54 protein-coding genes (1 of these 54 only partly in view) are annotated in these 57,671 nt (G+C 51.5%); 17 read left to right on the forward strand and 37 right to left on the reverse strand.

The window, feature by feature from the left end:
* The first annotated feature begins 6 nt into the window (after nucleotides 1-6).
* The 3 genes from rpoN to J4E70_RS11580 all read left to right on the forward strand — a co-directional run bounded on the left by rpoN (nucleotide 7) and on the right by J4E70_RS11580 (nucleotide 2,481).
* Entirely contained in the window at nucleotides 7-1,344 is a 1,338-nt protein-coding gene (rpoN, locus tag J4E70_RS11570; protein ID WP_213889550.1) for an RNA polymerase factor sigma-54, read from the forward strand.
* Between the two features lie 63 nt (nucleotides 1,345-1,407).
* The gene (hpf, locus tag J4E70_RS11575) at nucleotides 1,408-1,983 is read left to right on the forward strand and encodes a ribosome hibernation-promoting factor, HPF/YfiA family (RefSeq protein WP_213889800.1); all 576 of its coding nucleotides are present in this window, start codon (nucleotides 1,408-1,410) and stop codon (nucleotides 1,981-1,983) included.
* Nucleotides 1,984-2,016: 33 nt separating this feature from the next.
* The gene (locus tag J4E70_RS11580) at nucleotides 2,017-2,481 is read left to right on the forward strand and encodes a PTS sugar transporter subunit IIA (RefSeq protein WP_213889551.1); all 465 of its coding nucleotides are present in this window, start codon (nucleotides 2,017-2,019) and stop codon (nucleotides 2,479-2,481) included.
* 3 nt (nucleotides 2,482-2,484) lie between these two features.
* On the opposite strand, the gene J4E70_RS11585 is transcribed toward J4E70_RS11580, so the two are convergent.
* The 7 genes from J4E70_RS11585 to cysQ all read right to left on the reverse strand — a co-directional run bounded on the left by J4E70_RS11585 (nucleotide 2,485) and on the right by cysQ (nucleotide 11,094).
* Nucleotides 2,485-3,909 (reverse strand): sulfotransferase family 2 domain-containing protein, encoded by a 1,425-nt coding sequence (locus J4E70_RS11585; protein ID WP_213889552.1) that lies wholly within the window; start codon nucleotides 3,907-3,909, stop codon nucleotides 2,485-2,487.
* 6 nt (nucleotides 3,910-3,915) lie between these two features.
* On the reverse strand, nucleotides 3,916-5,613 hold the full coding sequence (locus tag J4E70_RS11590) for a DUF5927 domain-containing protein (RefSeq protein WP_213889553.1): 1,698 nt from the start codon (nucleotides 5,611-5,613) through the stop codon (nucleotides 3,916-3,918).
* A gap of 10 nt (nucleotides 5,614-5,623) precedes the next feature.
* Nucleotides 5,624-6,610, reverse strand: coding sequence for a glycosyltransferase family 2 protein (locus J4E70_RS11595; RefSeq protein ID WP_213889802.1), 987 nt, complete (start codon nucleotides 6,608-6,610; stop codon nucleotides 5,624-5,626).
* A 258-nt stretch (nucleotides 6,611-6,868) separates the two neighbouring features.
* Entirely contained in the window at nucleotides 6,869-7,753 is an 885-nt protein-coding gene (locus J4E70_RS11600) for a glycosyltransferase family 2 protein (protein WP_343229460.1), read from the reverse strand.
* A gap of 182 nt (nucleotides 7,754-7,935) precedes the next feature.
* A complete protein-coding gene (gene galE, locus J4E70_RS11605) occupies nucleotides 7,936-8,919 on the reverse strand; it encodes a UDP-glucose 4-epimerase GalE (protein ID WP_213889557.1) in 984 nt (327 codons plus the stop codon).
* A 20-nt stretch (nucleotides 8,920-8,939) separates the two neighbouring features.
* A complete protein-coding gene (gene galU / locus J4E70_RS11610) occupies nucleotides 8,940-9,833 on the reverse strand; it encodes a UTP--glucose-1-phosphate uridylyltransferase GalU (protein ID WP_213889559.1) in 894 nt (297 codons plus the stop codon).
* 463 nt (nucleotides 9,834-10,296) lie between these two features.
* The gene (cysQ, locus tag J4E70_RS11615) at nucleotides 10,297-11,094 is read right to left on the reverse strand and encodes a 3'(2'),5'-bisphosphate nucleotidase CysQ (RefSeq protein WP_213889564.1); all 798 of its coding nucleotides are present in this window, start codon (nucleotides 11,092-11,094) and stop codon (nucleotides 10,297-10,299) included.
* 138 nt (nucleotides 11,095-11,232) lie between these two features.
* On the opposite strand from cysQ, the gene J4E70_RS11620 reads away from it, so the two are divergent.
* Nucleotides 11,233-12,054: an ABC transporter permease gene (locus tag J4E70_RS11620; RefSeq protein ID WP_213889565.1), complete on the forward strand. Its 822-nt coding sequence runs from the start codon at nucleotides 11,233-11,235 to the stop codon at nucleotides 12,052-12,054.
* Between the two features lie 8 nt (nucleotides 12,055-12,062).
* Entirely contained in the window at nucleotides 12,063-12,716 is a 654-nt protein-coding gene (locus tag J4E70_RS11625; RefSeq protein WP_213889566.1) for an SH3 domain-containing protein, read from the forward strand.
* Here the strand turns inward: J4E70_RS11625 and J4E70_RS11630 are convergent.
* Nucleotides 12,713-13,324 (reverse strand): alpha-ketoglutarate-dependent dioxygenase AlkB family protein, encoded by a 612-nt coding sequence (locus J4E70_RS11630; RefSeq protein ID WP_213889567.1) that lies wholly within the window; start codon nucleotides 13,322-13,324, stop codon nucleotides 12,713-12,715. The two genes, J4E70_RS11625 and J4E70_RS11630, sit on opposite strands and share 4 nt — an antisense overlap.
* A gap of 208 nt (nucleotides 13,325-13,532) precedes the next feature.
* Here J4E70_RS11630 and dnaK point away from each other — a divergent pair, with 208 nt between their 5' ends.
* The 3 genes from dnaK to radC all read left to right on the forward strand — a co-directional run bounded on the left by dnaK (nucleotide 13,533) and on the right by radC (nucleotide 17,468).
* Nucleotides 13,533-15,443, forward strand: coding sequence for a molecular chaperone DnaK (dnaK, locus tag J4E70_RS11635; RefSeq protein ID WP_213889568.1), 1,911 nt, complete (start codon nucleotides 13,533-13,535; stop codon nucleotides 15,441-15,443).
* A 75-nt stretch (nucleotides 15,444-15,518) separates the two neighbouring features.
* Complete coding sequence (gene dnaJ, locus J4E70_RS11640) at nucleotides 15,519-16,652, forward strand: molecular chaperone DnaJ (protein ID WP_213889570.1); 1,134 nt, start codon at nucleotides 15,519-15,521, stop codon at nucleotides 16,650-16,652.
* Nucleotides 16,653-16,706: 54 nt separating this feature from the next.
* Complete coding sequence (gene radC, locus J4E70_RS11645; RefSeq protein WP_213889572.1) at nucleotides 16,707-17,468, forward strand: RadC family protein; 762 nt, start codon at nucleotides 16,707-16,709, stop codon at nucleotides 17,466-17,468.
* Here radC and J4E70_RS11650 read toward each other — a convergent pair.
* From J4E70_RS11650 to secA, 3 genes are all read right to left on the reverse strand, one after another.
* Nucleotides 17,459-19,027, reverse strand: coding sequence for a phosphate ABC transporter substrate-binding/OmpA family protein (locus J4E70_RS11650; RefSeq protein ID WP_213889574.1), 1,569 nt, complete (start codon nucleotides 19,025-19,027; stop codon nucleotides 17,459-17,461). The genes radC and J4E70_RS11650 overlap by 10 nt on opposite strands.
* Nucleotides 19,028-19,047: 20 nt before the next feature.
* Nucleotides 19,048-20,064, reverse strand: coding sequence for a hypothetical protein (locus J4E70_RS11655; protein WP_213889576.1), 1,017 nt, complete (start codon nucleotides 20,062-20,064; stop codon nucleotides 19,048-19,050).
* Between the two features lie 259 nt (nucleotides 20,065-20,323).
* The gene (gene secA, locus J4E70_RS11660) at nucleotides 20,324-23,017 is read right to left on the reverse strand and encodes a preprotein translocase subunit SecA (RefSeq protein ID WP_213889577.1); all 2,694 of its coding nucleotides are present in this window, start codon (nucleotides 23,015-23,017) and stop codon (nucleotides 20,324-20,326) included.
* 183 nt (nucleotides 23,018-23,200) lie between these two features.
* Between secA and J4E70_RS11665 the strand changes: the two genes are divergently transcribed.
* From J4E70_RS11665 to mutT, 3 genes are read left to right on the forward strand one after another with little or no spacing between them, the layout of a single operon-like run.
* Nucleotides 23,201-24,049: a peptidylprolyl isomerase gene (locus J4E70_RS11665; protein WP_213889578.1), complete on the forward strand. Its 849-nt coding sequence runs from the start codon at nucleotides 23,201-23,203 to the stop codon at nucleotides 24,047-24,049.
* Between the two features lie 10 nt (nucleotides 24,050-24,059).
* Nucleotides 24,060-25,370: a bifunctional glutamate N-acetyltransferase/amino-acid acetyltransferase ArgJ gene (gene argJ, locus J4E70_RS11670; protein WP_213889579.1), complete on the forward strand. Its 1,311-nt coding sequence runs from the start codon at nucleotides 24,060-24,062 to the stop codon at nucleotides 25,368-25,370.
* Nucleotides 25,367-25,765, forward strand: a complete 399-nt coding sequence (gene mutT / locus J4E70_RS11675; RefSeq protein ID WP_213889580.1) for an 8-oxo-dGTP diphosphatase MutT — start codon at nucleotides 25,367-25,369, stop codon at nucleotides 25,763-25,765. The genes argJ and mutT overlap by 4 nt, the downstream gene beginning before the upstream one ends.
* A 319-nt stretch (nucleotides 25,766-26,084) precedes the next feature.
* On the opposite strand, the gene infB is transcribed toward mutT, so the two are convergent.
* From infB to pip, 10 genes are all read right to left on the reverse strand, one after another.
* Complete coding sequence (infB, locus tag J4E70_RS11680; RefSeq protein WP_213889581.1) at nucleotides 26,085-28,625, reverse strand: translation initiation factor IF-2; 2,541 nt, start codon at nucleotides 28,623-28,625, stop codon at nucleotides 26,085-26,087.
* On the reverse strand, nucleotides 28,622-29,251 hold the full coding sequence (locus tag J4E70_RS11685; protein WP_213889582.1) for an RNA-binding protein: 630 nt from the start codon (nucleotides 29,249-29,251) through the stop codon (nucleotides 28,622-28,624). The genes infB and J4E70_RS11685 overlap by 4 nt, the downstream gene beginning before the upstream one ends.
* Nucleotides 29,252-29,272: 21 nt before the next feature.
* Entirely contained in the window at nucleotides 29,273-30,889 is a 1,617-nt protein-coding gene (gene nusA, locus J4E70_RS11690) for a transcription termination factor NusA (protein ID WP_213889585.1), read from the reverse strand.
* Between the two features lie 2 nt (nucleotides 30,890-30,891).
* Nucleotides 30,892-31,464 (reverse strand): ribosome maturation factor RimP, encoded by a 573-nt coding sequence (gene rimP, locus J4E70_RS11695; RefSeq protein WP_213889588.1) that lies wholly within the window; start codon nucleotides 31,462-31,464, stop codon nucleotides 30,892-30,894.
* A 218-nt stretch (nucleotides 31,465-31,682) separates the two neighbouring features.
* On the reverse strand, nucleotides 31,683-32,306 hold the full coding sequence (locus J4E70_RS11700) for a CDGSH iron-sulfur domain-containing protein (protein ID WP_213889592.1): 624 nt from the start codon (nucleotides 32,304-32,306) through the stop codon (nucleotides 31,683-31,685).
* Nucleotides 32,307-32,425: 119 nt separating this feature from the next.
* Nucleotides 32,426-33,970 (reverse strand): ABC transporter substrate-binding protein, encoded by a 1,545-nt coding sequence (locus J4E70_RS11705; protein ID WP_213889593.1) that lies wholly within the window; start codon nucleotides 33,968-33,970, stop codon nucleotides 32,426-32,428.
* Between the two features lie 73 nt (nucleotides 33,971-34,043).
* A complete protein-coding gene (locus J4E70_RS11710; protein WP_213889594.1) occupies nucleotides 34,044-35,690 on the reverse strand; it encodes an ABC transporter ATP-binding protein in 1,647 nt (548 codons plus the stop codon).
* Nucleotides 35,687-36,859, reverse strand: coding sequence for an ABC transporter permease (locus tag J4E70_RS11715; protein WP_213889596.1), 1,173 nt, complete (start codon nucleotides 36,857-36,859; stop codon nucleotides 35,687-35,689). The genes J4E70_RS11710 and J4E70_RS11715 overlap by 4 nt, the downstream gene beginning before the upstream one ends.
* Complete coding sequence (locus J4E70_RS11720) at nucleotides 36,856-37,851, reverse strand: ABC transporter permease (RefSeq protein WP_213889597.1); 996 nt, start codon at nucleotides 37,849-37,851, stop codon at nucleotides 36,856-36,858. Before J4E70_RS11720 ends, J4E70_RS11715 begins: the two co-directional genes overlap by 4 nt.
* Nucleotides 37,852-37,988: 137 nt before the next feature.
* Nucleotides 37,989-38,960, reverse strand: a complete 972-nt coding sequence (pip, locus tag J4E70_RS11725) for a prolyl aminopeptidase (RefSeq protein WP_213889598.1) — start codon at nucleotides 38,958-38,960, stop codon at nucleotides 37,989-37,991.
* A 68-nt stretch (nucleotides 38,961-39,028) separates the two neighbouring features.
* Between pip and ubiG the strand changes: the two genes are divergently transcribed.
* Nucleotides 39,029-39,793 (forward strand): bifunctional 2-polyprenyl-6-hydroxyphenol methylase/3-demethylubiquinol 3-O-methyltransferase UbiG, encoded by a 765-nt coding sequence (gene ubiG, locus J4E70_RS11730; protein WP_213889599.1) that lies wholly within the window; start codon nucleotides 39,029-39,031, stop codon nucleotides 39,791-39,793.
* On the opposite strand, the gene J4E70_RS11735 is transcribed toward ubiG, so the two are convergent.
* The 4 genes from J4E70_RS11735 to J4E70_RS11750 are packed head-to-tail and all read right to left on the reverse strand — an operon-like array spanning nucleotide 39,781 to nucleotide 42,080.
* A complete protein-coding gene (locus J4E70_RS11735; RefSeq protein WP_213889600.1) occupies nucleotides 39,781-40,224 on the reverse strand; it encodes a MarR family winged helix-turn-helix transcriptional regulator in 444 nt (147 codons plus the stop codon). The genes ubiG and J4E70_RS11735 overlap by 13 nt on opposite strands.
* Nucleotides 40,224-41,054 carry a carbon-nitrogen hydrolase family protein gene (locus tag J4E70_RS11740; RefSeq protein WP_213889602.1) on the reverse strand — a complete coding sequence of 277 codons (831 nt, stop codon included), beginning with the start codon at nucleotides 41,052-41,054 and terminating at the stop codon, nucleotides 40,224-40,226. Before J4E70_RS11740 ends, J4E70_RS11735 begins: the two co-directional genes overlap by 1 nt.
* 2 nt (nucleotides 41,055-41,056) lie before the next feature.
* Nucleotides 41,057-41,314 (reverse strand): glutaredoxin 3, encoded by a 258-nt coding sequence (grxC, locus tag J4E70_RS11745; protein ID WP_213889604.1) that lies wholly within the window; start codon nucleotides 41,312-41,314, stop codon nucleotides 41,057-41,059.
* A gap of 34 nt (nucleotides 41,315-41,348) precedes the next feature.
* Nucleotides 41,349-42,080, reverse strand: a complete 732-nt coding sequence (locus J4E70_RS11750; RefSeq protein WP_246531719.1) for a ComF family protein — start codon at nucleotides 42,078-42,080, stop codon at nucleotides 41,349-41,351.
* A gap of 30 nt (nucleotides 42,081-42,110) precedes the next feature.
* Between J4E70_RS11750 and J4E70_RS11755 the strand changes: the two genes are divergently transcribed.
* Nucleotides 42,111-42,932 (forward strand): methyltransferase domain-containing protein, encoded by an 822-nt coding sequence (locus J4E70_RS11755; RefSeq protein WP_213889606.1) that lies wholly within the window; start codon nucleotides 42,111-42,113, stop codon nucleotides 42,930-42,932.
* Between the two features lie 73 nt (nucleotides 42,933-43,005).
* Nucleotides 43,006-44,043: a ferrochelatase gene (gene hemH / locus J4E70_RS11760; protein WP_213889608.1), complete on the forward strand. Its 1,038-nt coding sequence runs from the start codon at nucleotides 43,006-43,008 to the stop codon at nucleotides 44,041-44,043.
* Between the two features lie 68 nt (nucleotides 44,044-44,111).
* On the opposite strand, the gene J4E70_RS11765 is transcribed toward hemH, so the two are convergent.
* Both J4E70_RS11765 and J4E70_RS11770 read right to left on the reverse strand, forming a co-directional pair.
* Nucleotides 44,112-44,294, reverse strand: a complete 183-nt coding sequence (locus tag J4E70_RS11765) for a hypothetical protein (protein WP_213889609.1) — start codon at nucleotides 44,292-44,294, stop codon at nucleotides 44,112-44,114.
* A gap of 145 nt (nucleotides 44,295-44,439) precedes the next feature.
* Complete coding sequence (locus tag J4E70_RS11770; protein WP_377610007.1) at nucleotides 44,440-45,021, reverse strand: L,D-transpeptidase; 582 nt, start codon at nucleotides 45,019-45,021, stop codon at nucleotides 44,440-44,442.
* Nucleotides 45,022-45,216: 195 nt separating this feature from the next.
* Between J4E70_RS11770 and dalA the strand changes: the two genes are divergently transcribed.
* Nucleotides 45,217-45,720, forward strand: a complete 504-nt coding sequence (gene dalA, locus J4E70_RS11775) for a divisome-associated lipoprotein DalA (protein ID WP_213889613.1) — start codon at nucleotides 45,217-45,219, stop codon at nucleotides 45,718-45,720.
* Between the two features lie 16 nt (nucleotides 45,721-45,736).
* Here the strand turns inward: dalA and J4E70_RS11780 are convergent, their stop codons facing one another.
* The 8 genes from J4E70_RS11780 to hslO form a co-directional block, all read right to left on the reverse strand.
* Entirely contained in the window at nucleotides 45,737-46,234 is a 498-nt protein-coding gene (locus J4E70_RS11780; RefSeq protein WP_213889616.1) for a L,D-transpeptidase family protein, read from the reverse strand.
* Nucleotides 46,235-46,349: 115 nt separating this feature from the next.
* A complete protein-coding gene (locus J4E70_RS11785) occupies nucleotides 46,350-47,564 on the reverse strand; it encodes a class I SAM-dependent RNA methyltransferase (RefSeq protein ID WP_213889806.1) in 1,215 nt (404 codons plus the stop codon).
* Entirely contained in the window at nucleotides 47,564-49,393 is a 1,830-nt protein-coding gene (locus J4E70_RS11790) for an ABC transporter ATP-binding protein (RefSeq protein ID WP_213889617.1), read from the reverse strand. Before J4E70_RS11790 ends, J4E70_RS11785 begins: the two co-directional genes overlap by 1 nt.
* On the reverse strand, nucleotides 49,390-51,234 hold the full coding sequence (locus J4E70_RS11795; protein WP_213889624.1) for an ABC transporter ATP-binding protein: 1,845 nt from the start codon (nucleotides 51,232-51,234) through the stop codon (nucleotides 49,390-49,392). Before J4E70_RS11795 ends, J4E70_RS11790 begins: the two co-directional genes overlap by 4 nt.
* Nucleotides 51,235-51,364: 130 nt before the next feature.
* A complete protein-coding gene (locus tag J4E70_RS11800) occupies nucleotides 51,365-51,961 on the reverse strand; it encodes a LysE family translocator (protein ID WP_213889630.1) in 597 nt (198 codons plus the stop codon).
* A gap of 58 nt (nucleotides 51,962-52,019) precedes the next feature.
* Nucleotides 52,020-53,171, reverse strand: a complete 1,152-nt coding sequence (locus J4E70_RS11805) for a CCA tRNA nucleotidyltransferase (RefSeq protein ID WP_213889632.1) — start codon at nucleotides 53,169-53,171, stop codon at nucleotides 52,020-52,022.
* Nucleotides 53,171-53,767 carry a CoA pyrophosphatase gene (locus tag J4E70_RS11810; RefSeq protein ID WP_213889633.1) on the reverse strand — a complete coding sequence of 199 codons (597 nt, stop codon included), beginning with the start codon at nucleotides 53,765-53,767 and terminating at the stop codon, nucleotides 53,171-53,173. The genes J4E70_RS11805 and J4E70_RS11810 overlap by 1 nt, the downstream gene beginning before the upstream one ends.
* Entirely contained in the window at nucleotides 53,757-54,758 is a 1,002-nt protein-coding gene (hslO, locus tag J4E70_RS11815; RefSeq protein WP_213889634.1) for an Hsp33 family molecular chaperone HslO, read from the reverse strand. The genes J4E70_RS11810 and hslO overlap by 11 nt, the downstream gene beginning before the upstream one ends.
* Before the next feature lie 77 nt (nucleotides 54,759-54,835).
* Between hslO and J4E70_RS11820 the strand changes: the two genes are divergently transcribed.
* Nucleotides 54,836-55,273: an NUDIX hydrolase gene (locus J4E70_RS11820; protein WP_213889636.1), complete on the forward strand. Its 438-nt coding sequence runs from the start codon at nucleotides 54,836-54,838 to the stop codon at nucleotides 55,271-55,273.
* Nucleotides 55,274-55,275: 2 nt separating this feature from the next.
* Here J4E70_RS11820 and J4E70_RS11825 read toward each other — a convergent pair whose 3' ends face one another.
* Nucleotides 55,276-56,553 (reverse strand): PP2C family protein-serine/threonine phosphatase, encoded by a 1,278-nt coding sequence (locus tag J4E70_RS11825; protein ID WP_213889637.1) that lies wholly within the window; start codon nucleotides 56,551-56,553, stop codon nucleotides 55,276-55,278.
* Nucleotides 56,554-56,727: 174 nt separating this feature from the next.
* Between J4E70_RS11825 and J4E70_RS11830 the strand changes: the two genes are divergently transcribed.
* Entirely contained in the window at nucleotides 56,728-57,060 is a 333-nt protein-coding gene (locus J4E70_RS11830; protein ID WP_213889638.1) for an Hpt domain-containing protein, read from the forward strand.
* Here J4E70_RS11830 and ilvA read toward each other — a convergent pair.
* Nucleotides 57,057-57,671: the final stretch of a threonine ammonia-lyase IlvA gene (gene ilvA / locus J4E70_RS11835; RefSeq protein ID WP_213889639.1), read on the reverse strand. The gene runs 633 nt beyond the window's last position; only the last 615 of its 1,248 coding nucleotides appear in the window; its start codon lies off the right edge, out of view; it ends in the stop codon at nucleotides 57,057-57,059. The two genes, J4E70_RS11830 and ilvA, sit on opposite strands and share 4 nt — an antisense overlap.

The raw sequence follows: 57,671 nt of genomic DNA on the forward strand, positions 1-57,671 counted from the left end.
AAGGTGATGGCACTAAAGCCAAAAATCTCTCTTCGACAGACTCAGCGCTTGTCGCTGACTCCAACATTACGTCAATCTCTCAATATTCTGGCATTGCCAATGACAGAACTCATCACCGCAATTCACGATGAGGCTGCTGAGAATCCGATGCTCAAATTGGAAACACAGCACGAAGGTACCTTTTCGGGTGGTAGATCAGCTTATGATGTCGCGACTGAGACCGTCGCAACGACAGTATCGTTGGGAGAGTCTTTACACCAACAAATCACATTGATGCGGCTTGACGATGTGGTGCGCAGCATCGCGTTTTACTTGATCGGTGATCTAGATGAAAATGGTTACCTGACGTCGGATACCGACGACACCGTTAAGGCTCTGGGATTGGAGCGCTCAATTGTCGAGCGAGCAATTTCAGCAATCCAGTCTTGCGACCCACCCGGCGTCGGAGCGAAAAACCTGACCGAATGCATTTTTCTTCAGATGATTGAAGCTGGCATCGACGATGAAAGGGCGCGATTGATAGCCAAACATCTGGATCTTATTGCTGCCGAAGACTGGCCTATCTTGCTCCGAAAAACCCAGCTTTCGGAAGTGGAAGTCCACGAACTTGTCACGCTGGTTCGAGGGTTAACACCATTCCCGGCAGCAAGGTTTTGGCAGGAAGAACGACCCGGTTCACCGGAGATTCGCATTGAACGCGACGCGTCAGGCCAGCACAGGGTTGCGCTGACATCAGGTATGGTGCCCGAAATAACAATTGATGTCGATTTACTGACCCGGTCAAAGAAAGAGCCAGGTGCGCGCGAATTTGCAGCCCGATGCCAAGCGCGTGCGGATTCTCTGATCTCAGCTGTGCGTTTTCGCAATAAAACGCTGCTGCGAATTTCAAATCTGATTGTCAGACATCAACATCCGTTTTTTTCCGGTCGGGCAGATCATCTGATCCCTTTGACCCGGGCGGAAATCGCACACCAGCTTTCGCTACACGCGTCTACAGTGGGACGGGCTATGGCCGGCAAGTATCTAGAGTGGTCAGGTTTGGTTTACCCCCTGTCGTTTTTTACCTCATCGACCCTCGGAGCAGAGAGCGGGCTACGAACGTCTGCTTACTCTGCGCAACAAATGATTCGGCGCCTGGTAGAGCGTGAAACAGCCGATACAATATTGTCAGATGAAAAAATTGTTAAAAAACTGAACGCTGACGGAGTTGACATTACCCGTCGAACTGTCGCCAAATACAGGGGATGCATGAACATTCCCTCATCGTTCGAGCGACGCCGACAAATGACCGCGCGACGAACGCGCCCGGGCAGCCCGGGCAGCGTCAATTTCGTAAAACAATAACCAATGTGAAAGCATGTCTCAGGCATGCTGCACCATATTGAGTTCAGAAACTTAGGAGGTCTAATGCGGTACCAGATTAGCGGAAAACAGATTGATATCGGCGATGCCCTGCAGACACATGTAAAAACAGAGCTAAATGTCGTGGTCGGGAAGTATGCCGAACGGCCGACTGACGCAAATATCATTTTTTCACGCGACGCACATGAGTTTGTTTGTGAGGCAACTGTACATTTATCGACAGGACTGACCGCTCAGGCGAAAGCACACGCCACTGAAATCTATTCCGCTTTCGATAAATGCAGCGAAAAAATGGAGAAGCAGTTGCGGCGTTACAAGCGCCGTTTGAAGGACCATCACAAGGATCGTTCACAACCCGTTGAACTCTTTGGCGCTTCCTCGTATATCCTCGCCTCAACGGACAATGCAGAGGATTTAGAACCCGACTCACTCCAGCCTATGATCATTGCTGAAATGGAATCTAAAATTCCGTCGCTCTCAGTGGGCGAAGCGGTCATGCAAATGGAGCTTGCGGGTGCACCACTGCTGGTTTTTCGCAAAGAGGGACAAAGCGGCGTGAATGTTGTATATCGCCGTGACGACGGAAATATCGGCTGGATCGATCCGCAGATTGAGGCATAAACCTGCGACAGCCGGTTAATATAGAAAAGACGCATGGAACTAACGAGCATTCTAAAGCCTGAGGCGGTGAAAATCATCGGTAAGGCGACCAGCAAGAAACGTCTCTTCCAAAGTCTGGGGGAAGTTGTATCTGCTTGTTACGACCTTCGTTCAGATGATTCTGTAGAAGCGCTGCAAGAACGTGAAAACCTTGGCCCGACGGGTGTAGGTCATGGTGTGGCGCTTCCACACGCTCGGATCAAAGGTCTTGATTCTGTGTGTGGTGTTTTCCTGAAAATCGAATCCCCAATTGATTTCGATTCTGTCGACCGTCAGCCAGTCGATTTGGTTTTTGCGCTTTTTGCCCCGCTGGATTCAGGCGTTGACCACCTAAAAGCGCTGGCGCTGGTATCGCGCACAATGCGTGACTCAAACGTTTGTGCAAAGCTGCGCGCGAATACCGACTCTGCAACTTTGCATGCAATTCTGACCGAAGCCCCTTCCATACAGGCCGCCTAGGCGTTAGCTCCAGGCTTTGTAACCAAACATCATATAGTCGCGCTGATAGGCTGTACGTACCGCTGCTTCTATTTCTTCATCATAGATGTCTGACAAAACGTAAGGGCTGTCTGGAATAGTCTCTGGTACAGGCGGAGAAGAAATACCTATCTGTTCGGTCAATTGCCTGAGACCAAGTTCAAGCTGCTCCTCACGCAAAACCATATCAGGTGCAGAAAACTGACTTATACCGTTTAGGATTTGCGCCTGCGAGGCCCAAACCGGATTTACACCCATGCTGGTCTGCGATGCCAGGTTGCGTTTCAGAAAAGCGAGAAATGCCAAGAACGCATCTCGGTGGTGGCGGCGATCATAAGATTTTCCAGGCGCAGATGCAGGAATGGGTACCTTGAACCCTTTTCTCAGCGTTTCACGAATGTCACCAAATCGACCATCTACAACGTTCAGAATGTAAGAACAGAATACAGAGTGAATGCGCTGAACGGGATGCATTACTACAGTGAAACTTCTGTGTTTTTCGTGCTTTCGTTTCCACTGGCGCAAAGTTTTTTGTGTAAACCCATTTAACAAACTTTGCCCGTCAGTTCCGTCCAGCGAAGTTAACCAGTCAGTGAGACGGTTTTCCATATTTCCGTTTATCGGTGCAAAAAGAACCGGGCCTTGCGCGGCTGCGACATAAGTTGGCACAGCAGGCCCCCGTCGGGGCTCGAAATTTGGAACGCGGTTGAGGGAAAAATGATCAATGCGTGTGAGCGCGCGCTCCATCTCCTCGAAATTTAGGACCTTGTCCTCTAGTGCAGCCGGATTTTGTTTCTTCAATGCTCGTGAAACAGTCTCTAGCTGATCTTTCTGCCCAAGGTATTGCGCCAAACCATTCAAGACATCGACGTCCATCAAATCTTCGTATGCGATGTAAAACGCAGTTTGCCCAGTTCTTTGCAGCCCCTCTAGAATTTCCAACTGAAACTTTCTTTGCTGCTCTAGGTAGTCGTCAAATTCATCCGCATCGAAACGGATTTTAGCGGATTTCAGGTTTTTAACATTCGAAAGCTTCCATTGCCCTGTCTTGCGGACAATCTTCAAGGAAACGTAGCTGTCTATCGGGTTCCGGGTGAGAATGATTTTTGCGCAACGCTTGTCAGCCAGACAGTGCTTAAAGGCCCGTGAGTCGTGATCATGAAAAAACCGGAATCCGCCCAAACCTTTGGTTCTCTGACGAATGGTCGAAATAAGTTGCAATGGGTCCGCTTCGCGTTGTTCCCGAGTTAATCCAAGAATTTCTGTCTTTTTGGGGTAGCCCATAAAACTGGGATTAAACGCCTCGCCGTAACAATGCAGGCCCGGAAACGCGCTCAGGTTTGTTTCCAAAAGATTAGAACCCGTACGCATTTCTGCGAAGACAACAAAATAGTCAAACGGACCAGACATGTGCCTCTACTTTACCAAATAGGGTTTGCTTAAAACCTGTGGCGTTTGATGCTTTTGGCTTTCAGCTGGGAAATCACCCATGAGGTGCGGATGCATACCCTGATTCTTAAGATTCTGAAGGAATTGTCCAAACCCTGAAAGATCTACCATTTTCGGTGCTTCGGTCAGGCGCCTTGGCCCTCGTTGTCCGATTTCATCAATGATCGATTGAAGTGGCTCCATCGGGGATTCAACAAATTCAGCCATTGTCCAGATTCTCACCCGCGCCTTCGTTGCGGGTGCCCGAAGCACATCCAGAAATTCGCTTTCAATTTTCTGTAATTGTGCGGCGGACTTGCGAATATCGGAAAAGTTTGAATTCGAATGAAACAGCCGAACCGACCAAGCACCAGTCACAACCGAGATCTGCGCGTTCGGGTCCCGCGCGATATGAGATGTGATTTTTTGATTGTCGGCTGGCCCAAACTGAAGGCACTGTCGCTCTCCCCGGGTGTTCCAGATCAAATTGTTCAAGAAAGAATAGGGATTGTAATCTCTCAAAGCTGCGGAATTGGACAGACAGCCCAAATAAATTTCTTGTTTGCCTGAAAATTCGACCTCTTGAGGCGCAAAAAGATGCCCGTGAACTTTTGACCCCGTCGTTTTGGCAAGCCACGTTTCAAAGCCATCGAACAGATCTGAAAACCCTGCAAATACTGAGTAAGGGGCCGACGTTACCCCATTTTCCCTTCCGTAATTTGGGAAACGGCTTTGCATATACAAACCCGGTCTGCCGCGGGTTCGCCGATCCACAGCCTTCGCAAATATCCTGTCAATCTTGCCGGGGTTTGGCTCTGCCCGTCTTTGAACCGCAAGAGAATCTGTCAGAAATGTAGCGTACAAACGATTTGCCCGTGGCCAGATTTTCCGAGCCACAAAGCAGTCAGAACGGCGTAAAAGCTGCAAATGATCGTCATAAAAGATATGAGGTTTGCCCTGAAAATCAAACTTAGACAGCGTTAGCGAACGGCTTTCAATGCTCACCGAATAAAGCCGCGCCAAAGTTTGAAAATAGCTTTCATCCGGTATCCAGACTCGTCTGAAGTAACGTTCGTAAATTTTACGGTCGGGGCTTTCCAAAATGGCAGACAGAGTTTGCCGCGTCAGGCACCACCACTGTGATCCCATATGCGGAACGAGACCCAAAGGAACCCGGCGCTTGTACCCCAGTCGCCGTTGCATTCGGACATATCGATCAAAAAGGTAGCGATTTCGTTTCCATGAAAAGGGGAACCTAAGGGTAAATCGCTCAGAATCCAGCCCACCTACGGTCCAGGGAACATCCTGTGTTGTCGCGCTTTCGATGAAATCGACACGCGGTCTTGCGGCCAAATAGTCAACCAGTTCTGAAACGGGGCGTAGTGGCATACATGACCCTGACGCAAGATAGACATGCCGAACATCTTCAAAACTCGACAGCATCAACTCGCACGCCGTTTGTGCAGCGCCCACAATTGACCACGTTCCCCATTCACATCTGTGACGCTTGGAAAACTTTAGGTTGGGCAGGTCAGACAGTTCTTCAACAAATGCAGTATAGTCAGGTCTGCTAACGCGTTTGTCGGCATGTATCACAACCGGGCAACCATTGGACGCCCAGTGACGTGCAACTTCGGCAGCCCTGTCCAACGCGGTGTGGACCAGCATGACGATACCAACTGTCATCTGCGACCCTTCATGCCCAGTTACCCTTCGACATTAACCCAAGAATTTCGAGTTGCCGCCAATTAATATGTTTCTCTGACCACTTACACCAAAAGTCAGGGCTCTTGTTCTGACTGGAATAATACGCCTTGTATTCATGACTGTTGGCATAATGTTGCTTCCGTGAAAGCTCTTCTGCTGCCTTTGACGTGAAGGTGTCCAGAAATTTGGCGTGCATCAGACAGCCAGATGCCTTCTCCCCACCCCATTCGTCGTAAACAAGGTTAAGACCGCGTGGCAGCAACGAATGAGTAGAGCTGGCATAAGTGTAGCTGCGATCCCATTTGACCAGTGGCACCTTGTTCAACGCTGGCGCGCGCTCTGGCTTGTCCGCAAAGAACATACGAGCCCTGGGCCCACCCTGAATCCAGAGGTTTCCATAATCATGGTTCTTCTGAATCGTGTAATTTCCACTGTCAAACCACGATGCTATTTCGAACGGGTCCTGACCAGCGGCGTAGGGAACTGCGTTGATCGGACCTTTTGGATACATATCCAATAGCATTGCGCCGAACGATTTGACTGAAGATGTATCCAGCCAATCGGTCAGGGCGTGCAAGGAACGTGTGTCGCAAAACGGGTAAACCAAAAACTCATCTACATCGACAACCAGCGTCCAACGACCATGGCCATATCTTCTTTGCAGCCAGTTTAGCCAATCCACTCCAAATCTGGATTTTTTGTAACTGTCGCGCGTTGTCCAAAGTGATACATCACGTTGACCTGCGAGAAATTCCCGACCGCCATCGTCACTGTCGTTATCAACAAAAAGGAAATGATCTACACCAAGATCGCGATAGTATTTCATGAAAAAGGGAAGTCGAACACCTTCGTTCCGAAAGGTCGAAAAGCAAAGGATATCGTTCGCCTTTATAGACTTTGTCCTGTCCACAACTGAACGAAGTTCCCGGCGTTTAAACAGCGCACGCGCGCGCATTCGTCTTCGCCTGACACCCATCCTGTATGAGTCTAACAAGCCCAAGCGTTATCCTTTCGCTTTTCCGTGGCCACCACTCACTGCCTACACTGCTTTGCTTAACTTACCCTTTTCACATTTGGCGTCAGCATCTTGCTTTTCGACAAACTCCAATTGGCGCAGAGTTAACTACTCAATCCCATATTTTTTGACGATAAACTCAAGCTATCTAAAGGTAAACAGCGCAAAGAAATTTGGCGAAAGTCAGCTTTGATTTTATGCAACAAAAGCAGGGCCTTCTCAGCGCCAATCCCCTTGTGACATGAGTTGGAGTTCTACAAGCTGGCGCCAATCCCGGTATGCATAGGAGTCTTCGTCCCAAAAGTTCGGGTTTTCAGACAGACTTTGATAGTAAGCATCGTACAAATCGCTATTCGCAAAATGTTCCCTCCGTCTTCTTTCTTCCCGGGATTTTTCGGCGACGATATGCAAAAATTTCGTGTGCAACAGAGCTCCTGTAACCTTTTCAACACCATCCTCGTCATAAACATGGTTCAGCCTGCGCGGTAAAATTGAATGTGTGGAGTTAACATACGCATATCGGCGGCTCCATTTCACCAGCGGTATCTTGTTTAATGTCGGGGCTCGGTCTGGGCTATCCTTAAAGAAATGTCTGAACCTGACACCGCCCTGAAGCCACAAGCACTGCAAATCAGACTTGCGCTGCACAAAGTAATTAAAGGCGTCAAACCAAGCCAGTATGGCAAAAGGGTCATCACCGGCCTTATAGGTATTGGTGTTCAATTTCCCCTTTGGATACATATCGATCATTATTGCCCCAAATGACCGCCGGTTCGTTTCGTCCAGCCACTTTGTCATTTGACTTAGAGGCCGTGTATCACAATGCGGGTAAACCAGAATTTCATCGGCATCGACCGTCAAACACCAATGATCTTGGCCGTATTTTATCTGAAGCCAGGTTAGCCAATCAACACCGAACCTTGCCAGTTTGTAGCTATGGTCCGTTGACCAGAGTGAAACATCCGGTTGCGCCTTTAGGTATTCAGTTGTGCCGTCGCTGCTGTTGTTGTCAACAAACAAGAAATGCTGCACCCCGAGCTTTCGGTAATACTCAAGAAAGTAAGGAAGACGGACAATCTCGTCACGGACTGTCGAAAACGCCAAAATGTTCTTTGGGCGAATCTGGCCCGTTCGGTCAACTAAGACCTTAAGTTGACGCCTTTTCCGATATGCACGAAACAAAAACTTGCGCCGTCTCCAGCGAAGTTTTCCTGCGGTCAAAAGTACGCGCATTCGGTTCATGATATGTTTATGCACAAATAGGCACTCGGCGTCTTGCGCTTAGTTCAGCGGTCATAGTGCCCATTTTGGTGCCAGCGCCAGGCGTCTGCAATCATCATCTCAAGGGTTGAACGTGAAGGCTTCCACCCAAGTTCGCGGTCAGCACGGACACTTCCGGAAACCAGCTTCGTGCAATCCCCGGGGCGGCGCGGCCCTTCGGTAAAAGGAACGACCCGGTTGGTGACTGCGCGACTGTGTTCAATGACCTCGCGTACTGAGAAGCCCGTTCCTGAACCAAGGTTGAAAATTCGATTACCTTTTCCATTTTCGAGCCATTTTAGACCCAAAATATGCGCATCCACCAAATCCATCACATGCACATAGTCCCGGATACAGGTGCCGTCTGGTGTGTCATAGTCGGTGCCGAAAATTGTCAGCGCATCGCGCTTTCCGTCAATCGCATCAAGCATAAGCGGAACAAGATGCGTCTCGGGCTGATGGAACTCACCAATTTCTGCCTCTGGATCTGCCCCGGCGACATTGAAATAGCGAAAAATCACGTGGTTCAGACCGTGGCTCGCGCTGAAATTTTCAAGAATGTCCTCAATCGCGCGCTTTGATGCACCATATGCGTTGATTGGCATCTGTGGGCAATCTTCGTCCAGCAAAACGTTGTCGTGTTCGCCGTAGGTCGCGCAGGTTGAGGAAAATACAAAATTCTGACACTCCGCTTCAACCGCTGCTTCAATCAGAACAAGTGAACCCACGACATTGTTGTGCCAATATCGCCCAGGGTCCTGCATGCTCTCGCCGACCTGTGACAGCGCTGCGAAATGCATGACAGCGATGGGGCTGTATCTTTCGAAAACTTCATCAAGACATGCACGGTCTTGCAGGTCGCCTTGTTCAAGCGGGCCAAATTTCACTGCGTCCTCCCAGCCGGTTACAAGGTTGTCATAGGTTACCGGCGTATAGCCAGCCGACCTAAGCGCCTTACAAGCATGCGAGCCGATGTACCCCGCACCGCCAGTCACCAACACATGTGTCACGAAACACCTACCTGTCGTGTTTACTGAGCCGCTTTTTGATGCGCTACCATTTGATTCAGGAACAGCGAAAGTTCGCTACCAAGGTCGGGCCTTGCCAGCCCAAAAGCCACGGTCGCCTGCAAAAAGCCCGCTTTAGAGCCGCAATCGAACCGCTGACCAGAAAACCGGTATCCAAAAACATCACGGTCATTGCTGATCTCTGCAGCAATCGCGTCGGTCAGCTGAATCTCTCCGCCAGCACCGCTTTTCATTTTATTGATATTTTGCAGCACATTAGGTGTCAAAATGTAGCGGCCGATTACCGCCAGGTTTGAAGGGGCTTCTTCGGCTTCTGGTTTTTCGACCATGCCTTGAACCGACACCATCGAACCCATGTCTTTCTTGATGTCGAGCACGCCATATGCTGACGCTTTCTCGGGCGGTACTTCCATGGCTGCAACCATACAGCCACCGGTTTCCTGATACGCCTCTGTCATTTGTTGTAAGCACGGTTTTTCCGCCGCGATAACATCATCTGGCAAAATCACGGCAAAGGGCTCGTTCGCGATTAAGCGCCGCGCGCACCAAACCGCGTGGCCCAAACCCAAAGCGCGGTGTTGGCGGATATAGGCAATCGCGCCGCTTTCCATATTGGTATTCTTCAACTCCTGAAGAAGTTCGGTCTTGCCCGCCTTGCGCAGCGTATTTTCCAGGTCGGGCGCCATATCGAAATAATCTTCCAGCGCACTTTTACCCCGTGACGTCACAAAAATGAACTCTTTGATGCCAGCCGCGCGCGCTTCATCAATTGCGTACTGAATCAGCGGACGATCTACCAAAGTCATCATTTCTTTTGGAACGGCTTTGGTCGCCGGAAGGAACCGTGTGCCGAGCCCGGCCACAGGAAAAATTGCTTTTGTAACTTTACGCTTCATTAACCCACTCTACAAATTACCCAACTCCGCGTAAACGCAGAGTCTTGCGAACAAATAAGACCGTAAACTTGAGGCAACATTAAGACAACAACATGCCCGAATACTTTTCACGATCGCTCAAACTCACCATCAATTTGAATCAAACCTGCAACAATTTCGGAGATCTGCCTTGAGAATCCAATTGTTCCGTGTTTTTGGTTCCGCTTTTTTCTCTATAGTCGAACAACTTCCAGTGAATCTGAGCGTTAAACAGGTTTATCTACCCACTAACCTGCCCCGGTGCTTTCAAAACATTTCGAATTCATGCTCAGCAGTACGAATTTCTGGCTCTGCTCGCGTCAAAAAGCAATTCAAACCCGACAGTTACTCGCAAATGGTGACAGAAACACCTGCGTAGAGAGACGACCATAAAACGCTATTTTAGGCGAAACAGAGCCTTTTTTTGAGAGCTATGCCATTCGTGTCAGGCTTCTTTCAATTCCACACCTGGGGCGTAAGCGATGAAAAACGGATTTGCGTAATCTTCTTTTCCATAGGTCAGCGGCGAGTGGTCATCGAATCGAACCACATGACCGCCAGACCCGTGCAAGACCGCATGTCCCGCTGCGGTATCCCATTCCATGGTTCGGCCAACACGAGGGTAAATATCCGCCTCACCCGTCGCAACCAGACAAAACTTTAAAGACGATCCAGCGCTTTTTGAGTCTTTTACCTTGTACTTGCTGATGTAATCTTCTGTTGCCTGATCACGATGTGACTTTGAGGCAACAATCATTAATGCATTATTATCTGGCGACGAAACTGATATTGGCGTGGTTTTTCCAATTGCTTCTTTCTTGAAGCTGCCTGATTCCTCTACAGAGTCCCCGGAGGGCTGGGTGTAAAAGAGGCGACCCTTTGCAGGCGCATAAACCACACCGCGAACTGGGACGCCGTCTTCAACGTAAGCGATGTTTACCGTGAAGTCTCCGCGTCGATTAATAAACTCTTTCGTTCCATCCAAAGGGTCGACGATTAAGAAATTCTTCGCAGAAAGGCTGTGCGACTCCGCCTGTTCCTCAGTCACTAGAGCTACATCGGGAAATTCCCTTCTTAGCCCTGAAGAGATGATCGCATCTGCAGCCTCATCTGCTTCAGTCACTGGGCTTTCGTCTGATTTGACCTTCACTTCAAAATCATCAGCGTCGTAAATTTCCATAATTTTGTCTCCGGCTTCCAGTGCAAGGCGACGAATTACAGGGATCAAACGGTCAAAATTCAAGCGGAGTCTCCTTAAAAGGCGCGCGGGCTTCACGCATGTTGTATAAAAAATTCCCCTCCCTTATGATCTGGCGCTAAGGGAACAGCAAGATTTCCCTGCGAAAAACAGTGCAGCACATAAGAACAGGGTCGAGCAGCCATGTTTCATATCGAAAGACGCAAAAGCGGGTTTGACGCTGCGGTAAGCATTGCCGAGCTCATTTATCATGCAACTGTGCGCGACTTACGCAAACAACATGGGAACGCCATAGTTGGCCTGTTACTGAATATTCTTCAGTCTGTTATTTTTGTTTCCGTTTTCTATGTAATGTTTTCATTGCTTGGCCTGAAAGGCAGCGCGATCCGCGGTGATTTTGTACTTTACATAATGTCAGGCGTCTTCTTGTTCATGACGCACACTAAAACGATGCGCGCTATTGTTTCCGCCGAGGGGCCTTCCTCCGCTATGATGCAACATGCACCAATGAACACGATTATCAGCATCTGCTCTGCGGCTCTGTCTGCGTTGTATCTTCAAATTCTGTCAGTTCTCGTAATTCTCTTTGTAGCGCATGTTGCACTTAACCCGATCTACATAATGGATCCCATGGGCGCCTTGGGAATGTTGCTTATTTCATGGTTTTCTGGAGTTGGTGTTGGCATTGTTTTCCTCGCTCTGAAACCTTGGTTTCCCCAATTTGTTACAATTGGTTCAACAATCTACATGCGTGCCAATATGATCGCTTCTGGCAAGATGTTTGTCGCCAATTCGCTTCCGGGATTCATGCTGTCGATGTTTGATTGGAACCCGCTGTTTCATGCTATTGACCAAGCCCGTGGGTTTATCTTCGTAAATTACAATCCACATTTCTCGTCGATCGAGTATCCAGTGTACGTTAGCATTGCGCTTATTATGCTGGGACTAATGGGGGAGTTTTATACGCGGAAACATGCATCTGTAAGCTGGGGTGCTGGAAAATGACGCTTTGCATGAAACTGTTAGCAGTTTTATGGGTCGTTTTTGTAGCATCGTTTGCATGGGGTGCGGACAACAGGGTCGTATCCCTGCCAGCACTCTACAAAGTCGTTGGTGTTGCGTCTGACGATTCCCTGAACATTCGCAGAGCACCAAACCCTTCGGCAGACAGGATCGCGTCCTATGCGCCAAAAACGCCGAAGGTCGAGATTGTTGCGTATTCTGACGATGGCACATGGGGGCAAGTGAACGCATACGGAGAGGCCGGCTGGGTCTCGATGGCTTATCTGGAACCTGTGGACGGCGCAGGTTGGGAAACCTTAAGTAACCCGATGTTCTGCTATGGTACTGAACCGTTCTGGGATGCCTCTATCGACCTGAATGGCACATCCGAGTTCAATGAGATGGAAGCACCTAATCCATCACCGCTGGAAATTACTTGGTCGACACCTGTCTGGGGTAACACCGAATGGGACATGCCGCTTAATGTTGCGTTGCTGGTCTCAGCATCCGGAGACGAAGGGATTGCCGTAATCCGCGCAGAATCCTGTAACGACGGAATGTCAGATGCTGAATACGGGCTAAGCATCAATATGTTTTTACAAAGCTCCGCTGACGGAAACATGCCAGGCTCGCAGTTTAGCGGCTGCTGCACGATCGCGCCTTAATCAACAACACGCAAGGTCAGGTTCACCCGCCCACCTTTTGGCAAAAGCGCAGACGAGCCGAACCGAATTCGATCAACACCGTGATAGGTAAGTCTGGCATCCCCTCCCATCACCACAACATCACCCGATGACAGCCAAATCGATTCTGTTTTGCCGCCTCGTTCGTTGTTTCCAATTCTGAACAATCCGTCATCCCCAAGAGAGATCGACACAACCGGCCAGCGGAAATCAGCTTCATCCTTGTCCTGATGCATCCCCATTCGCGCACCTTCACCGTAAAAATTTATCAGACAGCAGTCTGGAACACGTGAAACACCAGACACGGTTTGCCAAACCTGCATCACAGACTCTGGAATCGCTGGCCAGTCAGGCCCGCTCGGGTGCGTGCGCGTGTATCGGTATCCCGTCTGATCTGAATACCAGCCATAGCGACCAGCCGAGGTCATACGCACCGACATTGGCTTTCCATAGGATGTTTGCGGCGAAAAAGGTGGCGCGAGCTTCATAACTTCGCGCAAGTCAGAAACCATCCTGGTCTGTTCAGCAGATTGTAAAAAACCTTTGTAAATCTCAAACCCACGCAGGGTAAGCGTTGCATCTTTGTCCATTTTTCACCTGTGTTAACGGAAACACCCAAATTGATTCACTTTTTTCGCTCTGAATCCACTGCACAACCGCTTGCAGCACCCTCTGCCCATCCTTATATACGCCGAGAAGCTTGATCGGGATGCATTCCGGTTGAAAATTTGGGATCGGCGCGTGGATGCCTTTCAAGGGTCTGCGCACCACGAAATCGCCTAGAAGAGGATATTGAGCATGGCTAAAGTCATCGGTATCGACCTTGGGACAACGAACTCATGTGTCGCAATCATGGACGGCTCGCAACCGCGGGTTATTGAAAACGCAGAAGGTGCGCGTACAACACCTTCGATCGTCGCATTTACAGACGACGAACGGCTTGTTGGTCAACCTGCCAAACGTCAGGCTGTCACCAACCCTGAAAACACCATTTTCGCTGTAAAACGCCTGATCGGTCGTCGGTTTGACGACAGTGATCTTGCGAAAGAAAAGAAAAACATGCCTTTCGCAATTATCAACGGTGGTAACGGTGACGCATGGGTCGAAGCGCAAGGCGAAAAATATTCGCCCAGCCAGATTTCTGCTTTCATTCTCGGCAAAATGAAAGAAACCGCCGAGAGCTATCTTGGCGAAGAAGTAACGCAGGCTGTTATTACAGTTCCTGCCTACTTTAACGACGCACAACGTCAGGCAACAAAAGACGCCGGCAAAATCGCTGGTCTTGAAGTGTTGCGCATCATCAACGAACCAACGGCTGCTGCGCTGGCCTATGGTCTCGACAAAAAAGAAACCAAAACCATCGCGGTCTATGACCTTGGTGGCGGTACGTTTGACGTAACCATCCTTGAAATTGACGACGGTTTGTTTGAAGTGAAATCAACCAACGGTGACACGTTCCTTGGTGGTGAAGATTTCGACATGCGCATCGTGAACTATCTTGCAGATCAGTTCAAAAAGGAAAACGGCGTCGATCTGACCAAAGACAAAATGGCACTGCAACGGCTGAAAGAAGCCGCTGAAAAAGCCAAGATCGAATTATCTTCGTCGACTCAGACCGAAATCAACCAACCATTCATTTCGATGGATCCAAAGGGCGGCCAGCCGCTGCACATGGTCATGAAACTGACTCGTGCCAAACTGGAAAGCCTGGTAGGCGACCTGATCAAATCTTCGATGAAACCATGTCAGGCTGCTTTGAAAGACGCTGGTCTTTCCACCTCGGACATTGACGAAGTCGTTTTGGTTGGCGGTATGACCCGTATGCCGCGCGTCAAAGAAGAAGTGACAAAATTTTTCGGTAAAGAGCCGCATCAGGGTGTGAACCCAGACGAAGTGGTTGCGCTTGGTGCTGCTATTCAGGCTGGCGTTCTGCAAGGCGACGTTAAAGACGTTGTTCTGCTTGACGTGACACCACTGTCGCTGGGTATCGAAACATTGGGTGGCGTGTTCACCCGGTTAATCGACCGCAACACAACGATCCCGACCAAGAAATCGCAAATCTTCTCGACCGCTGAAGACAACCAGAACGCTGTGACGATCCGGTGTTTTCAGGGTGAGCGTGAAATGGCTCAGGACAACAAACTGCTTGGCCAGTTCAACCTCGAAGAAATCCCACCGGCACCACGTGGTCTGCCACAGATCGAAGTGACCTTCGATATTGACGCCAACGGTATCGTTTCTGTTGGTGCTTTGGACAAAGGCACCGGTAAAGAGCAGAAAATCACGATCCAGGCCTCTGGTGGGCTGAGCGACGATGAGATCGACGCAATGGTCAAAGACGCGGAAGAAAACGCCGAGTCTGACAAAGAGCGTCGCGAACTCATCGAAGCTAAGAACCAGGCAGAAAGCCTGATCCACTCCACCGAGAAATCGATGGAAGAGCACAACGACAAGGTTGATCCAACCACGATTGAGGCGATCGAACTTGCAATCGTTGCGCTGAAAGATCAGCTGGAGACCGAAGACGCCGGAAAAATCAAATCCGGTATTCAGAACGTCACCGAAGCTGCTATGAAGCTGGGCGAAGCGATCTATAAATCGCAGCAAGAAGCTTCTGGTGAGGCAGAGCCTTCGGAAGAGATGTCAGGCGTTGATGAAGATATCGTCGATGCTGACTTCGAGGATCTGGACGACGACAAACGCGCATAAGAAGGTTATCTGACTTTCTCCATGGCCGGCCTGATAAACGTCGGGTCGGCCTTTGCGTTCCCAAAGGGATAGAACATGGCAAAGCGCGATTATTATGAAACTCTTGGCATAAACAAGGACGCCACTCCAGAGCAGATCAAGAAGGCCTATCGCACTAAGGCCAAAGAACTGCACCCGGATCGCAATTCCGATAAACCGGATGCCGAGGCGATGTTTAAAGAAGCCAACGAGGCCCATGACATTCTGAAGGACCCGGAAAAGAAAGCCGCTTACGACCGCTATGGCCATGCTGCTTTTGAGGGCGGCATGGGCGGTGGGCGCGGTGGCGGCCAGGGCGATTTTGGATCTGCTTTCTCTGATATTTTCGAAGACCTGTTTGGCGGCGGCGGCTTTGGTGGCGCCGGTGGCGGGCGGCAACGCGCTTCGCGCGGGTCTGACTTGCGTTACAATCTGCGTGTTTCACTGGAAGAAGCTTTTTCAGGCTTACAAAAAACCATCAGCGTTCCGACATCGGTTTCTTGTAGTACCTGCGACGGCACGGGTGCTGAAAGTGGCGCGGAACCAACGCACTGCCCGACCTGTTCTGGTATGGGTAAGGTGCGCGCGCAACAAGGATTCTTCACCGTTGAACGAACATGTCCAACATGTTCAGGTGCAGGTCAGATCATTAAGAACCCGTGCAAAGCATGCGGTGGCGCCGGACGGCAACAAAAAGACAAATCTTTGTCCGTCAATATCCCGGCGGGTGTTGAAACCGGGACGCGCATCCGACTGGGTGGCGAAGGCGAGGCAGGGTTGCGCGGCGGACCGACCGGCGATCTATATATCTTCATTGAAGTGAGCGATCATCCGCTGTTTCAGCGCGATAGTCAGCACCTTTATTGTCGTGTACCCGTCTCTATCACAGCCGCTGCGCTGGGCGGGGATATCGAAGTGCCAACAATAGACGGCGGCAAAAGCAGGGTTAAAATACCCGCGGGCAGCCAGTCAGGCCGTCAGATGCGCTTGCGAAACAAAGGCATGCCGCAACTTCGTGGTGGCGGGTCAGGCGATATGTTTATCGAACTGGCAGTGGAAACGCCGGTCAACCTGACGACTCGGCAAAAAGAGATACTGCGCGAGTTTGATGAAGTTGCCGCTGACAACAACCCGCAAGGATCCAGCTTTTTTTCAAAAGTCCGAAGTTTTTGGGACGGTATAAAAAGCTAACCCTCCAGGTATTCGTTAACCAAATCTATAGAAAACTGTCGCAGCGTTAATTGCATGACAACAAAGCGACAGTTTTCTGAATTTCCTCAACTGCTTTTTGATCAGGATGAGGTCCATATCCAGCCAGCAAGTAGCGGCAAGCCCCCCTCTTATCTCAGAGATCACCGTAAGCGCCTGCGCGAACGCCTGATGATTGGCGGGCCGGAAGCGATGCCAGATTATGAGTTGTTGGAACTTGTGCTGTTTCGCGCAATACCACGGCGCGATGTCAAACCGCTCGCACGTGCGTTGCTTGATACTTTCGGCGATTTCAATCGTGTTATTTCAGCACGTGTTGAACAGCTTTCAAAGGTTGATGGTGTCGGTGACGCAGTCATCTGCGAGCTAAAAATTCTAGAGGCAGCAGCGCATCGCCTGATGCGTTCAAAGGTAATGAAACGCCACGTGATTTCAAGCTGGGATCAAGTACTGGACTACTGCCATGCAACAATGGCGCATCGCGAAACAGAGCAGTTTCGCATTCTTTTTCTCGATCTGAAGAACACTCTGATCGCCGACGAAGAACAAGCCAGAGGTACGGTTGATCATGTCCCGGTTTATCCTCGGGAGGTGGTAAAACGTGCACTCGAACTGAACGCATCTGCCATTATACTGGTTCACAATCACCCGTCGGGTGACCCGACCCCTTCGGATGCAGATATCACAATGACCGGGCAAATCGACGATGCGGCCCGCACACTTGGTATAGCGCTACACGACCATCTGATTGTCGGAAAATCCTGCGAATTCAGCTTTCGCGCGGCAGGTTATCTTTGAACGGGCCTGTACCATAATTCAACACGGCGGTTCACTTGGCGTCCCCATTCGGTATCATCACACGCCATCGGCATGGCCTCACCAAACGCCTCAACGCTCAGCGTGATCCGGCTGCGGTCAAGCGTGACAGCCTCTTCACGAACAGCCGCACGAACGGCATTCGCTCTACGCATCGAAATACGCTTGTTGCTTGATGCGGCTCCCTCTCCATCGCTAAAGCCGACAAACAGTAGCTCCTCATCATCAAAATAGCCGGATTCCAGCAGCACAGCCAATTGTCGGACGTTCGCCCGCGATTGCGCATCTAAAGCGGTCGAACCTCTTTTAAACCGAAACGTGATGGAAAGCCGTCGGGCATGCCGTAGCTCGGAAACCATGCGCTGAAGTTCTGGCAACTGTATCTCTTCGCCCGCGCGTGCGATTGCATTTGCAAAACGCTCTCCCTGTTGTTGAAGCGATATTTCTTCGACGCGCTGATCAACAAACCCGGTACGTGCCACAACGCGTTGGGCAGCAGGCGTACCAAGATACCCCAAAAACTCACGAGCAGTTTTTGGAAGCCTTCGCGCTGGTGTGTAAAGAAACAGTGGCAGGGTCAGCGGGTAGTCTTCTGTTTTCAAAGCCACCGGCCGCGCGGCAAAGTCAAATCCGCAGTCACCAGACAGGGCCAAAGGTCGCCCGTTTCCAAGCTCAGACAATCGGGTTATGCCCAGCGCAAAAGGGTCTGACGCCACCGCATCAACCAAATCCGCGCTATTGGCGTGTAGAATCATTCCACCCGCAGGTTTCAGAGCATTCGCCGACAATCGCAGGCGCAGGGCAGAGCCAACACCGCTCTCAGCGGATGGGATATGCAAATTGATTGGCGCATCCCTGCCACCAAGATGTTCCCAATTGCTAATCTCGCCCGATAAAATGCCTGACACCTGATCCAGCGAAACAGATCGTCGCGGGTTGCTACGTGCGACGACAGGGACCAAAGCGTCCAGGGCTACAATTCTGCTACGGGCAACTGCGGTAAGGTCCCCAAGCCCAGCTTCCGCAGCGTTTTGAGCTTCCACTTCTGAAACTTCGCGCATCGACAGAACCATATCTGCCTCGCCTAACATAAGGTCGGTAAATCCTTGATCTGTCGTCGCCACCCGAAACCCTATTCGCGCAACAACCAAACCAGTCGCGGGACTGGTCATTTCGTAGGTAAACTGACTATCGTCGGTAACAATGCGTCGCGCGGTCAATTGCTGCCAGGCAGCAAATGATTCCAGCAAAGCGGGCATCAGGGTTGCACCCAATGTTTGAGAACCCGATATGTTGAATTCGGCAATATAGGCCTCAAGGTCAGGACACCCCGGCCCGCTGCAAACCACCCCACTACCGTCCAAAGTCAAGACGCCATAAATGGTATCGACCCGAAAAAACTCGCCGTCGTAGCCCAACAGCGTTCCACCAACCTCGACAGCGCCATCGCGTGAAGTGAGTGTGACGTCCTGCGCGCGCAAAGGGGCGGCGAGGCTCAAAAGAAAGAGTGCAGCGTAAACCACCGCACAAAGAACGCGCATGATACTGTCCGAAACGTTAATCAGTTCTGCGCGATACTCAGGTCTGGAAGCAAATTTTTCAACACAAGAAAGTCACCAAGGCCCGAGCATTCTGGAATTGATAGCGTTATGTCCAATGCAGGGTACGACTCTCCCCGCCGTATCTGCAGTGATTTTGCCGTAATATCCTGATCGCAAGTATAGGCTGTAACTTCAGCTTCAACGCTTAGACGAACCGCCCCTTCGCGTGCCGTAGATCCAGATGGAAAACTATAAACTTCGGCAAATTTAGCATTTTCGATATGCGGATCACCAAGACGCGCCAAAAACCCGCCTCTTGCACGTGCAGCGTAATCTGCACTTCGAGGTGCGCCAGACCAGACGTGACCGTTTTCGCCATGTTGCGCGCCATATTCCAACGCGTGAAGATGCAGGCCGCTTTCACCCTCCCAAAGCAGGGCAACCCGATCATATTCTACCAGGTCGTCAACGGTAATTTCGGTCGTTGCCGTCTTACCGTCTTGAAAGATCGCGGTGTACACGGCATCTCGTGACATCGCAGGAACAGACACTTCGACCGCACCAGTATTGGACGTGTTCATGGTAAAAACGAGATCGCCCTGACGAATCTCTACCGGTTCATTCAGATGGCACGCGGCTGAAAGTGAAAGCTGAACCATCGCCGCACCAGCGTTGTGCGACGTTAACTCCACATCGCATGGCAGTCCGAACGCGCTGTGCGTCGTCGCCGGCACTGCCGCTACGGGTAACGTCTCACCACGACGAACGCGTTCGCTGAGCCCTTCTGCATCGGGCAACCGAGGGACGGGCGTTAACGACTCTGCTGGGGGGCTCGGAATACGAAAGCCCTTTGTACTGTCGGAGGATATGACTTTCGGTAAGTTTGCTGATGCCAGCTCAATTGTCGCTGTGACACGCGCAGTAGGCGCATCGCCTACAAACTGCGATGCGATTGCGCCGCTGTTCTGCACCGCGTAGCCAGCACCCAATGATGCTAAAAATGTTGCGCCGGCAATAAGATATCTTTTCTTGTCCAAGGCTTGATCCACCTCCCGCACCAGTCGTTTAACCCGGTTCTTGTGTCACCAAATCGGGGCGATACTTGGTCATCGCCACGGCGTTTAACGGGCCTGGATGAAAAGCCCGCAGCACGATCAACCGAAGCAGGTGAAGTCCTGCGCCTCGGATAGCCTACAATGTTTTATAGTTTTGTAGCGACATAAAATCGGAAAAACAGTGTTTCGCAATCTGAAGGCCCCAAAGATAAGGGGCCATAAAATTCATAAATAGGTAATTTTAGACAAGACTGCCGTGGCAGTGCTTAAACTTCTTACCTGATCCGCAGGGACACGTGTCATTCCGGCCGGGGTCTCCCCAGGTTTCAGGATTGCTTTCATCAAAACCGTTAGCCTCGGCTGTATTATTGGCCGAAGCAGCAGCCTGCGCTTGCACCGCCTGTTGCTGCGCCATGACCTGCTGAAGATAGGCTTGTTGTTGCTGCTCAAGCTCTTCGCGCGAAGGAAGCTGCGCGAGCTTTTGCGTCACTTCTGACCGTAGCGTATCCAGCAAAGATTCAAAAAGCTGAAAGCTCTCACCCTTGTACTCATTCAGCGGATCCCGTTGAGCATAGCTTCGGAAACCAACGACTGAACGCAAGTGTTCCAGAGTCAGCATGTGATCGCGCCACTTGCTGTCGATGGTCTGCAACAGAACCTGCTTTTCAATGGAACGCATGTTTTCAGGGCCGTACTCGGCCGCTTTTGAGGCCATCGCCTCGTCAGCAGATTTTTCAAGCCGTTCACGAATGACGTCATTGTCCGCGCCTTCTTCTGCGGCCCAGTCAGCAACCGGAACATCGAGACCGAGTTGCCCTGTCGTGGCCTCCTGAAGCCCCTCGGTGTTCCATTGGTCAGCATAGGATTTCGGCGGCATATATTCATCAACAAGATCATCAATAACCTGATGACGCATATCTTCGACGATTTCGGACAAGTCCTCGGCTTCCATAATCTCGCGCCGTTGCGCAAAGATAACTTTACGCTGATCATTCATGACATCGTCAAACTTCAGAAGCTGTTTCCGAATGTCAAAGTTGCGGCCTTCCACCTTGGCCTGCGCTTTTTCAAGCGATTTGTTAACCCAGGGATGAACAATCGCTTCACCCTCTTTCATGCCAAGCGTTGAAAGGACCTTATCGAGCCGCTCAGAGCCGAAGATCCGCATCAGGTCATCTTCCAGCGAAAGAAAGAATGACGTGCGTCCAGGGTCTCCCTGACGGCCAGAACGGCCACGCAACTGGTTATCGATACGTCGGCTTTCGTGCCGCTCGGTCGCAAGCACATAAAGCCCGCCAGCTTCCAGCACCTTGGCCTTTTCATCCGCGTGCTCTGCTTCGATCTTTTTGCGCAATTCAGCAGGATCGGCATCTGGGTCAGCGGCTAGCGCTTCCAGCACTTTCAACTCGACATTACCGCCAAGCTGAATGTCAGTACCGCGGCCCGCCATGTTTGTTGCAATCGTCACCGCGCCAAATTTCCCGGCGTCAGCGACAATCTGGGCTTCCTGCTCGTGCTGGCGCGCGTTCAGAACGTTGTGCGTGATGTCTGCGTCGGTCAGCATTTTCGAAAGCAATTCGGACTTCTCGATCGAAGTTGTCCCGACGAGAATAGGTTGCTGTTTTGCGTGTGCTTCCTGAATGGCCGTGAGTACGCCATCAAACTTCTCTTTTGCGGTGCGGTAAACCTGATCATTCTCATCTACCCGAAGAACCGGTTTATTGGTCGGGACTTCGACGACACCCAGACCATATATTTCGTTAAATTCCTCTGCTTCGGTGGTTGCAGTCCCGGTCATGCCGGCCAATTTATCATAGAGGCGGAAGTAGTTCTGGAATGTTACAGACGCCAGCGTCACGTTTTCCGGCTGAATTTTTACGTTTTCTTTTGCCTCAATTGCCTGATGAAGCCCGTCGGACAAACGCCGACCTGCCATCATACGGCCTGTAAATTCATCGATCAGCATCACATCGCCGTTGCGAACGATGTAATCCTTGTCTTTCTGAAACAGCTTGTGTGCTTTCAGGCCTTGATTGACGTGGTGCACAATCGTCGTGCTTTCCGGGTCATAAAGCGACTGGTCTTCGGGTAAGATACCCTCTGCTTGCAGGCGGTTTTCGAGGAAATCATTTCCCTCTTCCGTAAATGTTACGTTGCGGGTTTTTTCATCAAGCGTGTAATGTTCGTCCGTCAAAAACGGGATCAGCTTGTCGATGGTTTGATAAAGATCTGACCGGTCTTGCGCGGGGCCTGAAATAATCAGCGGCGTACGTGCCTCATCAATCAGAATACTGTCAACTTCGTCCACAATCGCAAAATTATGGTCGCGCTGCGCCATCTGGCTAAGTTCGGCCTTCATGTTGTCGCGCAGGTAGTCAAAACCAAGCTCGTTGTTTGTAGCATATGTGACATCGCACCGATATGCCGCCAGCTTTTCGCCTTCTGGCTGCTGCGGGTAAACAACGCCCGTTGTTAAGCCCAGCGCACCATAAACATTTGACATCCATTCTGCGTCACGTTTCGCCAGATAGTCGTTTACCGTAACAATATGAACGCCTTTGCCGGTAAGCGCATTCAGATACGCGGGAAACGTTGCCACAAGGGTTTTGCCCTCGCCGGTTTTCATTTCTGAAATGTTACCCTGATGCAGAAAGATACCGCCCATCAACTGAACATCAAAAGCCCGCAGTCCAAGTGCCCGGCGTGCTGCCTCGCGGCAATTCGCAAACGCCTCCGGCAAAAGGTCATCCAAGCTTTCGCCCTCCAGCGCGCGCTTTGCAAGCGCCTCGGTCTTATCCTTGATGCCTTCGTCGGAAAGTTTTTCGAATTCTGGCTCGAGCGCGTTAATCTTCTCCACCAATGGGCGGGTCGTCTTGATCAGGCGATCATTCGGCGTCCCGAAGACTTTTCTGGCTAGTGTTCCGATGCCCAGCATAATTTCTCCGCTTGGTGCGTTACTGACTTTATCGTGTGAGACGATACCTTGCTCGTTCCCGTTTGCCGTCCTAGAAGGACTATAAGAACGGCCCGGATTTCCCATGACACCTTGGCGATGTAAGGGGCTGGCTACATAGTGTCAACGTCACGCGCCCGCGCGAGTAATTCAAAGGACTGATAGATGTCGAAACGCAATAATTTTTGGATGGGCGCCACAGTCGCCGTTTTCTTGGCTTCGCCTGCTTTCGCGGAAGGTGAAACCGCTGAAACGGTCATCGCAACCATTGGTGAAACCGAGATCACATTAGGTCACATGATCACAACCAAAAACCAGTTGCCCGAACAATATCAGTCTTTGCCTGATGAGGTTCTGTTTGAGGGAATTTTGGACCAGTTAATTCAGCAAACCGTTTTGGCCGATTCGTTAGGTGGCGACATATCCGGCACGACCAAACTGGTAATTGAAAATGAAACCCGTGCGATAATGGCGGGTGAAGCGCTTGAACGGATTATTACAGCGGCTGTTACGGAAGACACGATTCAAGACGCATACGATACAAAATATGCAAACGCTGAGCCGGCAACTGAATATAATGCATCTCATATTCTGGTTGATACCGAAGATGAGGCAAAAGAACTGGCGCAAATGTTAAGTGACGGCTCCGATTTTGCTGAGCTGGCACGTGAAAAATCAACAGGCCCATCTGGGCCCAGCGGCGGCTTGTTGGGTTGGTTCGGAGCAGGGATGATGGTTCCGGAATTTGAAGCGGCAGTCTTGGCTTTGGAGGTCGGGGAAATTTCGGCGCCAGTTCAAACGCAATTCGGTTGGCATATCGTCATTCTTAACGAAACACGCCTTCAGGATGCGCCTGAAATAGAGACCGTTCGCGAAGAACTGGAAGCCGAAATTCAACAAACTGCTGTCGAAAACGTAATCACCAAGCTGACCGAAAGCGCTGATATCACACGCCCGGAAACAGGTTCATTCGACGCATCGTTACTTTCAAATAATGACCTTATCGAAAACTGAGAATCGTCTGATGGGCAAATCCAAGAAGATTAAGAAACTTAAAAAGAAGCTCTTGAAACTTCGCAAAGAGATTAAAGGCAAAAGCGGCCCGCTTATCTCTCCTCTTGCGCCGAAGGGTGGCTTTCCGGACTTGCCTGAAATTAACGGCGCAGAGTTTGCTGCCGTCGAAGCGGGTGTGCGCTATTCAGGCCGTAAGGACATAATGCTCGCCAAACTTGCGCCTGGAACGGCCATAGCGGGGGTTTTCACACGCTCCGCGACGCGCGCGGCGCCGGTATTGGACTGTGAAGCCAAGCTTGGCGGTGATAGCGGTGCGGGCGCTGCAATTATCGTGAACTCGGGAAATGCAAATGCCTTCACTGGCACGAACGGAAAGAAATCAGTCGAGGCTATCACCGGCGCAGTTTCCAGCGTTCTTGGAATACCGCAAACCCGTATTTTCAGCGCCTCAACAGGCGTTATCGGTGAGCCGCTTCCACACGAGCGCATAGTCAACAAGCTGCAGGAGTTGAAAGCAGCCTTATCAGCCGCGTCTATTCAAAGCGCTGCGCAGGCGATCATGACAACTGATACCTTTGCCAAAGGGTCATTCACAGAGGTCGATGCCGAAGGGCCGATTCGCATTGTCGGAATAGCCAAAGGGTCAGGGATGATTGCACCCGATATGGCAACCATGCTGGTTTACATTTTCACTGACGCTCAGATTTCCCAGACACTTCTGCAACAGATGTTATCTGACCTAACCAGGAAGACATTCAACTGCATTACTGTGGACAGCGATACGTCTACGTCAGATACGCTGATCCTTGCCGCAACCCAGAAATCCAGTGCGCCAGAAATTACGGACATTGATAGCGCTGCTGGTTCGGCATTTTACGATGCACTTCACAAGGTTATGCTCGACCTTGCCCATCAGGTTGTCCGCGATGGTGAAGGTGCGACTAAGTTTGTTGAGGTCCGTGTTGCAGGGGCTGAAACGGAAGCAGATGCACATAAAATTGCAATGGCAATTGCCAATTCACCACTCGTAAAAACCGCAATTGCTGGCGAAGACCCAAATTGGGGCCGTGTCGTTATGGCTGTTGGGAAATCCGGGGCAAAGGCCGATCGGGACAAACTATCGATACGTTTTGGCGACATTCTTGTTGCGGAAAACGGCTGGGTTTCACCAGATTACCGTGAAGAAGACGCAGCAGAGCATATGAAGGGTCAGAACTTGTTGATCGCGGTTGATATGGGGCTTGGAAGCGCCGAATCTACGGCATGGACTTGTGATCTGACAAACCGCTACATCGAAATCAACGCAGACTACCGGTCGTGAAAACAGTTCTCGTATCGGCCGTTGCACTGATCGATCCAGACGGGCGCGTACTGCTTGCCCAACGCCCCGAAGGAAAATCCATGGCTGGTCTGTGGGAATTCCCGGGCGGCAAGGTAGAACAAGGTGAAACGCCCGAATCTGCTCTGATACGAGAGTTGGAGGAAGAGTTGGGTATTAACACCTGGGAAAGCTGCCTAGCACCGCTCACGTTTACCAGCCATAGCTATGACCAATTCCATCTTCTTATGCCGTTGTTTGCCTGCCGAAAATGGGAAGGCCAACCCCACCCTAAAGAAGGGCAGAAACTGAAATGGGTCCACGCAAAAGACCTGCGAGAGTATCCAATGCCGCCAGCAGATATCCCTCTTATTCCGATCCTGAGGGATTGGCTCTGACATCGCGGTCGGCGCATTGTTGCCGAATCGTGAACGATCTGTTTAAAAGTCTTATCAACTTGTTACAAAACCGTCATAGTCGGTGAACAAGGCTTTTCGACCTGGGGAGGAAATTAGCCTATGCTTCGAACCATCACTCTCGGTAGCTGTGTCTCTGTACAGGGGACCTTCGTACGCGCGTTGAAGAACGGCAAAATTCTCGTTCGTGTCGACGACAAGATTTACGAAGGATTCCCGGTTCAGTTAATAGCTGCCTGAACAAACTAAACACAAAGAAGGGGAAGGCCAAAAACCTTCCCCTTCTTTATTTATTTGCGAATTAATCCAGATTACGCTCAATCTCTTCGCGTTCGAAAATCTCGATCACATCGCCTTTGCGAATATCCTCGTAATTTTCAAAGGCCATACCGCATTCCTGACCGGACTGAACTTCTTTGACTTCGTCTTTAAAACGTTTCAGCGTTTTCAGTGTGCCTTCGTGAATAACCACGTTGTCACGCAGCAAACGAACGCCTGCTGAACGCCGCGCGACACCTTCGGTGACCAAACAACCAGCCACCCTGCCAACGTTGGAAACCTTAAAGACATCTTTGATTTCAGCATATCCGATGAAGTTCTCACGAACCTCTGCAGACAACAATCCAGAGGCTGCTGCCTTAACATCATCTACAAGATCATAAATGACCGAGTAATACCGAATCTCGACACCTTTTTGGTTTGCAGTGTTTCGAGCAGAAGCGTTAGCACGGACGTTAAAGCCCATAACTGGTGCACCTGACGCTTCGGCAAGACCGATATCGCTTTCCGTAATCGCGCCAACACCCGAATGCAAAACGCGAACGCGGACTTCATCGTTTCCGATTTTCTCCATCGCCTGAACAATCGCTTCGGTAGACCCCTGAACATCGGCTTTCACCAATATCGGCAATTCGGAAACGTTCACGTCGTCCTTCGCTTTTGCCATAAGTTGTTCAAGGGTCGTCGCAGCACCTGCTGCTGCACGTCTTTCTTTTGCGGCGTGTTCACGGTAATCAGCGATCTCGCGCGCTTGCCCTTCAGTTTCAACAACGTTCAGAACGTCACCTGCTTCAGGTGTGCCGTTCAGTCCAAGAACCTCGACCGGAACCGAAGGCCCAGCTTCATCAACACGCTCACCTCTGTCGTCTATCAGTGCGCGCACTTTACCCCACTGCTCGCCAACAACGAAAATGTCACCTTTGCGAAGCGTGCCCGTCTGAATAAGAACTGTCGCAACCGGACCACGGCCAATGTCAAGCTGTGCTTCGATAACAGCACCTTGCGCCTGACGTTTTGGGTTGGCTTTCAGGTCCAGAATTTCAGCCTGAAGCGCGATGCTTTCCAGCAGCGTATCAAGCCCTTCGCCGGTTATTGCGGAAACCTCAACATCCAGAACGTCGCCGGACATTTTTTCGACAATGACTTCGTGCTGAAGAAGATCGGTCCGAACTTTGTCCGGGTCCGCGTCAGGCCGGTCGATTTTGTTGATCGCGACAATCATAGGAACTTTCGCGGCTTTCGCGTGGTTGATTGCCTCGATTGTCTGCGGCATCACAGCGTCGTCTGCAGCAACCACAAGAATCACGATGTCCGTCACTTGTGCGCCGCGTGACCGCATTGACGTAAACGCAGCGTGGCCTGGTGTATCAAGGAAGGTCAGCTTTGCACCGTCGTCAGTTTCGACCTGATACGCACCAATGTGCTGGGTAATACCACCCGCCTCACCTGCCACCACTTTTGATTTGCGAATCGCATCCAAAAGAGAGGTTTTACCGTGGTCGACGTGTCCCATCACCGTGATAACCGGAGGACGGGTAACAAGTTCTTCATCTTTATCTTCAACCGAAGTAATCACGTCTTCAACGTCAGCGTCTGAAACGCGTACGACCTTGTGGCCGAATTCTTCGATGATCAGTTCAGCTGTGTCAGCGTCTATGGGTTGGTTCTGTGTAACCATCATCCCCATGTTCATCAGTGATTTGACCACATCAACAGCGCGCTCCGCCATACGATTCGCAAGTTCCTGAACAACAATGGACTCGGGCAACTGAACGTCACGCACAACTTTTTCGCGCTCTGCGGTGCTCCCCATTGCCTTCTGACGCGCACGTTCCTGTTTGCGTTTCATTGCGGCCATAGAGCGTTGCCGCCCGCCTTCGCCGCCGGAAAGCGCCTGATTGAGTGTCAGTTTTCCTGATCTGCGTCCATCATTCTGAACTTGTTTCTTCGTCGCGCGTTGGTCGCCACGCGGATCGTCGCGAGCACCTTTTCTGGGTGCCGATGAAGGTTTGCCTGCACCACCACCGCGAGGTGCAGCGCTCGTATCCGCAGGTGCAGAACTATCAGCTTTAGCGGGAGCGGCGGCAGCAGCAGCTGCCTCAGCGACAGAAGCCGCTGCGCGCTCTTTAGCTATTTCTGCTTCCTTGGCCTTACGTTCTTCTTCTTCGACCTTGGCTTTCGCACGTTCTTCGCGCTCGCGTTCTTCGCGTTCCTTGGCCTCTATATCAGCTTTGCGACGCTCACGATCATCGGCACGGGACTTCTCCTCGGCCTGACGCATCGCCTCGTCCTCAACTTCGCGTGATTTCGCAGCACGAAGTGCCTTGAGACGACGCTCCATTTCAGCGTCGGTAATGCCACCTGGCCGTTTTGATGGATCACTTCCCGCAGGTTTGGTTCCTGAGGTCGGTTTAGCCGCACCCGGTTTGGGTACGACAACGCGTTTGCGTTTCGTTTCCACTACGACGTTCTTGGTCCGTCCATGGCTGAAGCTTTGCTTCACATTGCCAGGGCGGGCACCGCCACGCAGGCCAAGAGTCTTTTTGCCGTCATTTTCGCTCATGTGGTCTTCGTACCTTTCCGGTGGACCTTTCCACCGCCGTTTTCGCGAACGCCCGTAAGCTTTGCTGCTTCCTCTACAACACGTTGTGTGAGTCCGCCAGTCGCGAGCGCGCCATGTATCACATTTTCCCGCCCGAAAGCCAAACCCAATTCTGAAGCCGTCAAAACGCCAACAAAACGGCCACCTTCCGGGGTCCTTAGTTTTGATTTTCCGCGACCGGACCCGTCCGATGCCTGAATCAGGACTTTAGCATGCTCTTTATTCAGCCAGTCCTTTACCTTTTCATACCCCGCAACCGCCCGGCCCCCTTTGCGAGCGAGTGAGATCAAGTCAACCAACCGACGAACAAGAGCTTTTTCCAAAGTCTCCAGCATATCGTCAGGCACGGTCACAGCTTGCTTTGCACTCCGCGCAAACAGCCCTTTGTTGCAGGCTTTCTTCAATGCCTTGCGGTCAGCGGTTACCCAGATACCCCGTCCGGGCAGCTTTTCCAGCAAATCCGGAACGATCTGGTTGTCCGGACCAACAACGAATCGGATCATTCCCTGCTTGGGCTGCACTTCGCCAGTAGCGATGCAGCGCCGTTCAGGACCTTCCCGGTCTTTTTGTTGGCCACCGCGACCCATGTTCACTCCCAAGGCCCGCGATCAGGCCTCGAGCCCTTCTTCTTCAGCGACGGCGTCTTCACCTTCTTCTTCGTCAGCGAGCAGATCATCGGGATCCACCCACCCAAGCTGAATACGCGCCGTCATGATCAGATGTTGCGCTTCCTCAAGCGACATTTCGAATTGCTCCAACACGCCTTCGTCTTTAACGCGCTGTCCATCAACGGTTGTCCAGCCGCCCGCCAGTTCCCAGTCAGCGCAGGTTGCGAAATCTTCCAGAGTTTTAACGTCATCTTTCGCCAGGGCTTCAATCATTTGGGGTGTCAGACCTTCAAATTCAACAAGGCTGTCTTCAACTCCCAACGCGCGGGCATTTTCCATTGCCTGTTTGTTGATTGCTTCCAGGTTGTCGCGAGCACGCGCCTGCAACTCACCTGCTGTTGCCTCGTCAACTCCGTCTATGACCAGAAGTTCGCTCACATCAACGTAGGCAACTTCTTCAAGGTTCGTGAACCCTTCAGAAACCAAAAGCTGCGCAAAGAATTCGTCAACATCCAAAGCTTCCATAAAGAGCTTTGTCCGCTCGGCAAATTCTGCCTGGCGACGTGCACTTTCTTCGGTTTCGGTCATGATATCGATATCAAGGCCGGTCAATTGGCTGGCCAAACGTACGTTCTGCCCACGACGACCGATAGCCAGCGAAAGCTGTTCATCCGGAACGACAACCTCGATGCGTTCTGCTTCTTCGTCCAGAACAACCTTAGTCACTTCGGCCGGCTGTAGCGCGTTCACGAGGAACGTTGGCTGGTCTTCGTTCCATGGGATGATATCGATCTTTTCGCCCTGAAGTTCATTCACAACTGCTTGCACACGGCTGCCGCGCATACCAACGCAGGCGCCAACCGGGTCGATCGAGTTATCATAAGAGATCACAGCAATCTTCGCGCGTGAGCCTGGGTCACGAGCAACTGCTTTGATCTCGATAATACCATCGTAAATCTCCGGGACTTCCATCTTGAACAGTTCTGCCATGAATTGCGGATCTGTCCGGCTCAGGAAAATCTGTGGTCCGCGGGCTTCGCGGCGAACGTCTTTAATGTAGCAGCGAATCCGATCATTCGGGCGATAGCTTTCGCGACCGATTTTTTCGTTACGGCGCAAAATTGCCTCGCCACGACCGACATCGACGATAACATTGCCGTATTCTTCGCGTTTAACCTGGCCGTTGATGATGGTGCCAGCGCGGTCCTGAAATTCTTCAAACTGACGATCCCGCTCTGCTTCGCGTACTTTCTGCAAAATAACCTGCTTTGCAGACTGCGCAGCGATCCGGCCCATCTCAACTGGTGGAACTTCATCGATGAGTTCAGAGCCGACTTCAGGGTTTTCCATATAGTCTTTGGCTTGGTCAACTGTCAGTTCAGCCTGATGGTTCTCGACATCTTCGACGACAGTGCGCACACGGGTAAAGGTGGCTTTCCCGGTTTTGCGGTCAATCGCGACGCGAATGTCCATCTCCGAGCCGTAACGCGACTTTGCAGCGCGCGCGAGGCTTTCTTCCATCGCCTGAATCACAAGATCAGGGTCGATCATCTTTTCGCGGGCTACCGCTTCGGCAGTTTGCAGAAGCTCCAGTTGGTTTGCACTGGTAATCGCCATTGTCAGTCCTCCTCAGAACCGGCTTCGGTTTCTATTTCATCAAATTGGTCTTCGTCCACAATACCTGCGGCTTTACGCGCCTTCAGCATTTCGGAAATCAGATCTTCAGTCAGAACAAGTTTAGCGTCGCTAAGCCATTCAAATTTAAGGCCGATTGTGCCTTCGTCTATCGTGATAAGTACTTCGTCGTCTTCGGTTCCAGCAAGCAGGCCACGAAATCGGCGGCGACCATCGATCAGCTCTTCCGTTTCAAGCTTGGCTTCATAGCCTTCCCAGAGGTCGAAATCTTTAAGCCGGGTCAGCGGCCGGTCGATACCAGGCGACGACACTTCGAGGGTATATGCTTCGACAACAGGATCTTCGACATCCAGAACGGCAGAAACTTCGGTTGAAACTTGCGCGCAGTCGTTCACTTCCATGCTGCCATCAGGACGTTGCGCCATGATCTGTACGGTTGTGGATTTACCGCTCATCAGGCGCACGCGCACCAGCTCAAACCCCAACCCCTCGATCACGGGTTGGATGATTTCGGCCAGTCGGCGATCAATCGCTGCTCTTGCAACTAAGTCGTTCATAATTTCCAGTTCGTACGGTTTGTACAAAGCCATTGAGGCATAAAAAAACGGGCGCGCGGCCCGTTGATATTTCCCGGTGGAGGATTGGGAGTGGAAGCCAAACCGCCGCTGTTGAAAAGGGATATACGCGGGTTTGGTCGAGTCTGCAAGGGCTGGTTGTTTGTCAACGCAAACTGGTTCGGCCAGAGCGATGCTTCCGCTACAAACGTGCAGGTCGTCTAATCATCGCTTTTCCAACCCGCATCCCGATGTGTTCCGTCGCAATAGGGTTTGTTGCCAGACATCCCACACCGGCAAAGCACGTATTTGCGCCCTGACGCCCCCTCGGCCAGTGAAGATTCTGCCAGTTCAACACCGTTCACCCAATACGGGCCGTTTCTTTCAATGGTTATCTCTGTTCTGTCTGCGTACATGTGCTTTGGCCCATCAAGCGCAAGCGCACCTGACGGACAGGCCGCAACCACCGCCTCTACCTCGGGCCGCGTGCCGTTGTCGGGTTGTACCCATGGTTGCTGCGCAGGGTTGAAGATATGGCTGGCCAACCTCCCGCATTCAGCCGCGTGCGAGCAGAGTAACGGATTGTAAGTAACAGTGACGTCGGACCCTTCATAGGAAATCAGCCAATCACGCCCCGCGGGGGTACCACCGCGTGACTGAAAGCCTGCATCTTTGTGAGACCCGTCGCAATACGGTTTGTTTTTGCTTTCACCGCATCTGCAGAGCGCCATGACAGGCTTAACATCCATAGCCGCACCTTGCGCTCCGGTCATGGAACGTATGCCTGTTACAACAAGCGGCCCATCTTCACGTTCTTCGATAATCGGGTGATCTGAGTCTGACATGGCTGGCCCCCTTTGGCTGGCGTTATGTCAGTTTGGTGGCAAATGACACCACCGGTCAATCTCTCCAAAGAAAAACGCCCTGCATAAGGCAGGGCGTTTTCTATTCATTTTTGTGGGGCTTATGCCACCCACCACCGTTCGGCCATCCGGGCGTTATCCATTTGCCAAAGGTTACCAACAACGTCAGGTGAAGCGACAGTATTCGAAACCGCCTGCACATAGTTTGCAAACATCGGCACCAGAACACCGCCTTCGACGCGCAGGATTTCCTGCATTTCACGGTACTGCTCACGACGCTTCGTTGTGTCGAGCTCAGCACGCGCGCTTAGCAGAAGTTCCTGGAACCGTGGATGCTCCCACTGAGAGTCGTTCCATGGCACACCAGCTTCATAAGCTGTCGAGAACATCCAGTCTTCGGTCGCACGACCAGACCAATAGGACGCACAGAATGGTTTTTTCAGCCAAACATTTGACCAGTAACCATCTGCAGGCTCCTGAACCACGTTGATGTTAATGCCACCCGCAGCAGCAGATGCCTGATAGAGTTGTGCCGCATCAACTGCACCTTCAAAGGCGGCGTTAGAAGCAGACAGATCGATATCAAGTGAATCCAGACCAGCGGCATTAAGGTGGAATTTTGCTTTGTCCGGATCGTAGGCCAGTTGCTCCATATCGCCAGCGTAATATGGATTTGCTGGGCCGATTGGCGTATCGTTACCAACCTGACCGTGACCAAGTAGAATTTTGTCGACCAATTCCTGACGGTTGATGCCGTATTTCAACGCCTGACGCACGTGCACATTGTCAAATGGCGCTATCTTTGTCAGCATTGGGAAGGTGTAGTGCTGGTTACCCGTCACTTCCTGAATACGCACTGCTGGATTCGCTTTCAACAGCGCTTCAACCTTGAAATCAATCCGGTTGACAGCGTCGACCTGACCGGTCATCAGCGCATTCATACGCGCGGTGTTGTCGTTAACGGCGATATACTCGATTTCATCAAAATAGCCTGCGGTGTCACCTTTGTAGTGGCTTTCAACACGTTTGCCGACAAACCGAACGCCCGGATCAAAGCTAACAACAGAATAAAGACCCGTACCAATACCATTGGCGATTGCCTCTTCGATCTGACCTGCCGGGAACATCAGAATGTGATAGTCAGACAGCAGGAACGGGAAATCCGCGTTCCCGGCAGCCAGCGTAAACTGAACCTGGTGCTCGCCCAGTTTCTTCATATCCGTGATTGCCGAAACAATTGGTTTAGCAGCTGATTTTGCGCCTTCTGCGGTGTGCATCTGAAGCGATTCGATCACATCATCTGCTCCAAACGACTTTCCGTTGTGGAAGGTCACGCCCTGACGAAGGTTGAAGGTCCAGGTTTTTGCATCTGCAGATGCTTCCCAGCTTTCAGCAAGTTCGCCTACAAGTGTACCGTCTGCGGCAGTTTCTGTAAGGCAGTCGAAAACACACCCTGACGCACTTGCGATCATGAACAGGTCAGAGTGCGTACGTCCATCCCAGCTATCGGATGTGTTCGCACCTGAAAGGGCTGCGCGCAATCTGCCGCCACGTTTTGGTGCCGCTTTCGCCGGCAGGCCGGTCGCGGCAAGTACAGAAGCTGCTGCACCGGTTTTTAGTAGTCCACGTCTGCTTATCTGAGACATGTTTTTCTCCCATGTAGTTTTGGTTAGTGCGGATTTTTCCGCGTTTAGTTCACGTTTTGACACGCGATTCGGTTTACATCTTACCAACTGCTGCGTCGCCAATGTTATCAACACCGCGTGCATCAAGAAGATTCGTAAGCCAATCTGGGTCCATTTCCGGCACAGAACTTAGCAAAAGATCTGTGTAGGCATGGTGTGGCGGGGTAAACATTTCCTTCTTAGGACCTGCTTCAACCACCCGGCCATCTTTCATCACCACAACCTCATCAGCGATGGAACGAACCGTCGCAAGATCGTGCGTAATAAACATATAGGAAAGCCCCAGTTCATCCTGAAGCTTGGCTAACAACTTCAAGATTCCCTCGGCAACCAGTTGATCAAGCGCACTTGTCACCTCGTCACAAATGATAAATTTGGGTTCCGCTGCCAATGCTCGCGCAATACCGACCCGCTGTTTTTGCCCACCGGACAGCTCTGATGGTAAGCGGTGGAAATACTGGCTCGGTTCAAGTTCGATTTCGTTCAGAAGCTCGTCGACACGCTTTCGTTTCGCGCTGCCTGTGAGGCCCATGTAAAACTGAACGGGCCGCCCGATAATTTCACCAATTGTCTTACGCGGATTAAGCGCTGTATCGGCCATTTGGTAAATCATCTGCGCCTGACGCAACTGCATCTTTGTGCGACTGCGATAGTCGGCTGGGATTGGTTCACCATCAAACTCGATCACGCCAGATGTTGGTGGCAACAAACCCGTTATACAGCGTGCGGCCGTGGATTTACCGGAACCCGATTCGCCAACCACGGCGACCGTGCGGCCTGCGTGAATATCAAAACTAACATCGAACAGCACAGGTACCTTCCCGTAGGCGGCACTTACATTTTTGACCGAGACAACAGGCACGGCGTCGGCTGGAACTGCTGGCTTGGTAGGCCGTTGAAAGCTGCGCACCGCCCAAAGCGATTTAGTATACTCTTCCTGTGGATCAGAAAGCATCGTTCTGGTGTCGGCCTCTTCAACCTCATCACCCTTAAGCAACACTTTGATCTTGTCTGCCATCTGAGCCACAACCGCGAGGTCATGGGTAATGTAGATAGCAGCCGTGTTGAACTGCTCTACAATATCACGAATGGAAGCAAGAACCTCGATCTGAGTCGTTACATCAAGTGCAGTCGTGGGTTCATCAAAGATAATCAGGTCTGGTCGGCAGGCCATTGCCATAGCCGTCATCGCGCGCTGCAATTGCCCACCAGATACCTGGTGCGGATAGCGAAATCCGATTTCTTCCGGGTTTGGCAGTCGAAGACGTCGATACAGTTCCATCGCGTCTTCCTGGCTTTCTTCGCGGGGCATAACACCGTGCTGCACCGGGCCTTCTGTGTGCTGGTCAATCAAGCGGTGAGCCGGATTAAAGCTGGCTGCCGCAGACTGAGCAACATAAGCGATGCGCTTTCCCAGAAGTCCGCGTTTGACTGCCGCAGACGCGTTCACAAGATCAATACCGTCGAATTCAACAGTACCGCCTGAAATCCGGCAGCCATCACGTGTGAAACCCATTGCCGCAAGGCCGACAGTTGACTTGCCAGCTCCGGATTCACCGATCATGCCCAGAACTTCGCCTTTGTTCAGGTCGAAACTGCAGCCATTGATGATTGGATTCCAGGTTTCATCACTTCGACCTTCGATCATCAGGTCGCGTACTTTCAGTAAAAGTTCACTCATTCTTTTAACCCCGACGATTTCTGCAGCATCCAGTCAACGATGAAGTTCACGGCCACGGTCAGCAGGGCAATCGCGCCTGCTGCGAGAATAGGCAGTGCTGCTGTCAGCGGACTGAACTGTGCAAAGTTGATAAACTGCGCCAGATCGCGCACCATAGTGCCCCAGTCCGCAAGTGGTGGCTGAATACCGACACCAAGAAAACTGAGTGATGCGATTGTAAGGAAAACAAAGCAGAACCGAAGCCCGAATTCCGCCAAAAGCGGTGCCGTGGCATTGGGCAGGATTTCCCGAAAAATAAGGTAGGTCAGGCCTTCGCCACGTAATTTCGCAGCCTCAATGTAATCCATCACTACGATGTTCACACCAACCGCTCGGGCAAGCCGGTAAACACGCGTCGAGTCAATAATTGCGATGATAAGGATCATGAAAATCGTTAGCGGAATGCCAAGCTTGACCGACCAGGCGCTCGCAATCGTCATAAGAAGAAGTGCGAAAATAAGGGCGGGAATAGCCATGAGAACATCGACAGCGCGAGAAAGAACCTGATCAAGCCATCCGCCAATTGTCGCCGCAAGAAAACCAAGGCTTCCGCCGATAAAGAACGCCAGACAGGTTGTCGCAAAGGCGATGCCCACCGTGTTCCTTGCGCCATATATCAGGCGGCTCATCAGGTCGCGCCCGATCTGGTCTGTGCCCAACAAATGCGCTGGGTCACCTCCCGTTGCAGGATCGCTGCCGGGCAGTGTGTTTGCTGCTGCGAAAACTTGCTCTTCACCATATGGCGCGAACACTGGCGCGAAAATCGCCAGTATTGCGTATGCGAGAACAATCATAACACCGAACGCTGCCGTTAGCGGCATGGAGCGAAACAGTTTCCGCGAGCCCGCCGTACCGACAAGCCGACCAAGCAGACGGAACAAAAAGGCTGAAACGGTGAAGATAATCAGCCCTTGCATCGCCCAGCGGAAAAACAGGACCTGATCAACAAAATAGATCTTGAACGCCAAAAGTATTGCGACCGCTGCCACAACATAACCGAAGGCCACGCCAAAGGGCATATCGCGGAAAAAGGGCTTGTTGGATGTTGCGGATCGTCCGGCAAAACGGAAAACCCAAGCGACGCCTGCCATTACTGGAAAGGCAATTAGAATCGAAAGCCATGTGCTCATTTCGGGTGCCTCAGTCTTGGGTTGGACAAGATCGACAGAACATCCGCCGAAAGATTTAGCAGGATATATGCTGCTGCAAAAATCAGACAGCAGGCCTGCACCACCGGGATATCCCGAATCTTAACACTGTCCACGAACAGCTGTCCGATGCCCGGATAAACAAACACCACTTCTACCACCACAACCCCGGTAATAAGATACGCAAGGTTCAATGCAATAACAGTAATGATCGGTGCCAAAGCATTCGGAAGCGCGTGGGTTACAATGACCCGCATGGGGCTGATGCCCTTTAGGCGCGCCATTTCAATGTATGGGCTGGCCAATAGGTTAATGATTGCAGCCCGCGTCATACGCATCATCTGCGCGGTGACGGCCAGCGTCAGGGTCAGGGCGGGTAGGAGTGATTTCACCAGCCGCTCGCTGAAGTCCATTCCATCGTAAATGTTAGAGAGTGACGGAAGAAGCGGATTAAGCACTGAAAGAAACAAGATCAGAACATAGGCAAGAAAGAAGTCTGGGCTGGAAATTGACGAGAGTGTCAAAATATTTGTTGCCCGATCAAAAATCGAATTTCTGTAAAGGGCAGCAAGAACACCAAGAAAGATCGAAACCGGAACAGCGATCGCTGCTGTTACACCCGCCAAAAACAACGTGTTTTTAAACCGTGGTGCAATTTGTTCTGCAACCGTTGTGCCCGAAGCCGCATCAGAGCCGGTGAAACTTGCGAAATTTGCCTGCGCGAAACTTGATCCCAGATCGCCTTGGATTGCGCCACCGAGCCAATCAAAATATCTCGTGATAGGAGGTTTATCGAGACCAAGCCCTTCTCTGATCGAGGCGACTGCCTCTGGCGTCGCGCCCTGCCCCAGAATTGCTTCGGCAAAGTCGCCGGGCAAAAGATTAACCGCTATAAAGATAACAATCGATACGATAAAAAGGGTGAGAAGTCCTAGCGCAAGGCGCTGTAAAATAATCCGTGTGACTGAACCCAAGTTTCACATCCCCGCTTTTTTCTCTTTATTGACTCACAAGTTAACAAAAAAAAGTGGTCTGTAAACATGTTTGTCTTACATTAGGCGATTCAGATGAAAGCATGAAATTTTTCTTATGTTTTTATGTGATTATGAAACTATCGCTGCGAAATTTCATTCATGATTTCGATAAGGGCAGCACTGATTCCCGCCTCCGACAAGGCGTGACCGGACAGTGAAACCAGGTTCAGATCCGCTTTTGGCCAGCGTTTCGACAGCTCCCATGCAGCGGTTGGTGGACAAATCATGTCGTACCGTCCCTGCACGATTTTTCCGGGGATGTCGGCGATTTTTCCCATGTCTCGTAAAATCTGACCATCCGTTTGAAGAAAGGCACGATTCATGAAGTAGTGGTTCTCCAGCCTCGCAAATGCGTGGGCATAATCTGGCGGGCTTTGGCTCGCGGCTCCGTTATTTGTTATCGACGCCAGTGCATTTTCCCAAGCCGTCCACGCCCTCGCGTATTTGATTTCGGTTGCGGGATCTCCACAAAACAATCGTTTGTTGTAAGCCGCAATCATGTCCCGTTGCTCGTCCTCCGGGATCAGGCCAGAAAACTCTGCCCATAAATCGGGCCAAAACCGGCCAACCCCACCGCCATAAAACCAGTCAAGCTCAGCCTGAGTCGCCAGGAAAACACCGCGTAAAACCAGGTGCCGTACCCGGTTTGGATGCGCTTGTGCATAGACCAGAGCCAGAGTCGCGCCCCAACTGCCACCAAAAACAACCCAGTCACTTATTCCCAATATTTCGCGAATACGCTCTATATCCGCGACCAAATGCCATGTCGTGTTGTTTTCAACGCTGGCGTGCGGTGTTGATCGCCCACACCCGCGCTGATCAAAAAGAACAATACGGTAAACTTTGGGGTCAAAGAACCTGCGCATAACCGGGCTGCATCCACCACCCGGGCCACCATGAAGCACAACAACAGGCAACCCATTTGGATTGCCGCATTCCTCAACGTAAACGTGGTGCCCGTCGCCAACATCCAGTGTCTGTCTGGCGTATGGCTCGACAGATGGAAAAAGAAGCGTAGCTGCGCCTTTTTGACCTGAGTATTTGTCCATAAAAGACCTATATATCGTTTTAAGCCGCGTTTGACGGATGCTGCCTAGAAAACCACATGGGGTCGAGAATGCAAACCACCGAATCCAAAGCCGAGACAACTGTTGACCCGAAAGAGGTTGCAAAGTTTGAAGCCATGGCTGCCGAATGGTGGGACCCGACAGGTAAGTTTAAGCCGCTTCACATGCTGAACCCGTGCAGGCTCGACTATATCACCAGCCAGGTCGCTGCAGAGTTTGATCGTGACCTTACAACCAATCTGCCTTTCAAAGGTTTATGTGTTCTTGACATCGGTTGTGGTGGCGGTCTGCTCTCAGAGCCAATGGCGCGACTTGGTGCAGCCGTGGTAGGTGCAGATGCTGCAGCCGGCAATATTCCGGTTGCGCGCATTCATGCAGAGCAATCCGGTGTAGAGGTCGACTACCGCCACACAACTGCCGAAGATTTAGCGGCCGCCGGCGAAACATTTGACGTAATCCTGAACATGGAAGTTGTCGAACATGTCGCCGACCCGCTGGCCTATCTGACCGCGTGCCAAACTCTTCTTAAGCCAGGCGGTCTGATGCTGTGCTCAACAATAAACCGGAATCCCAAAAGCTTTATGGTGGCGATCGTGGGTGCCGAAGTCATCATGCGCTGGCTCCCTAAGGGAACGCACGATTGGAACAAATTCATCACCCCGGATGAGTTGTATGAACTGATCCGCAATGCCGGGTTAGACCCGGTCGACCGCAAGGGTTTTGTGTTCAACCCGATAAGCTGGAACTGGTCTTTGTCAGATCGTGATCTCTCGGTCAATTACGTTACTGCGAGCCTTAAGGTTCAGGATTCCTGATCAAGCCGCTCTCGCAATTCGCGCAAAACCGGAAGCGCGCCCCTGACTTTGTCTTTGCCGATCTTTTTAACAACGTCGCTGATAATCGGGATAATCGCCTCAAGGGCAACGTCACAGGCCGCGCGGCCCGCAGGGCTGATCGAGACAAATTTTCGGCGGGCATCTTCCCAGTCTGGTCGGACATGTACATGCCCCGCCCATTCCAGCTTTGACAATGTATTGGTCATAGCACCACGCGTTACGTGAAAAGCACGCGCCAATTGGCCAGGGGACCGTTCATCATTTACATGCGCCAAATGGTTGAGAACCGAAAAATGAGATATCTCCATCCCTTTCGGGAGCGCTTTTGACAAACGGTTGCGCGCAAGCTGATCCGCCATAAATATTTCGCCAAACAGCGCTACAGCAAGAGGATCATTAAGCTCGGACATCAGGGGCCTTTAAAATCTCTGTCATGTGTCAGGGACGGTATCTTTTTCCGGCACTTATCTACGTCATCAAGATCAAAATCAACGATAGTTACGCCGGGGTTTTCGCCGCCATCTGCCAAAATCTCGCCCCAAGGGGAAACAGCCAGAGAGTGACCGTATGTTTTGCGCGGCGCCCCAACGGTAATCGGGTGTATACCACATTGCGCTGGCGCTAGAACGAAACACCCGGTTTCAATTGCACGCGCCCTTAGCAGAGCATGCCAATGCGCTGCACCAGAAACAGGAGAAAACGCTGCCGGGCTGGTCAAGATTTTTGCCCCGGCTTTCGCCAGCGCCCGGTGCAAATGAGCGAAACGCACGTCATAGCAAATGGTCATTCCAATTTTGGCGAAGTCTGTTTTTGCTACGACAGCGTTACTGCCAGGCCGGTACCCCGCTGATTCACGAAACGTCTCTGTTTCATCAATATCAACGTCAAACATGTGTATTTTGTCATATCGCGCCACGATCTGACCTGCAGGCCCAATCAGAAACGAGCGGTTTGCGAATCGGCCATCCGGATCGTTTGTTTTTAGTCCAAGCGATCCAATCAGAACCCAAATACCCAGTGTTTTTGCTTCTGCGCGTATTGCCGCCAACGTCAGATCATCTGCTTCGGTCTGCAAAACACTTTGCTGGTGGTTGCGGCTATTGGAGACGCAGTTGGTAACTTCTGGTGTCAGCGCAAATTTGGCACCTTCCGCTGCAGATTGCCGAAGGTAATCCAGCGTTACGTCCAGATTTTTCTCCGGCAGATCCCCAGCGTTAAGTTGCAAAAGTGCGACACGCATATTCAGGCTACCAACATCGGGTCAAGCGCGCGCCGTCGGTCAAGCTCGTAAATCTCGTCGCATCCACCAACATGTTTTCCGTCAATGAAAATCTGTGGCACCGTCCGCCCGCCCTTCGCTCGTTTCATCATTTCCTGACGCTTCGAAGAATCGCGAGAAACGTCAACCTCTTGATAAGAAACACCTTTTTTATTTAGCAAACGTTTCGCGGCGACACAAAAGCCGCAAAAAGGTGTCGTGTAAATCTCTACTGGTTTCATAGTCTGTACCCTAGTTTCCGTGAACTATAGGCATTTAGGCATCCTTCGCAACGCGCGCCAGTATCAACACGAAAACTTCAACAGCGCCCGCAGAAAAGCATGCCTCGGTACATGCCGCCAAAGTTGCACCAGACGTCATTACGTCATCAATCAAAAGAACCGGGCGGTTTTCAAACATTTCATGGCGCTTTGGATTTGGACGAATCACATCCGTTAGTGCCTGAAACCTTTCGTCGCGCGTTAAGCCATCCAAAGGTGCCGTTCGCGAAGTGCGGCGCAACAAATCCGGACAGAATTCAAGGTTTGCCTGCTTTGAAATGGTTTTTCCCAAAAGTGCTGCCTGATTATACCGGCGCTTCAGAAGCCTGCTCCAATGAAGCGGGACAGGCGCAACCAACATATTGGGCTTTATCAGCGAGGCGCCCGCCCGTAGCATCCAGCCAGCCGCTGGGCGAACAAGGTCCTCTCGGTCGCCATGCTTCAAGGCAAGCACAATCTTGCGGCTATTTTCTTTGTACAACATGGCCGCCCGGCCTTTATCCCAAGGGCGCGCAACGGTTATGCAATCATCACAATGAACCATTTCCGGGCCTGCTGATCCGGGCAATGGAACGCCACATTTATCGCAAATCAGGCCAGAAATGAATGTGGTATCACGCCAACATGCTCCACAAAGTGCGAACTCGCTTTCAACCAATTTCCGGCAGGTCACGCATTGCGGCGGAAATATCGTGCGTAGGACACTTTGCATCCGTTTCTCATCCATCTAGATTGCGCCGAAGCTAAAGGACGCGAAATGTCAAAACCCGCTGAACTGACAGACCGAAATGCACTTGAAATGCACCGTATGCGCGCGTTGTCTGCACCTGCGTTTTTCCTGTTGGAAGACACCGCAGACGAGATTCAAGAAAGACTGAACGAAGTTAACAGAGTATTTAAAACAGAGGCTGTCGTTGCGCCTTTTCCAAATTTTTGGGCAACGCACTTTCCCACTGCAAAAGTTGTACCCGATGAAGATCTTTTGGATTTTGAGCCAGAAGCACATGACTTGATTGTCGACGGTCTGTCTCTGCATTGGTCGAATGACCCGGTCGGGCAGCTAATACAGATACGTCGCGCGCTTCGCCCGGACGGGTTGTTTTTGGGGGCAGTGTTTGGTGGGCAAACACTACACGAACTTCGGTCCTGTCTCGCAGAAGCGGAGATATTTTTAGCGGGTGGCCTGTCACCTCGCATCGCACCCATGGGCGAAATCCGTGATCTTGGCGCAATCTTGCAAAGGGCGGGATTTGCGCTTCCCGTTGCTGACACTTCGGTCAAAACAGTTTCTTATCGCTCCGCCTTTCACCTTATGAAAGATTTGCGCGCCATGGGCGAAACCAACGCGCTGGCCCAGCGCCGTAAAACAATTCCACCCAAAGCCCTGTTCGCTGAGGCATCAAAAATTTATGCTCAGAAATACAGTATGGCCGACGGTCGAATTCCCGCGACATTCGAAATCGTCTATCTGACCGGATGGGCACCTGACGAAAGCCAGCAAAAACCGCTTCGCCCAGGTTCGGCTAAAGCACGTTTGGCGGATGCCCTTGGCACAACCGAAACACCAGTTTCAGATTAAAGTTTCCGCCAAGATTGACCCTTTCGAATAAGCCACTATCTGTTGCACACCACGAAATTTATCAGGAAACATTATGACGCAATCATTTCTGCCCGAGGGGCACCCGACGATCCCGCCTGCACGCGTTGGGGTTCTGATTGCAAACCTTGGCACACCGGACGGATATGATTACTGGTCGATGCGGCGGTACCTGAACGAGTTCCTGTCAGACCAGCGTGTCATCGACTATCCGGCTTGGAAATGGCAGCCGCTTTTGCAGCTCATTATTCTGACAAAAAGGCCATTTTCTTCGGGCGCAGCCTATAAAAGCATTTGGAACGAAGAAGCTGGTGAAAGCCCGCTAATGACAATTACAAAGGCGCAAACCAATAAGCTGCGCCAGGTTTTGTCAAAGCGATATGGTAATCAGGTCGTTGTTGATTTTTCGATGCGCTACGGAAATCCGTCTACAAAATCAAAGGTAGAGGCGCTAATTGCTGCCGGTTGCCAAAAGATCTTGTTCTTTCCGCTCTACCCCCACTACGCTGGCGCGACAACTGCAACGGCGAATGACGCTTTTTTTAAGGCCCTAAGCGACGCCACCTGGCAACCTGCGGTGCGCACGGTCCCAGCTTACTTTGAACAACCAAGCTATATAGATGCATTGGCCCAATCCGTTGAGCGCGCTTATGCTAAACTTGATACGCGCCCGGACCATTTGATCGCGTCTTATCACGGAATGCCTGAACGCTATCTTACCCAAGGTGATCCATATCACTGTCAATGCCAGAAGACTTCGCGCCTTTTGAAGGAGCGCCTGGGCTGGGACGACGGCGAAATTATTACGACATTTCAGTCAAAGTTCGGGCCGGAAGAGTGGTTGAAGCCCTATACCGTCGAAGAGGTGGCGCGCCTTGCCAAAGCTGGCAAGAAGAACATTGCAGTCATTGCGCCTGCCTTTTCGGCGGATTGCATCGAAACACTTGAAGAGATCAACGAAGAAATTTTTGAGAGTTTTGAACACGCGGGCGGAGAAAAATTTACATATGTCCCGTGCCTGAATGATGAAGACGCGCATATTAGCGCGCTGTCAAACGTCATCGAGCAGAATTTATGCGGGTGGCTAGACTGAATTTTCTTTTGACAAGAAAAAAGGCGGTGCAAAACACCGCCTCTTTTTCTCAGATGTGACGCGTACTATTAGCTAGCAACAGCAGCAGCAAGTACGACAAACAGCAAAATTGGAACAACCATGTTACCGCCTGAAGAAGAAGATTGTTCTTCCACGATAATCTCAGGTTCCATCATTGGCTCGCTCATGTTGCCAGCGAAAGCTGTGGTAGCAGCAACTGACAGAGCAGCAGCAAGTGCGATTTTTTTCATTTTTTCTCTCCAGAAATAGCATCGGGTCGCAATTACAGTCGACCCGAAGCACCCAACACCGTATCTCGTGCCGGGTTCTAACCAGTAAAATAAGGCATTTGCAAATGTCTTGCGTTCTGGAGCCTCTGTGACGAGCCGATTGTCGCTATATTAGCAACACTTGGGTTCCGACGGTCGCAAGCTCAAACAATTCAGAGATATTCTCGTTGTACAGTCCAATACAGCCGTTGGATGATCTGCGCCCAATTTTTCGCGTATCGTGCGTGCCGTGAATTCGGTAGTAGGTCCAGCCCAGATACAGCGCATGTGTCCCAAGCGGGTTATCAGGGCCTGGGCCTACGTAGTCTGGCCATTCTGGGTTGCGGATTTTCATTGAGGGTGTCGGACTCCAGCTGGGGCCTTCCACCTTGCGTGCAACCCTAGTACGGCCACGGCGCGTAAGCTCTTCAGACATCGGAACCGAAGTTGGATAAAGTTTGTAAACCGTCTCTTCCTGGTTCCAGTAATGAAGTGCGCGCGACGTGGTATCCACCAAAATCGCACCGCGTCTTAGATTATCGAAATAAGGTTGCCAGCGTAGTGATCGGAAACTTGAGATATTGCGGCGCACTGCCTCCGAAATTTCGCCCTCAATTTCCACAGAGTCGCCAGTGGATTGCGCAATCGCCGGGACGGCAAGTCCACCAACGAAAGCGGCAGTCGTTCCTAAAAACAATCTACGGTTCATTCTGTTTTTCTCTTCAGTATTCATTGTAGCATCCGTTTCCTGACTGGTGCACACATCCATATAGACAATATGGCGAGAATGCCTCAGTCGCAAATCAAACAAGCGTTAGATTGCCGGTTCAGGGATATGTGGGTTTGAACAGCAACGCCTAAGCCGCTAGAGAAAGAAAATTATTGAATAGGGACGGTTATCAATATGGTACGGTTTTTTGGTCTTCTCCTTGCAATGGTGCTTGGCCTATCGGCTTGTAGCCCTGAATTAGCTCCGCTTGGGCCTGATGGAAAACCTTTACCGCGGGTATACCGAATCGCTAATAGTTCTGAGGTTCAGTTCCGTATGCTGGATTCCATAAATGCGTTACGTGAAGCTGCGGGCGCAAGCAGCATCAGCTTGGATAGCAAGCTGACAGCCGCAGCAGCGACCCATTCGCGCGATATGTCGATACAAAACCGTCCATGGCATTTTGGCTCAGACGGATCGTCGCCATTAGACCGGGTCGCGCGCACAGGGTACCCCGGTATTATGTTGGGTGAAAACATATCTGAAACATATGAATCAGAGCTTGAGACCCTGTCTGCATGGATGGAACAACCGGATACGCGCAACATTATTCTGGATACCAATGCGACAAACATGGGCTTTTCCTGGCATCAGGAAGCAAACGGGAAAATCTGGTGGACGCTGATACTGGGCAGCTAAGGCCTGCCTCTGCTCGCTAGCTGTAAAGCGATATCGGCGTGCCGATTTCAACCATGGAATAAATTTTCTCCATTTCTCGGTTGCTTACCGAAATACATCCCCATGTCCAGTCTTCACCGCGTTTGTCAAAGGGTCTGGCTGCGCCGTGAATAAAAATATCACCCCCGGGGGGCTGGCCTAAGGCGGCCGCTTTCGCGCGGTCGTTTTCATTTGGATAAGATATTCCAAGTGATAAATAAAATTCACTGTTTGGGTTCCGCCGGTCGATAATGTAGTGGCCTTCCGGGGTTTTCCCGTCACCTTCGATCTGCTTATGGCCATCTGGCGCGAAGCCCAGATCTATATCATAGGCTTTTAAAGACCGGTTTTCATTCAAAAGGTACATCCGACGTTCACCCTTGAACACAACAATTCGGGTCACTTCTGGGCCCGAATAAGTTAGAAATTTGGAAGAACTGCAGGAGCCTAGCGTTAAAGTCGCTGCCAGCCCCTTTAGAAACGTTGCCCTACGCATTTTTACGCGCCTCAAAGTTTTTAATTTTCACAACTAGATACAGCATTTTAGCACATTTTGATAGTTGGTTTAGAATATTGGACATCAAACAGACGTGAACGCGCTGAGCAACGTATCAGGTTTTTCGAAATGCAGTGCACAGCTCAATATGAGGGGACCAACGAAACTGGTCGACGACCTGCAACATTCCCAACTGATACCCGTGGTCAACCAAATGTTTTGCATCGCGCGCGAAAGTAACCGGATTGCACGAAATCATCGCTATACGCGGAATATTTGATTTTCCAAGCTCTCGCACCTGCGCCTCTGCGCCAGCGCGCGGTGGGTCAATCACCACTGCATCAAACCGCTTCAGTTCATCTGGCATAAGTGGCCTGCGAAACAAATCGCGTGTTTCTGTTGTGACGCGTTTCAGACCCTGCGCCAACCGCCACCCTTTGTCCAAAGCGGCGAGCATCAAAGCGTCACTTTCAACCGCATGAACTTCTGAATGCGCCGCAGCAGGAAGCGAAAAAGTTCCACACCCAGCGAAAAGATCAACAACATGTTTAGCACCTGAAATAGTCTCTAACACTGCGGAACTCAGCATTTTTTCGCCTTCTAATGTGGCTTGTAAAAAGGCACCTGGTGGCGGAACCACGCTTGCCGAGCCAAACTGTTGGGCCGGGGAAAACCGCTGTGCGATCAGTTCATCATCCCACGTAAGACGCGCCAAACCATATGTCTCAGCGATCCCTGCAAGCTCGACCCTCTGTTTGCCATCCGCTGGCCCTACACCCTTAACCGTTACATCAATTCCTGAATCACTTTGCGCGACCAGAAGGCTGATTTCACTTTTGCGTGACGCCCCGATGATTGTGAGCGCCTCCAAAGCAGGCGTGGCGCTTAGAAGGGCAGGATGCAGCAATTCGCAATTGGGAATCTGAATGATTGTATCGGAAGCGTGCATATGAAACCCAACCAATGCGCCTTTCTTGGTGCGGCGACCAGAAAGCGTTGCGCGCCGCCGCGATTTTGGTGGCGAGGTCACAATGGGTCGCATTTCAGCGCGCAACCCCTGCGCTGCAAGCGCTGTTTCAACAACGCCCAGCTTCCAGTTGGCCACAAACTCATCAGATGCGTGCTGCAACAAACATCCCCCACAAGATTTCGCGTGTGAACAAGGGGGCCGAACACGATCTGCAGAGGGTGTAATGATCTTTGGCGCAACTATACGGCCGTCCTGAACCTCGCCAGAGACAACTTCGCCCGGCAAAGCCTGTGCAACAAAAACCGGGCCAGTAGTTATCCCATCACCCTGATGTCCCAATCTCTCGATGGTTACTTCAATCACTCTGCCGCCTCGTTGATCCCGATAAAGCCGCCTGATTGCCTGCTCCAGTACCGCGCGTAAAGCCCGCTTTTATGCAAAAGCTTCTGATGTGTGCCGATTTCGGCAATTCTGCCCTCTTCAAGTACCACGATCCGGTCCATCCGTGCGATGGTTGACAAGCGGTGCGCGATTGCGAGCACGGTTTTGCCTTCCATTACCCGCTCCAACGCCGTTTGGATTGCCGCTTCCACTTCGCTGTCAAGCGCGCTTGTCGCTTCGTCCAGGATCAGAATTGGCGCATCTTTCAAAATTGCACGCGCAAGCGCGATGCGCTGCCGCTGACCTCCAGACAGTTTTACGCCACGCTCACCCAGATGCGCAGCGTACCCACGGCGTTCTTTAAGGTCCTGCATCCCTTCGATAAATTGATGGGCTTCTGCACGCAGCGCTGCCTCTTTTACTTGCTCGACAGTTGCGTCTGGATGCCCATAAAGGATGTTGTCATGGGCAGAGCGGTTAAACATTGCCGTTTCCTGAGTAACTGTACTGATTTGCTGTCGCAAACTTTCCTGCGTTACATCTCTCAGATTCTGTCCATCAATGAAAACAGCGCCTTTTTCGGTGTCATAGAGACGAAGCAACAGCGAAACCAGTGTTGATTTTCCTGCACCTGAGGCGCCGACAATGCCAAGTTTTTCACCAGGGTGAATCGTAAGGGATACGTTGTCTATCCCGCCCTTTTCGCGCCCATAAGCGAAACTAGCGCCTTCAAACCGTATCTCTCCGCGTGTGACCTTCAAGGCAACTGCATCAACTGCATCTGGCAAGTCATGTGGCGGTGTCAGGGTGCGCATGCCATCTTCGACTTCGCCAATGTTTGCGTAGATCGCCATCAGAACGAAGCTTACCCAACCCGTCATTTGCGCAATACGGATAGAAACTGCGCCCGTCGCGGCAATGTCCCCCGGGCTAGCAAGGCCAAGCGTCCACAACCACAACACACTGCCGAGCAAAAAAACCGGCAGGGTGCCCGCAATTGTCATCAGCGAGAAACGAAAAAGGGTCGCTATCGTTCCCGAGTAAATTTTCTTGAGTCGCCAATCTTCCATCGCGTCGAGCGCAACAGCATCTTCGTGGCGGTGATGGGCAAACAGTTTGACAGTTTTAATATTTGTGACGGTGTCCACAATTTGACCCGTCAGATTTGCACGCGCCCCGGCCTGCGCGGCAGACCTTACCCGGATCCGCGGCATAAACCACCGGATCAGCGATAGATACCCAACCAACCAAACGGCCAGAACCAAAGCAATACGCCAGTCGATCGTGGTAAGCAGCAATGCCGATCCCACAAGTGACGCCAGTGCAAACGCCACGACGTTGATTAATTCAACGACAACTTCATTCACCGCGCGTGACGTTTGCATCTGTTTCTGTGCAATGCGCCCGGCAAAGTCGTCATCAAAAAAGCTGATCGCGTGGCCAAGCGTGTACCGATTGAGGCGTGATAAAACCAATGTTGTTATGTTCGGCGCAACGGCCAATGACTGCATGGCTGCGGAGGTTCCGAAAACCAGCGGGCGCAGGACCACGAAAAACGCCGCGATTCCAAGCAACATAAGCCAGCTGTCTTTTACAAAATCGGCCCCGCCCAAAATAGCGCCGTCAATGACCAGGCCCAACAAAAGCGCTGTCATCACTTCCAGCACACCAGCAGTTGCTGATACGGCCGCTGCCAAGCCCAAAATCGGCATGGCACCCTTTAGGCACCATTTGAAAAACGCGGCGAGTGTGCGTGGTGGCGGGCCATCAGATGGCGAAAACCCGTCTATTAGTGACGATAAATTCACTCTGCCGCCTCTTCCGTCCCGATGAATCCGCCAGATTGTCGCGCCCAGAACCTTGCATACAGGCCCCCCGCGGCAAGAAGTTCTGAGTGGCTTCCTTCTTCGGCAACCTGGCCGCTCTCCATTACCAATATCCGGTCCATATGTGCTATCGTTGAAAGGCGGTGGGCAATGGCAACGACCGTCTTGCCTTCCATCATCCCATACAGCGTGTCCTGGATCGCGGCTTCGACTTCGCTGTCAAGCGCACTTGTCGCCTCATCCAGTAACAAGATAGGCGCATCTTTAAGAATAACCCTTGCAAGCGCGACCCGTTGCCGTTGCCCGCCTGAAAGCTTCACGCCACGTTCGCCAACATGTGCGTCATAGCCTTTGCGCCCCTCAGGGTCTTCCAGCTCGAGAATGAAATCATGCGCCTCGGCCCGCTTTGCGGCCTCGACAACTTCTGCCCCCGACGCGTCGGGGCGCCCATAGAGGATATTTTCCCGTATCGACCGATGCAGAAGAGAGCTGTCTTGCTGCACCATACCAATCACACGGCGAAGACTCTCCTGCGTTACCTTTGAAATATCCTGGCCATCGATCAAGATTCGCCCCTTGTCCGCATCGTAAAACCGCAGCAAAAGCTTCACAAAGGTGGTTTTACCTGCGCCTGATCTGCCGATTAGCCCAATCTTTTCGCCCGCCTGAATTTTTAGATTTATGTTAGAAAGCCCACCCGCCTCGCGGCCATAGTGGTGGGAAAGCTCACGCGCTTCGATCAAACCGTTTTTGAATACCAAGGGTTTGGCACCAATCGAATCTACCAGTGTAATTGGCTGCGCGATGGTTTCCATACCTTCAGAAATGACCCCAAGGTTGCGGAAAAAGCTGGACAGCGCCCACATTATCCAGCCTGTCATTGCGTTCAGGCGTAGCGTCAGCGCAGTAGCCGCAGCAACGACACCAATCGTTGCGCTGTCGTTCATCCATAGCCAAACCGCCCAGCCAACAACCCCAACAATCAACAAACCGTTAATCGCGACAAGTGAGACATCCATTTTGGTAAAGATGCGCATCTCTATTTGAAAAGTCTTGCGCGTATTTTCAATGGCCTCTTTGGCGTAGCCAAGTTCTGTATCGTGATGCGCGAAGAGTTTGACAGAGTGAATATTCGTATAGCTGTCCACGACCCGTCCCGTAACCTCGCTTCGCGCGTCAGACGCGGCCTTGGAGGCGGGCCCAACCCGGCGCATCGTCCAGTTCACAAGCATTCCGTAAAGCACCAGCCAGACAACAAGGGGTATGGCAAGCCGTGCGTCTGCCTCGGCCAGCATCACGCCGGCGCCAATGAAATAGGCTGTTGCAAAGGTCAGCGCGTCAAAAACCTGAAAAACCGCCTCGCCGGCTGCGGGCGGCGTTTGCATTATCCGGTTTGATATACGGCCTGCAAAGTCATTCTCAAACCAGCTAACGGATTGACGCAAAACATGTTTGTGCGCACGCCAGCGGATCATCGTGCCAAAATTAGGCAAAATGGAATTGTTCAGAAGGGCAACATCCAGTGCCTGAAAAATTGGCCGCAAAATCAAGATGAACGCGGCGACCACGATGAATTCTAAAACGTAATTCTCCCGCACTTCCGCAGGCGTGTTGGTCGTTAGCACATCAACAACCCGGCCCATGTAATAGATGAGGCCCACCTCTACCATCGCAACCACAAAGGACATGATACCGACACACCAAAAGACGCGCTTAAACGGACGCGCGTATTCCCGCATGAAAGGCCAAAGCTTTTGCGGTGGCTGGTCGCTCTCCGGATAAGCGACGTAAGGATCAACGAGTCGCTCGAAAAAACTAAGCACTAGGTGCCTCTTTTGCGTTGAAAGGTGTTTTCGCTCTCCTAAGGAACACTAGGTTAGCGGTAACTTCAAGACGACGCTGTGCTGCCAGCTTCGATTAGCGGCATAAAATCGAGATTAGCAACGGGTTTGCCTACTCCAAAAAGATCAGAACAACGCAACCAGCGATCATGACGCCCATCGCAACATTGAACCATCTCAGGCGATCCGCAGTGTTTATCCAGCGCGTTAATGCCTGCCCGGCAAGCGCCCAGCTAGACGCCGAAGACACGCCTACGACCAGAAATACCGCCGCAACAATTAAAGCAGAAAGCACTTGGTTTTCGCCTGTAATGAATTGTGCGGGTATTGCAATGGCCATCGCCCAGGCCTTTGGATTGACCCATTGAAAACCCGCCGCTTCAATAAAGTGGAATGGCCGGGCAGAGTTTGTTCCTGAAGAAAGGCCGCCGCTCGTGGCGATCTTCCAGGCGATATACAACAATAGGCCCGCACCGCCCCAACGAAGTATTTCCCGCATGAACTGACTTTGTTCAAACAAAGCGCCAAGAAAGAAGCCAACCATAAAAACCATAAAAGAAAAGCCCAGCGCAATTCCCAGAATATGCGGCAGCGTCGAACGATAGCCGAAATTCGCACCGGAACTCGCGACAAGCGCATTGTTTGGGCCGGGCGTGAAGGCAGCCGTAAAGGCAAGGCCGATCAGTGCCAGAAGGCTATCGTAGGTCATGCGCGTTCCTGTTGGGTCTGTAAGGCTGACAGAAACCTGTGTCTGGCCCAACAAAAGATCAAGACAGAAGCGCCTTTTTTGTCAGTTTAAAATCTGATGCGATCCATTCAGATTCTAAATGATTCAGATGCGCGCCCAAGGTTTCGCCAATCAGGTCTGGCATTAAATCCGCAGCCTTGATTGGAAAGACTGCTTTCGCACCTCGTTGTATTTCTAGCCTTACTTTTGGGGGTAAAACTGTCTCTAACAACGCGAAATTTAACAAACATACATCAAACGCCGCCTTCTCACCAAGCTTGTAACCCAAGACGGCGGCTGCGGAACCCTGACCGACATTCTTGACAAGAAGGTCAAGTTTGCCCGCCTCATCGCGTGAAAGACGCAATGCCGCGCCCTGCCCGTTTCCGCCCAACGCCGCAAGCCTGCGTATCGGATCAGGAGCGGTTTTCGTTTCCTGTTCAACATGAACCAAAACAGAAAGCGCCTTGGCGTCAGACCCGGGCAAAACACATTGTATCACCCCAGTATGCTGCATGGCTGCGACAGCTGGCGCGGGATCGGGTGCCGAAAGGAGCTTCTTCATTTCTGCGCCAATGCGTTCCTTCGAAAGCGACGCTATACCTGAAATGTTCGCGGCACAGGCAGCCAACCCCTCGGCATCCATGCCGCCTGCTGGATCACCGTACCATGCGTAGAAACGAAAGAACCGAAGGATGCGAAGGTAGTCTTCCTTGATACGCCTGTCCGCGTCTTCGATGAATCGAATACGCCGCGCTTCTAGATCTGGCAGCCCGTCCAACGGGTCAAGAACCGTACCGTCGGCGCTGGCGTAAATTGCGTTGATGGTAAAATCTCTTCGGCGGGCGTCATCGATCACAGCGTCCGAGTACGCGACAACGGCGCGGCGGCCATCCGTTTCAATATCACGGCGAAACGTGGTTATTTCATGCGGGATACCGCCTGAAACGACCGTTACTGTCCCGTGGTCTATGCCTGTCGGAACAGCTTTCAAGCCGGCCGATTCCACAAGTTCCATAACCCGGTCCGGGCGAGCGTCCGTTGAGATATCGATGTCGGATACAGACGCGCCGATAAGCGCATTTCTTACGCAACCACCAACGAAGTACGCTTTGTGACCCGCATCCGTGAGCGCGCGAAAAACGGCTTGTGTTGGTTCGGCTGAAACCCAGTCACCTACCACGCGCGTCATCAATTCAACCTTTCCGCAAGCCCGCGCAATATTCGTGCGGTTGCGCCCCATATATAATAGGGACCGAACGGTACGGTATAGTAGTAGCGCCGCTGTCCCCGCCAATATCTTGATTGCACAGAATATCTATCCGGATTTGTGACGTGATCCAGAGGAACAGAGAACACCTCTTCAACCTCGCCGGGCTCTGGGACAGGCACAAATTTGTCTCTAATTAAGCCCAGAACGGGCACAACTGAAAAACCAGTGACAGTCTCATGGCACGGTAAGGTACCGAGAATCTCGACGCGCTCGCGCGGCAACGCAATCTCTTCTTCTGCTTCACGAAGTGCTGCGTCTTCTGCGCCATTGTCCGTGGCATCGACCTTGCCGCCCGGAAACGCGATCTGACCAGGATGATGCTTTAAACCAGAGGCGCGTTTCGTCAAAACCAGGTGCAATTCGCCTGCCAGTGCCTGTATCGGAACAAGAACAGCTGCCGGCCGCAATACGCGGTTTTCTGGCAGTTGCACGTTTGGATTTAGGTCAAAATCAGACGACTCCGTTCCAGGGCAGCTCAGCGCTGCAATAAATTCGCTGTAGGGTTCAGGCCCCATTATCTGGCTTTCTTTCCGCTTCAAATCCAAGGGTTTTGGGGTCAAGCACATAGTGCGCCCCGCAAAACTGACAATCAGCCGTTACCGTGCCCTCGTCAGTGGTCATGTGTCCAATGTCTTTTGCCGAGTAGATCGAAAGGCTGCTCCGAACCCTTTCTTCAGAACAACTGCATCCAAACTTGATGGGCTGGGCGTCGTAGACACGCGGGGTTTCCTCGTGAAAAAGCCGAACGAGCAAATCCGTCGGATGTACGGAGGGGCCGACCAGCTCCATCTCTTCGACAGAATCCAGCAGGATATTCGCGCGGTTCCAATTTTCTGCAGTTTCTTCATCAAGAAGGTCTGTCGCAATCAAAACACCGTTTTCGCCGCTCCCTCCCTCTCCGTCTGCGAAAGGGGATGCTTTTGGCATGTGTTGCAGCATGATTCCTCCTGCGCGCCAGGTTTCAGGTCCTCCTGCGATTTTTGAGCGTCCGTAGGTCAATTCAAAACGAGTTGGCAATTGCTCTGATTGCGCGAAATAAGACTCTGCACATGCGGAAAGTGAGCCCCCGGCGAGGGGCGTGAGCCCCTGATACGGCACCATCCCTTCGCCCTGATCAATCATGACCGCAAAGTACCCGCTGCCAATCTGACTGAACGGTGTCTTGGATGAATCCAGCCTTTCCTTGTCAAAGCTGGCATATGCCCTAACGCGCGCTGGCTCTCCGTCTTTTGACGGTCCATAGTAATCGGTTGCGATAAGCCGCGCCGGGCCATCACCGCGCACCTGCAACGAAAGCTTCCACCGAAGATCGACGGTCTGGCCAATCAACGCCGTCAAAAGCGCAACTTCTGCAACCAGTGCTTCGATCTGCGCCGGATAATCGTGTTGTGCAAGAACATTGTCCAGAACACCATCCAAGCGTGCGACGCGGCCACGAATGTCTGACCGATCAAGTTGAAATGGCAGGACAGTATCATCCCAGGCGATTCGAGTACTTAGTGACATGGGGTTCCCTTACGCGTCTTGCGTTGGCATACCGCGAGTATATAGGCGGGGCAACCACAGCGGAAAAGAGGCAACAAATGATCAGGCGGTTTGGAAAGTCGGTTAAAGCGGGTGTCAGCTATCGTCGGAGGCCTGGCGCCTACGCGATTCTCGCGCGCGGCACCGATTTGCTGGTGACTCTTCAGCACGAACCAGAATCGGAATTGCAGTTGCCCGGTGGTGGGATCGATCCGGGAGAATCAGCAATTGCCGCGCTTCACCGGGAGGTTTTTGAAGAAACGGGATGGAAAATTGCCGCTCCGCGTTATGTCGGTGCGTTTCGTCGGTTTGTCTTCATGCCGGAATACACATTATGGGCTGAAAAAGTATGTCACATCTACATGGCACGTCCCGTTCTTCAGCTTGGCCCCCCAACCGAAGAGGGGCACACCGCACTTTGGGTTTCAGCAGAAACCGCCGCAAAAGAACTGGGCAATCCAGGTGACAGGCATTTTGTGGAAAGCTGGATTGGTTAACGCTAGCCAGAAAATTCAACCAAAACGGCAGATACATCATCCGGAAAGTCGCGCTCTCCGGAAAATTTAGTCAGGTCCCATAGGAGGGTTTCGAAAAGGGTGTCTCCCTTAATATTGGCGTTTTGCTGCATCAGGCGCATCAAACCACTGTTATCAAGCATGTTTCCTTCTGCGCTTGGACATTCCGTAATTCCATCGGATGGAATCAAAAGCCTGTCACCCCTTTCAAGTCTGACCTGAAATTCTTCAAACTCCGCTTCTTCAATCAAACCTACCGGCATTCCGCCGTCGCCGAAAATTTCAGTTGTTCCGTTAGCACGCTGGACGACCGCATGTGGGTGCCCCGCCTGTGAAAGTGTCACCAAACCGGTTTTCAGATCGATGTTTCCGAGCATCAGAGTAAAATAATGCTCCGTCTCCATCTCCTCCAGCACAAGCTTATTAAGAAGTGACGCTGCTTCAGCGGGGGGCCGGGGTTGAAAAGACCCGCCCTCATCGACAACCAAGGCGATGTTCTGGTCCGGCGACGTGCCGGAAAGATAGCCCGCCAAGCGCGCTGTCATTAGTGCAGAGGTGATTCCGTGTCCCGAAACATCTATGCCGAACAAACCAACTTTCATTTCACTGATGGGAAAGAAGCCAACTAAATCTCCGCCAACGTGCCCACTTGGTCGTAGTAAAAGCGAAACCTGCGCAGCGCCAAAGTCTCGGTATCGCTCTCGCACTAGAGATTGCTGAAGCTTTTTCGCCTCTATCAAGTCACGGTCAAGAATGTTGTAGAGCGACTGAATCTCCGTAAGGGTCTCGCCCACAAGCCGGTTTTTTTCGTTTAGCTCCCGCTCCATTCTCAAAATTCTCTCTCCAGCGGCGATTCGCGCGCGCAGTTCGCCCCCGTTGACGGGTTTAGTCAGAAAATCATCTGCACCCCCGTCGAGGCCATTTGCAATCTCTCCCTTTTCGCTTTTTGACGTGAGAAGGATGAAGTACCCGTAGCTGTCACGTTCCAGTGCACGAAATGCCCGACAAAATTCAACTCCATTCATTCCAGGCATCATCCAATCGCTGACGATCAGATCAATGTTTCGCGTCTTGCAAATCTCCAGAGCCTCTTCACCAGACGCCGCCTCGGACACCAGATAGCCCCAACGTCTAAAATACGCTGTCAGAATTTTCCGCTGCACCCTGCTGTCATCAGCGACAAGGACAGATTGAATTACTTTGTCAGAAAGAAGCTGCGTTTGCAGAGGTTGTTCTGAAACCTCGTGTTTTAAGAAAGCCATCCCGACACCAAAACGTAATTGCGTTGCTACAAGCCTTTGCGTAGCGGCGCAGTCTTAACCGGTTCTGAATCATAAATATGTAACTGTTCCAGATGGCGAGAGTTACCAATTTTTAAGGCTTTGCGCCCTAACATCGAAAGGTCCCGTATAGAGCGCGGAGGAAAGGGTGTGGAAATGATAAACTGGGCGCGCGTTAACGAGCTTCGGCAAGAAGTTGGTGAAGAAGATTTTGGCGAAGTTGTAGAGCTTTTTCTCGAAGAGGTTGATGAAACCTTGACCCGCCTTAAATGTGCACCCGATCCTGATACCTTCGAAGAAGTAATGCATTTTCTGAAAGGCAGCGCGCTGAACCTCGGCTTCCTTCACCTTGGTTCAATTTGTCAGGCAAGCAAGGTTGCCGCGTCGCAGGGTCGTCCCGAAGATGTTGATCTGGAAGCTCTTTTTTCAACATATGCTCTTTCGAAAAAAGAATTTCTACAGTCTTCGGGTGTTAAAATCGCGGCCTAAATTACGAACTCGGAAAGCGTTTCGTCGTTCGTTATATCTCGGAACGTAAAGCCGGCACTCGCCAGTTTTTCAAACAGAATATCGAAATTTTCGGGCCGCTTGGTTTCTATCCCGATCAGAACAGAGCCAAAGTTTCGGGCCGATTTTTTGAAATACTCAAACCGTGCAATGTCATCATCCGGCCCCAACAAACCCAGAAACTCTTTCAATGCGCCCGGACGCTGGGGTAGCCGCAATATAAAATACTTCTTCACGCCAGAAAATCTTTGAGCGCGCTCTTTAACCTCGGGAAGCCGTTCAAAATCAAAGTTGCCACCAGATGTAATGCAGACCACCGTTTTACCCCTGATCTGATCGGCAAGTTCCGGCAACACATCAACAGAAAGCGCGCCCGCTGGCTCAAGAACGATACCCTCGACATTCAGCATTTCGATCATCGTTGCGCATATGCGGTCTTCTGGCGACAAAAGAACATCTTCAGGTTTGATACCTTTAAGCGCCTTAAAGGTTTTTTCTCCAATCCGGGCAACCGCAGCCCCGTCGACAAAGTTGTTGACGCTGTCCAGCGTCACTGGCTCCCCCGCTGCGACCGCCGCCGTTAGGCTTGCGCC

Source organism: Pseudohalocynthiibacter aestuariivivens, assembly GCF_018457175.1.
Classification (GTDB): Bacteria; Pseudomonadota; Alphaproteobacteria; order Rhodobacterales; family Rhodobacteraceae; genus Pseudohalocynthiibacter; species Pseudohalocynthiibacter aestuariivivens.

Excerpts from the sequence above, each read along its gene's own strand:
- rpoN (WP_213889550.1), top strand. The coding sequence starts at position 7 with ATGGCACTAAAGCCAAAAATCTCTCTTCGACAGACTCAGCGCTTGTCG.
- hpf (WP_213889800.1), top strand. The coding sequence starts at position 1,408 with ATGCGGTACCAGATTAGCGGAAAACAGATTGATATCGGCGATGCCCTG.
- J4E70_RS11580 (WP_213889551.1), top strand. The coding sequence starts at position 2,017 with ATGGAACTAACGAGCATTCTAAAGCCTGAGGCGGTGAAAATCATCGGT.
- J4E70_RS11585 (WP_213889552.1), bottom strand. The coding sequence starts at position 3,909 with ATGTCTGGTCCGTTTGACTATTTTGTTGTCTTCGCAGAAATGCGTACG.
- J4E70_RS11590 (WP_213889553.1), bottom strand. The coding sequence starts at position 5,613 with ATGACAGTTGGTATCGTCATGCTGGTCCACACCGCGTTGGACAGGGCT.
- J4E70_RS11595 (WP_213889802.1), bottom strand. The coding sequence starts at position 6,610 with ATGGGTGTCAGGCGAAGACGAATGCGCGCGCGTGCGCTGTTTAAACGC.
- galU (WP_213889559.1), bottom strand. The coding sequence starts at position 9,833 with ATGAAGCGTAAAGTTACAAAAGCAATTTTTCCTGTGGCCGGGCTCGGC.
- J4E70_RS11620 (WP_213889565.1), top strand. The coding sequence starts at position 11,233 with ATGTTTCATATCGAAAGACGCAAAAGCGGGTTTGACGCTGCGGTAAGC.
- J4E70_RS11625 (WP_213889566.1), top strand. The coding sequence starts at position 12,063 with ATGAAACTGTTAGCAGTTTTATGGGTCGTTTTTGTAGCATCGTTTGCA.
- J4E70_RS11630 (WP_213889567.1), bottom strand. The coding sequence starts at position 13,324 with ATGGACAAAGATGCAACGCTTACCCTGCGTGGGTTTGAGATTTACAAA.
- dnaK (WP_213889568.1), top strand. The coding sequence starts at position 13,533 with ATGGCTAAAGTCATCGGTATCGACCTTGGGACAACGAACTCATGTGTC.
- dnaJ (WP_213889570.1), top strand. The coding sequence starts at position 15,519 with ATGGCAAAGCGCGATTATTATGAAACTCTTGGCATAAACAAGGACGCC.
- radC (WP_213889572.1), top strand. The coding sequence starts at position 16,707 with ATGACAACAAAGCGACAGTTTTCTGAATTTCCTCAACTGCTTTTTGAT.
- J4E70_RS11650 (WP_213889574.1), bottom strand. The coding sequence starts at position 19,027 with ATGCGCGTTCTTTGTGCGGTGGTTTACGCTGCACTCTTTCTTTTGAGC.
- secA (WP_213889577.1), bottom strand. The coding sequence starts at position 23,017 with ATGCTGGGCATCGGAACACTAGCCAGAAAAGTCTTCGGGACGCCGAAT.
- J4E70_RS11665 (WP_213889578.1), top strand. The coding sequence starts at position 23,201 with ATGTCGAAACGCAATAATTTTTGGATGGGCGCCACAGTCGCCGTTTTC.
- argJ (WP_213889579.1), top strand. The coding sequence starts at position 24,060 with ATGGGCAAATCCAAGAAGATTAAGAAACTTAAAAAGAAGCTCTTGAAA.
- infB (WP_213889581.1), bottom strand. The coding sequence starts at position 28,625 with ATGAGCGAAAATGACGGCAAAAAGACTCTTGGCCTGCGTGGCGGTGCC.
- J4E70_RS11685 (WP_213889582.1), bottom strand. The coding sequence starts at position 29,251 with ATGGGTCGCGGTGGCCAACAAAAAGACCGGGAAGGTCCTGAACGGCGC.
- nusA (WP_213889585.1), bottom strand. The coding sequence starts at position 30,889 with ATGGCGATTACCAGTGCAAACCAACTGGAGCTTCTGCAAACTGCCGAA.
- rimP (WP_213889588.1), bottom strand. The coding sequence starts at position 31,464 with ATGAACGACTTAGTTGCAAGAGCAGCGATTGATCGCCGACTGGCCGAA.
- J4E70_RS11700 (WP_213889592.1), bottom strand. The coding sequence starts at position 32,306 with ATGTCAGACTCAGATCACCCGATTATCGAAGAACGTGAAGATGGGCCG.
- J4E70_RS11705 (WP_213889593.1), bottom strand. The coding sequence starts at position 33,970 with ATGTCTCAGATAAGCAGACGTGGACTACTAAAAACCGGTGCAGCAGCT.
- J4E70_RS11710 (WP_213889594.1), bottom strand. The coding sequence starts at position 35,690 with ATGAGTGAACTTTTACTGAAAGTACGCGACCTGATGATCGAAGGTCGA.
- J4E70_RS11715 (WP_213889596.1), bottom strand. The coding sequence starts at position 36,859 with ATGAGCACATGGCTTTCGATTCTAATTGCCTTTCCAGTAATGGCAGGC.
- pip (WP_213889598.1), bottom strand. The coding sequence starts at position 38,960 with ATGGACAAATACTCAGGTCAAAAAGGCGCAGCTACGCTTCTTTTTCCA.
- ubiG (WP_213889599.1), top strand. The coding sequence starts at position 39,029 with ATGCAAACCACCGAATCCAAAGCCGAGACAACTGTTGACCCGAAAGAG.
- J4E70_RS11735 (WP_213889600.1), bottom strand. The coding sequence starts at position 40,224 with ATGTCCGAGCTTAATGATCCTCTTGCTGTAGCGCTGTTTGGCGAAATA.
- J4E70_RS11740 (WP_213889602.1), bottom strand. The coding sequence starts at position 41,054 with ATGCGTGTCGCACTTTTGCAACTTAACGCTGGGGATCTGCCGGAGAAA.
- grxC (WP_213889604.1), bottom strand. The coding sequence starts at position 41,314 with ATGAAACCAGTAGAGATTTACACGACACCTTTTTGCGGCTTTTGTGTC.
- J4E70_RS11750 (WP_246531719.1), bottom strand. The coding sequence starts at position 42,080 with ATGGATGAGAAACGGATGCAAAGTGTCCTACGCACGATATTTCCGCCG.
- J4E70_RS11755 (WP_213889606.1), top strand. The coding sequence starts at position 42,111 with ATGTCAAAACCCGCTGAACTGACAGACCGAAATGCACTTGAAATGCAC.
- hemH (WP_213889608.1), top strand. The coding sequence starts at position 43,006 with ATGACGCAATCATTTCTGCCCGAGGGGCACCCGACGATCCCGCCTGCA.
- J4E70_RS11765 (WP_213889609.1), bottom strand. The coding sequence starts at position 44,294 with ATGAAAAAAATCGCACTTGCTGCTGCTCTGTCAGTTGCTGCTACCACA.
- J4E70_RS11770 (WP_377610007.1), bottom strand. The coding sequence starts at position 45,021 with ATGAACCGTAGATTGTTTTTAGGAACGACTGCCGCTTTCGTTGGTGGA.
- dalA (WP_213889613.1), top strand. The coding sequence starts at position 45,217 with ATGGTACGGTTTTTTGGTCTTCTCCTTGCAATGGTGCTTGGCCTATCG.
- J4E70_RS11780 (WP_213889616.1), bottom strand. The coding sequence starts at position 46,234 with ATGCGTAGGGCAACGTTTCTAAAGGGGCTGGCAGCGACTTTAACGCTA.
- J4E70_RS11800 (WP_213889630.1), bottom strand. The coding sequence starts at position 51,961 with ATGACCTACGATAGCCTTCTGGCACTGATCGGCCTTGCCTTTACGGCT.
- J4E70_RS11805 (WP_213889632.1), bottom strand. The coding sequence starts at position 53,171 with ATGACGCGCGTGGTAGGTGACTGGGTTTCAGCCGAACCAACACAAGCC.
- J4E70_RS11810 (WP_213889633.1), bottom strand. The coding sequence starts at position 53,767 with ATGGGGCCTGAACCCTACAGCGAATTTATTGCAGCGCTGAGCTGCCCT.
- hslO (WP_213889634.1), bottom strand. The coding sequence starts at position 54,758 with ATGTCACTAAGTACTCGAATCGCCTGGGATGATACTGTCCTGCCATTT.
- J4E70_RS11820 (WP_213889636.1), top strand. The coding sequence starts at position 54,836 with ATGATCAGGCGGTTTGGAAAGTCGGTTAAAGCGGGTGTCAGCTATCGT.
- J4E70_RS11825 (WP_213889637.1), bottom strand. The coding sequence starts at position 56,553 with ATGGCTTTCTTAAAACACGAGGTTTCAGAACAACCTCTGCAAACGCAG.
- J4E70_RS11830 (WP_213889638.1), top strand. The coding sequence starts at position 56,728 with ATGATAAACTGGGCGCGCGTTAACGAGCTTCGGCAAGAAGTTGGTGAA.